This window comes from Fulvimarina uroteuthidis, from assembly GCF_034321785.1.
Taxonomy (GTDB): domain Bacteria; phylum Pseudomonadota; class Alphaproteobacteria; order Rhizobiales; family Rhizobiaceae; genus Fulvimarina; species Fulvimarina uroteuthidis.
Genome location: NZ_JAXLPB010000002.1, coordinates 915597 through 972307 on the forward strand (window position 1 = coordinate 915597; position 56711 = coordinate 972307).

The 56711-nt window shown below is 66.9% G+C and carries 54 protein-coding genes and 1 tRNA gene (2 of these 55 cut by a window edge); 34 read left to right on the plus strand and 21 right to left on the minus strand.

Annotation, left to right across the window (positions count from 1 at the left end):
* Both rbfA and U0C82_RS09055 read right to left on the minus strand, forming a co-directional pair.
* Positions 1–208, minus strand: partial view of a 30S ribosome-binding factor RbfA gene (gene rbfA / locus U0C82_RS09050; RefSeq protein ID WP_322186738.1) — the 5' portion only. The gene continues 230 nt to the left of window position 1, outside the view; 208 of the gene's 438 nt are visible here — the first part of the coding sequence; the start codon lies at positions 206–208; its stop codon lies beyond the left edge, outside the window.
* Positions 209–620: 412 nt separating this feature from the next.
* Positions 621–1400, minus strand: coding sequence for a 3-hydroxybutyrate dehydrogenase (locus U0C82_RS09055; protein WP_322186739.1), 780 nt, complete (start codon positions 1398–1400; stop codon positions 621–623).
* Between the two features lie 406 nt (positions 1401–1806).
* Here U0C82_RS09055 and U0C82_RS09060 point away from each other — a divergent pair.
* Positions 1807–1882, plus strand: a tRNA-Thr gene (locus tag U0C82_RS09060).
* Between the two features lie 166 nt (positions 1883–2048).
* On the opposite strand, the gene U0C82_RS09065 is transcribed toward U0C82_RS09060, so the two are convergent.
* The 6 genes from U0C82_RS09065 to U0C82_RS09090 form a co-directional block, all read right to left on the minus strand.
* Positions 2049–2747: a trypsin-like serine peptidase gene (locus U0C82_RS09065; RefSeq protein ID WP_322186740.1), complete on the minus strand. Its 699-nt coding sequence runs from the start codon at positions 2745–2747 to the stop codon at positions 2049–2051.
* 107 nt (positions 2748–2854) lie between these two features.
* Entirely contained in the window at positions 2855–3475 is a 621-nt protein-coding gene (leuD, locus tag U0C82_RS09070) for a 3-isopropylmalate dehydratase small subunit (protein ID WP_322186741.1), read from the minus strand.
* A 13-nt stretch (positions 3476–3488) separates the two neighbouring features.
* Positions 3489–4898 (minus strand): 3-isopropylmalate dehydratase large subunit, encoded by a 1410-nt coding sequence (leuC, locus tag U0C82_RS09075; protein ID WP_322186742.1) that lies wholly within the window; start codon positions 4896–4898, stop codon positions 3489–3491.
* 286 nt (positions 4899–5184) lie between these two features.
* On the minus strand, positions 5185–5970 hold the full coding sequence (locus U0C82_RS09080; RefSeq protein ID WP_416186641.1) for an L-threonylcarbamoyladenylate synthase: 786 nt from the start codon (positions 5968–5970) through the stop codon (positions 5185–5187).
* Positions 5971–6126: 156 nt separating this feature from the next.
* Complete coding sequence (locus U0C82_RS09085; RefSeq protein WP_322186743.1) at positions 6127–7578, minus strand: mannose-1-phosphate guanylyltransferase/mannose-6-phosphate isomerase; 1452 nt, start codon at positions 7576–7578, stop codon at positions 6127–6129.
* A 203-nt stretch (positions 7579–7781) separates the two neighbouring features.
* Positions 7782–8684: a histone deacetylase family protein gene (locus tag U0C82_RS09090; protein ID WP_322186744.1), complete on the minus strand. Its 903-nt coding sequence runs from the start codon at positions 8682–8684 to the stop codon at positions 7782–7784.
* Between the two features lie 256 nt (positions 8685–8940).
* Here U0C82_RS09090 and U0C82_RS09095 point away from each other — a divergent pair, with 256 nt between their 5' ends.
* Positions 8941–10317 (plus strand): MATE family efflux transporter, encoded by a 1377-nt coding sequence (locus U0C82_RS09095; protein ID WP_322186745.1) that lies wholly within the window; start codon positions 8941–8943, stop codon positions 10315–10317.
* 337 nt (positions 10318–10654) lie between these two features.
* A complete protein-coding gene (locus tag U0C82_RS09100) occupies positions 10655–10798 on the plus strand; it encodes a hypothetical protein (protein WP_322186746.1) in 144 nt (47 codons plus the stop codon).
* Position 10799: 1 nt separating this feature from the next.
* Here U0C82_RS09100 and U0C82_RS09105 read toward each other — a convergent pair whose 3' ends face one another.
* Positions 10800–11681 carry a LysR family transcriptional regulator gene (locus U0C82_RS09105; RefSeq protein WP_322186747.1) on the minus strand — a complete coding sequence of 294 codons (882 nt, stop codon included), beginning with the start codon at positions 11679–11681 and terminating at the stop codon, positions 10800–10802.
* A 139-nt stretch (positions 11682–11820) separates the two neighbouring features.
* On the opposite strand from U0C82_RS09105, the gene U0C82_RS09110 reads away from it, so the two are divergent.
* Positions 11821–13317: a CoA-acylating methylmalonate-semialdehyde dehydrogenase gene (locus tag U0C82_RS09110; RefSeq protein WP_322186748.1), complete on the plus strand. Its 1497-nt coding sequence runs from the start codon at positions 11821–11823 to the stop codon at positions 13315–13317.
* Between the two features lie 372 nt (positions 13318–13689).
* Positions 13690–14067, plus strand: a complete 378-nt coding sequence (locus U0C82_RS09115) for a hypothetical protein (protein WP_322186749.1) — start codon at positions 13690–13692, stop codon at positions 14065–14067.
* Between the two features lie 148 nt (positions 14068–14215).
* Here the strand turns inward: U0C82_RS09115 and U0C82_RS09120 are convergent, their stop codons facing one another.
* Both U0C82_RS09120 and U0C82_RS09125 read right to left on the minus strand, forming a co-directional pair.
* Complete coding sequence (locus U0C82_RS09120; RefSeq protein ID WP_322186750.1) at positions 14216–14881, minus strand: uracil-DNA glycosylase; 666 nt, start codon at positions 14879–14881, stop codon at positions 14216–14218.
* 39 nt (positions 14882–14920) lie between these two features.
* On the minus strand, positions 14921–15523 hold the full coding sequence (locus U0C82_RS09125; RefSeq protein ID WP_322186751.1) for a LabA-like NYN domain-containing protein: 603 nt from the start codon (positions 15521–15523) through the stop codon (positions 14921–14923).
* Between the two features lie 239 nt (positions 15524–15762).
* On the opposite strand from U0C82_RS09125, the gene rpoZ reads away from it, so the two are divergent.
* The 8 genes from rpoZ (at position 15763) to U0C82_RS09165 (ending at position 23930) form a co-directional block, all read left to right on the plus strand.
* On the plus strand, positions 15763–16161 hold the full coding sequence (gene rpoZ / locus U0C82_RS09130; RefSeq protein WP_322186752.1) for a DNA-directed RNA polymerase subunit omega: 399 nt from the start codon (positions 15763–15765) through the stop codon (positions 16159–16161).
* 153 nt (positions 16162–16314) lie between these two features.
* On the plus strand, positions 16315–18543 hold the full coding sequence (locus U0C82_RS09135) for a RelA/SpoT family protein (RefSeq protein WP_322186753.1): 2229 nt from the start codon (positions 16315–16317) through the stop codon (positions 18541–18543).
* A 179-nt stretch (positions 18544–18722) separates the two neighbouring features.
* Positions 18723–19301 (plus strand): orotate phosphoribosyltransferase, encoded by a 579-nt coding sequence (gene pyrE, locus U0C82_RS09140; protein WP_322186754.1) that lies wholly within the window; start codon positions 18723–18725, stop codon positions 19299–19301.
* Between the two features lie 66 nt (positions 19302–19367).
* Complete coding sequence (locus U0C82_RS09145; protein ID WP_322186755.1) at positions 19368–19952, plus strand: DUF2062 domain-containing protein; 585 nt, start codon at positions 19368–19370, stop codon at positions 19950–19952.
* Between the two features lie 129 nt (positions 19953–20081).
* Positions 20082–20966 (plus strand): signal peptidase I, encoded by an 885-nt coding sequence (lepB, locus tag U0C82_RS09150; protein WP_322186756.1) that lies wholly within the window; start codon positions 20082–20084, stop codon positions 20964–20966.
* A complete protein-coding gene (gene rnc / locus U0C82_RS09155) occupies positions 20966–21664 on the plus strand; it encodes a ribonuclease III (protein ID WP_322186757.1) in 699 nt (232 codons plus the stop codon). Before lepB ends, rnc begins: the two co-directional genes overlap by 1 nt.
* 62 nt (positions 21665–21726) lie before the next feature.
* Positions 21727–22638 (plus strand): GTPase Era, encoded by a 912-nt coding sequence (gene era, locus U0C82_RS09160; RefSeq protein ID WP_322186891.1) that lies wholly within the window; start codon positions 21727–21729, stop codon positions 22636–22638.
* A gap of 98 nt (positions 22639–22736) precedes the next feature.
* The gene (locus U0C82_RS09165; protein WP_322186758.1) at positions 22737–23930 is read left to right on the plus strand and encodes an extensin family protein; all 1194 of its coding nucleotides are present in this window, start codon (positions 22737–22739) and stop codon (positions 23928–23930) included.
* A gap of 63 nt (positions 23931–23993) precedes the next feature.
* On the opposite strand, the gene U0C82_RS09170 is transcribed toward U0C82_RS09165, so the two are convergent.
* The 4 genes from U0C82_RS09170 to groES form a co-directional block, all read right to left on the minus strand.
* Positions 23994–24395 (minus strand): type II toxin-antitoxin system HicB family antitoxin, encoded by a 402-nt coding sequence (locus tag U0C82_RS09170; RefSeq protein ID WP_322186759.1) that lies wholly within the window; start codon positions 24393–24395, stop codon positions 23994–23996.
* Between the two features lie 15 nt (positions 24396–24410).
* Entirely contained in the window at positions 24411–24611 is a 201-nt protein-coding gene (locus tag U0C82_RS09175) for a type II toxin-antitoxin system HicA family toxin (RefSeq protein WP_416186654.1), read from the minus strand.
* A gap of 158 nt (positions 24612–24769) precedes the next feature.
* Positions 24770–26422 (minus strand): chaperonin GroEL, encoded by a 1653-nt coding sequence (gene groL / locus U0C82_RS09180; RefSeq protein ID WP_322186760.1) that lies wholly within the window; start codon positions 26420–26422, stop codon positions 24770–24772.
* Between the two features lie 87 nt (positions 26423–26509).
* A complete protein-coding gene (groES, locus tag U0C82_RS09185) occupies positions 26510–26806 on the minus strand; it encodes a co-chaperone GroES (protein WP_322186761.1) in 297 nt (98 codons plus the stop codon).
* 272 nt (positions 26807–27078) lie between these two features.
* On the opposite strand from groES, the gene U0C82_RS09190 reads away from it, so the two are divergent.
* The 6 genes from U0C82_RS09190 to U0C82_RS09215 all read left to right on the plus strand — a co-directional run bounded on the left by U0C82_RS09190 (position 27079) and on the right by U0C82_RS09215 (position 34663).
* Entirely contained in the window at positions 27079–27939 is an 861-nt protein-coding gene (locus U0C82_RS09190; RefSeq protein WP_322186762.1) for a TIGR01459 family HAD-type hydrolase, read from the plus strand.
* Positions 27936–28928 (plus strand): bifunctional riboflavin kinase/FAD synthetase, encoded by a 993-nt coding sequence (locus tag U0C82_RS09195; RefSeq protein WP_322186763.1) that lies wholly within the window; start codon positions 27936–27938, stop codon positions 28926–28928. The genes U0C82_RS09190 and U0C82_RS09195 overlap by 4 nt, the downstream gene beginning before the upstream one ends.
* On the plus strand, positions 28925–29644 hold the full coding sequence (locus tag U0C82_RS09200; RefSeq protein WP_322186764.1) for an SDR family NAD(P)-dependent oxidoreductase: 720 nt from the start codon (positions 28925–28927) through the stop codon (positions 29642–29644). The genes U0C82_RS09195 and U0C82_RS09200 overlap by 4 nt, the downstream gene beginning before the upstream one ends.
* Positions 29641–30375 (plus strand): SDR family NAD(P)-dependent oxidoreductase, encoded by a 735-nt coding sequence (locus U0C82_RS09205; protein WP_322186765.1) that lies wholly within the window; start codon positions 29641–29643, stop codon positions 30373–30375. Before U0C82_RS09200 ends, U0C82_RS09205 begins: the two co-directional genes overlap by 4 nt.
* A gap of 281 nt (positions 30376–30656) precedes the next feature.
* Positions 30657–33773, plus strand: a complete 3117-nt coding sequence (ileS, locus tag U0C82_RS09210; protein WP_322186766.1) for an isoleucine--tRNA ligase — start codon at positions 30657–30659, stop codon at positions 33771–33773.
* A 212-nt stretch (positions 33774–33985) separates the two neighbouring features.
* The gene (locus U0C82_RS09215; RefSeq protein WP_322186767.1) at positions 33986–34663 is read left to right on the plus strand and encodes a hypothetical protein; all 678 of its coding nucleotides are present in this window, start codon (positions 33986–33988) and stop codon (positions 34661–34663) included.
* An 18-nt stretch (positions 34664–34681) separates the two neighbouring features.
* Here the strand turns inward: U0C82_RS09215 and U0C82_RS09220 are convergent, their stop codons facing one another.
* Positions 34682–35143 carry a nucleoside deaminase gene (locus U0C82_RS09220; protein ID WP_322186768.1) on the minus strand — a complete coding sequence of 154 codons (462 nt, stop codon included), beginning with the start codon at positions 35141–35143 and terminating at the stop codon, positions 34682–34684.
* Positions 35144–35308: 165 nt separating this feature from the next.
* Here U0C82_RS09220 and U0C82_RS18945 point away from each other — a divergent pair, with 165 nt between their 5' ends.
* The 5 genes from U0C82_RS18945 to U0C82_RS09245 all read left to right on the plus strand — a co-directional run bounded on the left by U0C82_RS18945 (position 35309) and on the right by U0C82_RS09245 (position 42001).
* Positions 35309–37312, plus strand: coding sequence for a pseudouridine synthase (locus U0C82_RS18945; RefSeq protein WP_416186642.1), 2004 nt, complete (start codon positions 35309–35311; stop codon positions 37310–37312).
* A gap of 3 nt (positions 37313–37315) precedes the next feature.
* The gene (rsmD, locus tag U0C82_RS09230; RefSeq protein ID WP_322186769.1) at positions 37316–37876 is read left to right on the plus strand and encodes a 16S rRNA (guanine(966)-N(2))-methyltransferase RsmD; all 561 of its coding nucleotides are present in this window, start codon (positions 37316–37318) and stop codon (positions 37874–37876) included.
* Between the two features lie 183 nt (positions 37877–38059).
* On the plus strand, positions 38060–39640 hold the full coding sequence (locus U0C82_RS09235) for a M16 family metallopeptidase (protein ID WP_322186770.1): 1581 nt from the start codon (positions 38060–38062) through the stop codon (positions 39638–39640).
* Positions 39641–39742: 102 nt separating this feature from the next.
* A complete protein-coding gene (locus U0C82_RS09240; protein ID WP_322186771.1) occupies positions 39743–41062 on the plus strand; it encodes a M16 family metallopeptidase in 1320 nt (439 codons plus the stop codon).
* A 24-nt stretch (positions 41063–41086) separates the two neighbouring features.
* The gene (locus U0C82_RS09245; protein ID WP_322186772.1) at positions 41087–42001 is read left to right on the plus strand and encodes a patatin-like phospholipase family protein; all 915 of its coding nucleotides are present in this window, start codon (positions 41087–41089) and stop codon (positions 41999–42001) included.
* Positions 42002–42011: 10 nt separating this feature from the next.
* On the opposite strand, the gene U0C82_RS09250 is transcribed toward U0C82_RS09245, so the two are convergent.
* A complete protein-coding gene (locus U0C82_RS09250; RefSeq protein WP_322186773.1) occupies positions 42012–43052 on the minus strand; it encodes a DNA topoisomerase IB in 1041 nt (346 codons plus the stop codon).
* A gap of 198 nt (positions 43053–43250) precedes the next feature.
* Here U0C82_RS09250 and U0C82_RS09255 point away from each other — a divergent pair, with 198 nt between their 5' ends.
* A complete protein-coding gene (locus U0C82_RS09255) occupies positions 43251–43472 on the plus strand; it encodes a hypervirulence associated TUDOR domain-containing protein (protein ID WP_322186774.1) in 222 nt (73 codons plus the stop codon).
* A 142-nt stretch (positions 43473–43614) separates the two neighbouring features.
* Here the strand turns inward: U0C82_RS09255 and U0C82_RS09260 are convergent, their stop codons facing one another.
* Positions 43615–45513, minus strand: a complete 1899-nt coding sequence (locus tag U0C82_RS09260) for a monovalent cation:proton antiporter-2 (CPA2) family protein (RefSeq protein ID WP_322186775.1) — start codon at positions 45511–45513, stop codon at positions 43615–43617.
* Between the two features lie 122 nt (positions 45514–45635).
* On the opposite strand from U0C82_RS09260, the gene U0C82_RS09265 reads away from it, so the two are divergent.
* The 6 genes from U0C82_RS09265 (at position 45636) to lpxK (ending at position 51413) form a co-directional block, all read left to right on the plus strand.
* A complete protein-coding gene (locus U0C82_RS09265; RefSeq protein WP_322186894.1) occupies positions 45636–46979 on the plus strand; it encodes a TldD/PmbA family protein in 1344 nt (447 codons plus the stop codon).
* A gap of 7 nt (positions 46980–46986) precedes the next feature.
* On the plus strand, positions 46987–47823 hold the full coding sequence (locus tag U0C82_RS09270; protein WP_322186776.1) for a 3'(2'),5'-bisphosphate nucleotidase CysQ: 837 nt from the start codon (positions 46987–46989) through the stop codon (positions 47821–47823).
* A gap of 61 nt (positions 47824–47884) precedes the next feature.
* Positions 47885–48118 (plus strand): DUF4170 domain-containing protein, encoded by a 234-nt coding sequence (locus U0C82_RS09275; RefSeq protein WP_322186777.1) that lies wholly within the window; start codon positions 47885–47887, stop codon positions 48116–48118.
* 126 nt (positions 48119–48244) lie between these two features.
* Positions 48245–49036, plus strand: a complete 792-nt coding sequence (locus tag U0C82_RS09280; RefSeq protein ID WP_322186778.1) for a lysophospholipid acyltransferase family protein — start codon at positions 48245–48247, stop codon at positions 49034–49036.
* Positions 49033–50376, plus strand: a complete 1344-nt coding sequence (gene waaA, locus U0C82_RS09285) for a lipid IV(A) 3-deoxy-D-manno-octulosonic acid transferase (protein ID WP_322186779.1) — start codon at positions 49033–49035, stop codon at positions 50374–50376. Before U0C82_RS09280 ends, waaA begins: the two co-directional genes overlap by 4 nt.
* A complete protein-coding gene (gene lpxK / locus U0C82_RS09290) occupies positions 50376–51413 on the plus strand; it encodes a tetraacyldisaccharide 4'-kinase (RefSeq protein ID WP_322186780.1) in 1038 nt (345 codons plus the stop codon). The genes waaA and lpxK overlap by 1 nt, the downstream gene beginning before the upstream one ends.
* Here the strand turns inward: lpxK and U0C82_RS09295 are convergent.
* From U0C82_RS09295 to mutL, 3 genes are all read right to left on the minus strand, one after another.
* Positions 51367–51702, minus strand: coding sequence for a hypothetical protein (locus U0C82_RS09295; RefSeq protein ID WP_322186781.1), 336 nt, complete (start codon positions 51700–51702; stop codon positions 51367–51369). The genes lpxK and U0C82_RS09295 overlap by 47 nt on opposite strands.
* A 237-nt stretch (positions 51703–51939) precedes the next feature.
* Positions 51940–52155: a DUF2093 domain-containing protein gene (locus U0C82_RS09300; RefSeq protein WP_322186782.1), complete on the minus strand. Its 216-nt coding sequence runs from the start codon at positions 52153–52155 to the stop codon at positions 51940–51942.
* A gap of 145 nt (positions 52156–52300) precedes the next feature.
* Positions 52301–54238 carry a DNA mismatch repair endonuclease MutL gene (mutL, locus tag U0C82_RS09305; RefSeq protein WP_322186783.1) on the minus strand — a complete coding sequence of 646 codons (1938 nt, stop codon included), beginning with the start codon at positions 54236–54238 and terminating at the stop codon, positions 52301–52303.
* A 313-nt stretch (positions 54239–54551) separates the two neighbouring features.
* Between mutL and U0C82_RS09310 the strand changes: the two genes are divergently transcribed.
* The 3 genes in view from U0C82_RS09310 to U0C82_RS09320 are tightly spaced (at most 32 nt apart) and all read left to right on the plus strand, a layout consistent with a single transcriptional unit that may run on beyond the window.
* On the plus strand, positions 54552–55454 hold the full coding sequence (locus U0C82_RS09310) for a metal ABC transporter substrate-binding protein (protein WP_322186784.1): 903 nt from the start codon (positions 54552–54554) through the stop codon (positions 55452–55454).
* Positions 55439–56407: a manganese/iron ABC transporter ATP-binding protein gene (locus U0C82_RS09315; RefSeq protein WP_322186785.1), complete on the plus strand. Its 969-nt coding sequence runs from the start codon at positions 55439–55441 to the stop codon at positions 56405–56407. The genes U0C82_RS09310 and U0C82_RS09315 overlap by 16 nt, the downstream gene beginning before the upstream one ends.
* 32 nt (positions 56408–56439) lie before the next feature.
* Positions 56440–56711, plus strand: the start of a protein-coding gene (locus tag U0C82_RS09320) for a metal ABC transporter permease (protein ID WP_322186895.1). The gene runs 607 nt beyond the window's last position; 272 of the gene's 879 nt are visible here — the first part of the coding sequence; its start codon is at positions 56440–56442; the stop codon falls past the right edge of the window.

Sequence of the window (56711 nt, forward strand, 5' to 3'; positions counted from 1 at the left end):
CCTCTTGGCCGAGCACCGTGACGTAGGCGGTCGCGATCTTGAGGTCCGGCGTCATGCGGACCTCCGTGACCGAGACGACGGCGTTGACGAGAACCGGGTCGCGGATCTCGCCGCGCTGCAGCACCTCGGTAAGGGCGTGGCGTACCTTTTCGCCCACGGAAAGCTGCCGTTGGCTCGGCCCGGCGTGCTGTTTGGATCGATGTGCCATGGTGATGGCCTTTCAAAAGATGTCGTCGTTCGAGCCGTTTCCGGACGCCTTACCCGCGTCGCCGGCTTGCCGGCGGCGGAAAACGAGGAATGCCCGGCTCGAGGGGAGCCGGGGGTGGACAGCACGCGAAGGGATCGTGTCGGTCTTTGGCGTCTGCCGGCAAGGGTGGGACTTGCCCGGCGGCGAAGGTGCGATCCCTGCTTGTTTCCGGCCCGTATGTCAACCGGTTTCGCGCCTGTCCCCCGCGTTCCGACGGCGTTTGGACCGCTGCCGTTTCCGATCGCCCGATCGCGGGAGCGCAGCGATCGGCCCGGCGCCCGCGGCGCGGCGCCCGGGATCGAGGCGGGATCTGAAGTCCGGCGCGCGCCGGGGCAAGGATGGCCGCCACCCGCGCCGCCGGGGCCGCCTTGTGTCAGCCCATGTGCCAGCCATGGCTGGCGGTGATCGACTGTCCGGTCAGCGCATTCGTCTTGAATGCGGCGAGGAACAAGGCGACGTCGGCTACGTCCCGGATCGTGGTGAATTCGGTATCGACCGTGTTGCCGAGCATGATCCGGGAGACGACCTCATCTTCCGGGATGCCGAGACTTTGCGCCTGTTCGGGGATCTGCTTCTCGACGAGCGGCGTCTTCACGAAACCCGGGCAGATGACGTTGGAGCGGACGCCATGCTTGGCGCCTTCCTTCGCCATGACGCGCGCCAAGCCCAGTATGCCGTGCTTGGCCGAGACATAGGCCGATTTCAGCGCCGACGCCTCGTGGCTGTGCACCGAGCCCATGTAGATGAGCGAGCCGGACTTGTTCGGATACATATGTTTGATGCAGGCCTTGGTCAGGAGGAACGCCCCGCCGAGATGGATGTCGACCACCTTCCTGAACTCATCGTACGGAAAATCCTCGACCGGGTGGACGATCTGGACGCCGGCGTTCGACACCATGATGTCGATCCGGCCGAACCGGTCGGCGACCGCGTCGGCCCCGGCATTGACGGCGGTCTCGTCGGTGACATTCATTTCGACGGCCATGGCCTGACCGCCTTCGCCCTCGATCTCGGACACGACCGCGTTCGCACCGTTCATGTCGATGTCGCCGATCGCGACTTTCGCGCCGGCGCGCGCATAGGTGAGGGCGATCTCCCGGCCGATCCCGGACGAGGCGCCGGTGACGATGGCGACTTGGTCTTTGAGCTGCATGGCGAAACCCTCCTGATTGATCCTCGTCCGGGCCGGGGATCGGGACGTGGAGCGGAGCACGAAGACGAACCTGACCGAGCGGACGGCATGGTCTAGCCCAAACGCGAGCCGCGCGCACGCGGTTGCATGGATTGGGAGATCATGTGTGCATGGCAGCATGGCCATCAGACCCGAAGAGACCGGCTCCGTCACGACCCTTCGATCCATTCGTCTCGCATCCGCGAACACCGCGCGCGCGAGGCCGTTCGAACGGACCATGGACGGCAGCCGGGCAGGGGATCGGACGCGGGGAACGGCCGAGCGCCGAAAAGAAAGCGAGATGAATTCGAAATTCGCCGCCAACGCTCCTTGAACGCGAACGCGTTTGGCGCTATCAGGACGCGGTCTGCCGGTGTTCACCGGCCGGGCCGCTTTAGCTCAGTTGGTAGAGCAACGCATTCGTAATGCGTAGGTCGCGTGTTCGAGTCACGCAAGCGGCACCATTTCCCAACGACAGCCTATCAAATTCATCCCGACGGCCGTTTGCGACTGATCTCGATCGCCGATGCGTCCGTGCGGGAGGCGTCTGGCGACGGGAATCACGGCCTGGACCATCCTCTTCGTCGAATGTCGATTGTCTTTCGTCGCGCCCCGAACCACGCACCCGTCTCAGTCGAATTGCGTCGTCGGGCGGACGGATAGGACGATGCCGTCCGCTTCGCGGCCCGTGGCCGAGATGATGGCGACGAGCCGGCCGGCCGCGTCGATCAGCGGGCCGCCCGAATAGCCGTTGAGGATCGGGCATCCGGCGAGGACGAGGTTCATCGGGTCGGATCGTTCGACGCGGCAGTCGCGCACGGCCGAAAGCGCGTAGAGGCGGTCGCGGCCGTAGCCGGCGGCCGAAAGGCGCGCGCCGTGGGGAAGCTCGGCGGTTGCGATGGCGAGCGGCTCGATCGTCCGGGGCGCGGGGGCGCCGAGATGCAGGACGGCGATATCGTAGGCGATCGTCTCGATCGGCCTTGCCGGATCGTAGCCTTCGGGGATCTCGATGCCGGACAGCGTGGTGGCGAAGGCATAGGCGCCGCGATCGTAGCCGAGGACGAAATGCACCGATCCGGGCTGCAGGAAGCGCTTCGTCTGGGCGTTGTAGAGGCAATGGGCGGCCGTCAGCGCCTTTCTCGGGCCGATCAGAACGCCGGTGCACCGTCCATAGGCCGCGTTGTTGACCTGCCCCACGGCACTCCAGGGCGCGGTGGCGACATCGACGCGCTCGCGGGGCCCGCCGGACGTCTCCCCGGCCGATGCGAGCGGCGGGGCGGTGCAGACGAGGGCGGCCATCACCGCGGCAAGCCGGACGAACGGGGCCACGCAACCGTGCGCCGCGCCGCATGCGCGTGCCGCCGGGCGCGGGGGGATCCGGTCACGCGCTCCTGCGCGCTCGGCGTCTCGATCCCCCGGCCCTGCGGGCACCCGGCTCAGTCCGGCACCGTTCGGTCGTAGAGCCACGGCGTGATCTCGCGCTGCCGGTCCTCGAACGCGGTGATGGCGCCGGCCTGATCGAGGGTCTGGCCGATCTCGTCGAGACCGCGCAGGAGGGCGTCGCGGCGATAGTCCTCGATCTCGAAGCCGAACGCCGTGCCGTCGGCAAGCGACACGCGCTTGCGCTCGAGGTCGACGGTCACTGCTTCGCCGGCCTCGGCGCTTCTCATCACCCTGTCGATCTCCTCCGGCGCAAGCGTCACCGGCAGGATGCCGTTCTTGAAGCAGTTGTTGTAGTGAATGTCGGCGAACGAGATCGCGACGACGGCCCTGATGCCGAAATCGTACATCGCCCAGGGGCTGTGTTCGCGCGAGGAGCCGCAGCCCCAGTTCTCGAGGCTGACGATGATCGTCGCGTTTCGCCAGGGCTCCTTGTTCAGGACGAAGTCCGGGTTTTCCGACCCGTCCGGACGGAACCGATGCTCCTGGAACAGCGACCAGGCAAGACCCTTCCGGGTCACCGCCTTCAACACCTGCTTCGGCGTGATCATGTCGGTGTCGACATTGTTGATCGGGATCGGCGCTGCAATGCCGGTGACGCGGACGAACTTTTCCATGGGACCTGGTTCCTTATGCCTTCCAGCTTCGCACGTCGACGAAGCGGCCGGCGATCGCCGCGGCCGCCGCCATCGTCGGGCTGGCCAGATGGGTGCGCCCGCCCGGGCCCTGCCGGCCGATGAAATTGCGGTTCGAGGTGGAGGCGCAGCGTTCGCCGGGCTTCAACTGGTCGGCGTTCATGCCGAGGCACATGGAGCAGCCGGCCTCGCGCCATTCGAAGCCGGCATCGATGAAGATGCGGTCGAGCCCTTCCTGCTCGGCCTGTGCCTTGACCAGGCCCGAGCCGGGCACGACCATGGCCGAGGCGATGTTGGCCGCAAGCTTCTGGCCCTCGACGACCCTTGCAGCCGCCCGCAGATCCTCGATCCGGCTGTTCGTGCACGAGCCGATGAAGATGCGGTCGAGCATGACGTCGCCGATCGCCTGCCCGGGCTTCAGGTCCATATAGTCGAGCGCGGCCTGGACGGCCCTGCGCTTCTTCTCGCTGCCGGCGGCTTCGGGGTTCGGCACGTTGCCCGTCACGGGAATGACGTCTTCGGGGCTGGTGCCCCAGGTCACCATGGGCTGGACGTCGGCCCCGTCGAAGGCGACCTCCCGGTCGTAGGCCGCGCCCTCGTCGCTGACGAGCCCGCGCCAATGGTCGAGCGCCATCTCCCAGTGCGCGCCCCTGGGCGCGCCGGGCTTGCCCGCAATATAGGCGAAGGTCTTCTCGTCCGGCGCGAACAGGCCCGCCCGCGCGCCGGCCTCGATCGACATGTTGGAGACGGTCATCCGCCCCTCCATGGAGAGCGCGCTCATGGCGGAGCCTGCATATTCCACGACATGGCCGGTGCCGCCGGCGGTGCCGATCTTGCCGATCGTCGTCAGCATCAGGTCCTTGGCCGTGACGCCGAAGGGCAGCGTTCCGGAGACCGAGATCCGCATGTTCCTGGAGCGCTTGGTGAGGAGCGTCTGGGTGGCGAGCACGTGCTCCACCTCCGACGTGCCGATGCCGAAGGCGAGTGCGCCGAACGCGCCGTGGGTCGCCGTATGGCTGTCGCCGCACACGATCGTCATGCCGGGCTGGGTGAGGCCCTGTTCGGGGCCGATCACGTGGACGATGCCCTGGCGGCGATCGGTCTGGGGAAAGTAGCGAACGCCGAACGCCCTGGTGTTCTCGCCGATGAGGGCGAGCTGCTCGCGGGAATCGGGCTCGGCGAGATCGTCGCGGCGTCCGGGAAACGTCGGCACGTTATGGTCGGCGACCGCGAGCGTCGCCTCGGGGCGGCGGACTTTGCGCCCGGCATCGCGCAGGCCCTCGAAGGCCTGGGGGCTCGTCACTTCGATGACGAAGTGCTGGTCGATATAGAGGATCGTCAGCCCGTTCGCCTGTGCGGCGACCACATGGCTGTCCCAGATCTTGTCGTAGAGCGTCTTCGTCATGGTCGCTGCCTGCCCGTCTTCATGTCCACGCGCGTCGTTCGGGGCGCGGACGGGATGTGGGACGCCTGCGCCAACCGCTCAATACGATGTTCGCGGTGTCACGCCAAGCGAGGGGAGGGCGCAGGCGGTTCGGGATGGCGCCGCGCGGCGTCTTTCGCCGGCGCCGCTTGCCTGCCCCGTCGTTTCCGAAGCGCGAACCGAAAATGATCCGGCCCCGTCGCGGCGCGCGAACGCTGCGATCGCGGCCCGCCTCGCGGCGCCGGTCGGATTGAACGGCGGAAAGCCCTCAGTAATACTGGCCGTGGCGGTAGTCCCAGCTGGGGAAGTGATCGGCCAGAAGGCTCATGATCCGGTCGATGTCGAGACCCTTGCGGATGACGATCGGTGCCGGCGACACGGAGCGCTCGCCCTTCTGTTCGGGAACGAGCTTGCCGGTCTCGTCGACCATGGCGACCATCACGCCCTGCTCGTAGCGCGATCCCTCGTCCTTGTCCGGCTGGATCGAGGCGACGTAGTCGTTGGCCGAGATGATGAGGTCGGCTTCGGTCTCGATGCGCTCGCCGATGCCTTCGACGAGGCCGCGATTGCCCTTGCCCGAAGGGTTGGCCGAGCTCGCGAAGGCGAGCTTGCCATGGTCGCGCCAAAGGGCTTCGGCAAGCTGCTCGGACGGCGTGCCGAACCGGATGACGAAGCAGCTCGTGTCGCGGCCGTCCATGACGAAATCCTTCGATCCGTCGTCCGGGATCTTGGCCATCGCCTCCTTGCGCCACGGCAGGATGCAGCCGAGGAGGATGTTCCGGTCCCAGTGCGCCTGATAAAAGGCCTCGATCTCGGGGGTCAGTTCGGCGAGCGCCTTCAGCTCGTCCATGGATCCGCACAGCACGACGCCCGGCTTGTTGCGCTTGCGCACCTTGGCGTCGAACTTGCGCTCGAGACCGGCTCTGTCGGACACCATGATGATGTAGCCGACCTTGGTCGGCGAGACGATCATGCCGCCGCCCCTGGCGAGAATCTCGAGACCCTCGGCCTGAACGTCTCCGGTCCAGGCGATCGTCTTGTCGTTGGCAGCCATGTTCACTCCATCAAGCGTCTTGGGTCCGTCGGGCGCCGACCCGGGCAAGCGCGACGGGCCCGCGTTTCTCGGTTGTCGGAAGGCGCAATAGGCGGCTTTCGGGCGTTTTGGAAGTGGAAAAGCGTCGTCGGACCGGTTTTCGGTCCGCCGCCCGTCTCAGGTCCCCGCGCGGGCGTAGATGTCCTCGTGGCGCACGATGTCGTCCTCGCCGAGATAGGATCCGGTCTGGACCTCGATCAGCTCCAGGTCGATCTTGCCGGGGTTTTCGAGCCTGTGGAGGCTGCCGAGCGGGATATAGGTGCTCTGGTTCTCCGAAAGCTGCAGGATCGTCTCGTCGATCGTGACCTTGGCGGTTCCGCGCACGACGATCCAGTGTTCCGAGCGGTGATGATGGTGCTGCAGCGAGAGCTGCGCGCCGGGCTTGACCACGATGCGCTTGACCTGATGGCGGCTGCCCTTGTCGAGGGAGCGATAATTGCCCCAGGGCCGGAAGCTCTGGAGATGCTCCTCGACGAGCACCGGATCGGCCTGCCGGACCTTTTCCACCAGATCCTTCATCAGGTCGCCCTTCGTGCGGTGCGTCACGAGGACCGCGTCCTCGGTGACGGCGACGACGAGGTCGTCGACGCCGGACAGCGCGACGAGCGCGCCGTTCGACCAGACCACGTTGTTCGCGGCGTCGAGCGCGACGCAGGTCCCGTGGACCGCATTGCCGTGCCCGTCCCGGTCGAGAACCGGGCGAAGGGCGTTCCAGTCGCCGATGTCCGACCAGTCGAAGCCGGCGGTGGCGACGGCGATCCGATCCGACGTTTCCATGATGGCATAGTCGATCGAGCGCTTGGCCGCCCGCGCGAAGGCGGCAGGGTCCAGGCGCACGAAATCGAGATCGCGGACCGCCTCGTCGACGGAGGTGGAGACGGTGGCGAGCGTTTCGGCGTCGCGGGACCGATATTCCTCGATCAACACCCCGGCCCGGCACAGGAAATTGCCCGAGTTCCAGAGATAGCCTTCGGCAAGATAGGCCTTCGCCGTTTCGAGATCGGGCTTTTCGACGAAGCGTCTCGCAGCGCGGACCTCGATCTGCGCCGGGCCGGCCAGGCGTTCGCCCGGCTCGATATAGCCGAAACCGGTGGCCGGCCTGTCCGGCTGAATGCCGAAGGTGACGATCCGGCCGTCGCCGGCGGCGCTGCTGGCGCCGAGGACCGTGCGGCGGAACCCGTCCACATCCTCGATCCGGTGGTCGGCGGCGAGCGCGAGAACGAGGGTCTGCGGCGAGAGGGTCCTGGCGACGTAGAGCGCTGCCGCCGCAAGCCCCGGGCCGGAATCGCGGGCTTCGGGCTCCAGAACGATGGTGATCTCGACCCCGATGGTCCGGGCCTGCTCGGCGGCCAGAAAGCGGTGATCGTTGTTGGCGATGACGATGGGCTTGGCGAAGCCGTCGGCGCTCACGCGAAGGAGCGTGTCCTGGAACGGCGAGTGCTCGCCGAAGAGGGGGAGAAACTGTTTGGGCCGGGTGCGGCGTGAGGCCGGCCAGAGGCGCGTGCCCGAGCCCCCGCACAGGACCACCGGTACGATGGCGGCATCGGCATTGCGATCAGTTTCGGCCATCGTGGCGCTCCTTCTCGAACCGATTCCCATCGGGCGCGGCCTCGGCCGCCGCCGCGGGACGGGGCTGCCGGCATCGGGTCAAACTTCAATTCGGCCAACAGTCAGCGCAGAAAAACCTTCGCATCTGGTTAGCGCCCGCCGCGCGCCGGAGGACATCTCGCGGCGCCCCGGTGGCACTGCCGAAGGCACCCCGGTCGCGCCGCTCACACGAATTCGCGCGCGACCCGGTGGACGATCGAATGGCGCCGGGCGAGCCTGTCGATATCGCGGGAATACCCACCGCCGATGACACATGCAACCGGACGATCGCGCTCCCGGACATAGGCCAGAACGCGGCGGTCGCGCTCGGCAAGGCCCTCGTCGCTGAGGCTGAGCCGGCCCAGCCGGTCGTCCTCATGGGGGTCGACGCCGGCATTGTAGAAGACGATGTCGGGGCGCGCGCGCTCGAACGCGGTCTTCATCGCGGGCAGCAGCGCTTCGAGATAGGCGTCGTCGCCCATGCGGTCGGGCAGGGGAACGTCGAGATCCGATCTTGCCTTGACCGGCGGGTAATTCTTCTCGCCGTGCAGCGACAGGGTGAAGACCCGGGCATCGCCCGCAAAGATCCGCGCGGTTCCGTCGCCCTGGTGCACATCGCAGTCGATGACGAGAATCCGTCCGACATCGCCATCGGCCAGGAGCACGTGGGAGGCGACCGCGACATCGTTGAAGACCGAGAATCCCGCGCCGCCCGACGCGTTCGCGTGGTGACTGCCGCCGGCGGTGTTGCACGCCAGCCCTTCGGCCATCGCAAGCCGCGCGGTGAGGACCGTGCCGCCGACGGCGGTGCGCGAGCGCAGCGCCACCGAAGCGTCGACGGCAAAACCGATCGCCTTCTCGATCTCGCGCGGGACGCTGTGCGAGAGAACCTGATCGACATAGCGGGCGTCGTGGGCAAGCTGCAGCCAGCCGGGAAGCGCGGGCGCGGGAATGTAGAAGCCGTTCGGACCGGCGAGATCGTCCTCGATCAGGATCTGCGCCAGGCGCGAGAATTTCGACATGGGAAACCGGTGGGCCTCGTCGAAACGAGCGTCGAAGGCGGGATGATGGACGATGGGAAGGCTCATGGCGGGTGGCGCATTGTCCGGTCGGGCCGGTCGGTCCGGCTGTCGCGGCCCGGCCGGTCGTTGAAAAGGGCGTCGCACCCGAAAGGTCCGGCGGATCCGGCCGGGTCTTTCACCATATAAGCTCGCAAGCCCCGGCGACATCGCCCGGCCGCCGCCGGGGCTCGCGGGTTGCGACGACGCGCCGCGCGGGGTTATGGACGCGCGCCGCGCCGGTTCGTAAAGGCCTCCGGCATGAGGTTGAGGAGGTCGAGCCGCCATGGCAGAGGCGTCGAAGCATGGGAAAGGCACGGCGGGACCGGCCGAACGCCCCTTCGAAGTGACCCACCGCATGGTTTGGGCGATCACCATCCCGATGACGCTCGCATTCCTGACGACGCCGCTTCTGGGCCTCACCGACGTTGCCGTCGTCGGCCGGGTGGGCGATGCGGCGGCGCTCGCCGGACTGACGGTGGGCGCGCTGATCTTCGATTTCGCGTTCGCCATCTTCAACTTCATCCGGTCCGGCACGACCGGCCTGACCGCGCAGGCCGAGGGCGCCGCCGACGGCCGGGAGGGTCAGGCGGTGTTCTGGCGCGCCGCGATCCTGAGCGCGGCGATCGGGGTGGGTCTCGTGCTTTTCGAGCCGCTGATCGTCGAGGCGGGCCTGCTCGCCGTTTCGCCCGGTGGGGCGGTGGCGGCGACGGTGCGCGACTATGTCTTCGTTCGCATGCTGTCCGCGCCGTTTGCGCTGATGAACTATGCGATCCTCGGCTATGTCCTCGGACTGGGGCGCGGTGGCCTGGGGCTGGGTCTGCAGGTCATCGTCAACGGGGTCAACATCGCCCTGTCGATCCTCTTCGGCCTCGTCCTCGGCTGGGGCGTCACGGGTGTCGCCCTCGGAACGCTGTGCGGCGAGGCGGCGGGCGCGATCATCGGCCTTGCGATCGCCGTGCGACGCTTCGATCCCGCCGCACGGCCCACCATGGCGCAGGTGCTCGATCGCGCCGGGTTCGCGCGCATGATCGCGGTCAATCGCGACATCATGATCCGGTCCGTCTGCCTCCTCTCCGCCTTCCTGCTGTTTGCCCGGCTCGGGGCCGGTTTCGGTGCGGTGACGCTCGCGGCCAACGGTCTGTTGATGAAGTTCTTTTCCGTCGGCGGATATTTTCTCGACGGGATGGCGACCGCTTCGGAGCAACTGGCCGGTCGCGCCATCGGCGCACGGTGGCGCCCGGCGTTCGACCGGACGGTGCGGCTGACGATCGTGTGGGGGTTCGTGCTGGCAGCTCTCCTGTCGGCGATCTTCCATCTCGGCGGCGAAGCGCTGATCGCGTTCCTGACGACGGACGAGGCCGTGCGCGCCGAGGCGGCCGCCTATCTCGCCTTCGCGAGCCTCACGCCGCTGGCCGGCGCGCTCGCCTTCATCATGGACGGCATCTTCATCGGCGCCACCTGGTCGCGCACCATGCGCGACATGATGATCGCCTCGCTCATCGTCTTTGCAGCCGGTGCCTACGCGCTGACGCCCGCCTTCGCCAACACCGGCCTGTGGATCGCGCTTCTTGTGTTTCTGGGCGCAAGGGGCGGGTTCTTGCTGGCGCTGACGCTTAGGAACCGGCGCGAGGCGTTTGGTGGTGCGCAGCAGGTCGCCTGACGATCAGCAGCCAAAGGCCGATGCCTTGCCGAAACCTATTATCTTGAGATAAACAATGCACCTCTGGATGGTTTTCGGATCTCGCTATCCCGATGTTCTCGATCAAGGACCGGAAAAATGTCGACGATGAGTTGGCCAGGCTCACGGGTGCCTATCTGAACGCCATCGCGATCGGGGTTACGCTTCTTGGTGGCGTTGGCCCGCTTTTCAGCGTCATCTACACACGGACGATCAGTCTGCCGGTTGTAATCGTCGTCCCCCTCAGTCTCGTTTGCTTTGGCGGCGGCATCCTCCTACATTTGGGAGCGCGACGTACTTTGCGACGGGAGCTCAGTCGATGACTGGAGAGCAGGTCTTCTTGATTTTCCTCGGGCCATTTGGAATGGCGGCGACGGCGGTTCTGGTGATGTATCTGACGTCGAGCCCACTCGACAGCGAAGAGAAGAAACGGGGCTGGTGGCGTGTTTTAATGGGCAAATAGCTCACCCGAACAGCGCCCTCTCTTTCTCCACCGCATCACGGATGAAGTCGGCGACGGCCGCGATGCGGGCGACGTCGCGCACGCTCTCGTGATAGACCAGCCAGTACGAGCGCTCGATCCGTCGTTCCGGCAAAATCCGCACGAGTTCGGCCCGCCCGACCCCCATGAAATGATGCAGGATGCCGATGCCGGCGCCGGCGGCGACCGCCTCTAGCTGGCCGATGGCCGAGGACACCTCGAAGCGTGACGGCCATTCGGGCAACAGATCGGCGAAATAGGCAAGGCGCGGCGAGTAGAGCAGGTCCTCGACCGCCCCGACCAGCCGGTGGCCCGACAATTCGGCGAGCGTGCGCGGCGTTCCGTGGACGTCGAGATAGGCGCGGCTTGCATAAAAACCGAGGCCGTAATCGGTGAGCTTGCCGGCGACGAGGCGCCCGTGTTCGGGCCGCTCGACGGTGATGGCGATATCGGCCTCGCGGCGCGAGATCGAAAAGGCGCGCGGAACCGGCACCAGCTGGATCGCGAGCTCGCGATGGCGCTGCGACAGCTGCCACAGGCGCGGCGCCAGGAAGGTCGTGCCGAAGCCGTCCGGCGCGCCGATCCGCACCGTCCCCGACAGGCTGATATCGGAATTGCCGATTTCGGCGCGGGCCGAAAGGGTCGCGGCCTCCATGCGCTCGGCCTGGGCGAGAAAGCTTCGCCCCTCGCGCGTCAGCTCGCATCCGTTGGGTTTGCGGTGCAGGAGCTTGGCCCCGATATCGGTTTCGAGCGCGGTCAGGCGGCGTCCGACCGTCGCATGGTTGAGCTCCAGCCGGCGTGCGGCTCCCAGGATCTGGCCGGCGCGCGCGACGGCGAGAAAGATCCGCGCATCGTCCCAGTTCATCGAGTCCCTCTTCCGATCCGGCCGCCATGCCGCGGCAGGGCTACACTTTTCGCACAACGGATTGGCGTTTCAAGGGATTGGTTTGTAAAAAATTGCAGGCCAAAAAGAGCGCCAGTGAAAATCGAGTGGAGGAACCCCCATGGACACGATCGGTCATTTCATCGACGGCGCCCGTATCGCCGGCACCAGCGGACGTAAGGCGGACGTCTACGATCCCGCGACCGGCCAGGTCACGAAGACCGTCGCGCTTGCCGGCGCGGACGAATTGCAGCGCGCGGTGGACGCGGCGAAGGCCGCCCAGCCGGGCTGGGCGGCGACCAATCCCCAGCGCCGCGCCCGCGTCTTCATGAAATACGTCCAGCTTCTCAACGACAACATGCAGGAACTGGCCGAGCTTCTGTCGTCCGAGCACGGCAAGACGGTCGAGGATTCCAAGGGCGACATCCAGCGCGGCCTCGAGGTCGCGGAATTCGTCATCGGCATCCCGCACCTCATGAAGAGCGAGTTCACCGAGGGCGCCGGCCCCGGCATCGACATGTATTCCATCCGCCAGCCGGTCGGCATCGGCGCGGGCATCACCCCGTTCAACTTCCCGGCCATGATCCCGATGTGGATGTTCGCGCCCGCCGTCGCATGCGGGAACGCCTTCATCCTCAAGCCGTCCGAGCGTGATCCCTCGGTGCCCATGCGCCTTGCCGAACTGATGATGGAGGCCGGCCTTCCCAAGGGCGTTCTCCAGGTCGTCAATGGCGACAGGCAGGCCGTGGACGGGCTGTTGCAGCATCCCGATATCGGCGCCGTCTCCTTCGTCGGCTCGACGCCGATCGCGGCCCATGTCTATGCGGAAGCGGCTAGGCACGGGAAGCGCGCCCAGACCTTCGGCGGCGCCAAGAACCACATGATCATCATGCCGGACGCCGATCTCGATCAGGCCGCCGACGCGCTGATCGGCGCGGGCTACGGTTCGGCCGGCGAGCGCTGCATGGCGATCTCGGTCGCCGTGCCGGTGGGCGAGGAGACGGCGAACGCGCTGATCGAGAAGCTCACCCCGCGCATCGAGGCCCTGAAGATCGGACCTGCGAGCGACAGCGAGGCCGATTTCGGACCGGTGGTGACGCGGGAAGCCAAGGAGAAGATCCTCGGGCTCATCGAAAAGGGCGTCAGCGAAGGCGCCAAGCTCGTCGTCGACGGTCGCGGCTTCTCCATGCAGGGCTACGAGGACGGCTTCTTCGTGGGCGCCTGCCTGTTCGACCATGTGACGCGGGACATGGACATCTACACCCAGGAAATCTTCGGTCCCGTCCTCTCGGTGGTGCGCGCCCGGGACTATGACGAGGCCCTGTCGCTTCCCACCGAGCACGAATATGGCAACGGCGTCGCGATCTACACGCGCGACGGCGATGCGGCCCGTGATTTCGCCGCCCGGGTACCGGTCGGCATGATCGGCATCAACGTGCCGATCCCCACGCCCATGGCCTACCATTCGTTCGGCGGCTGGAAGCGTTCGGTGTTCGGCGACCTCAACCAGCACGGCCCGGACTCGATCAAGTTCTGGACGCGCACGAAGACGGTCACCAGCCGCTGGCCGTCCGGCATCAAGGATGGCGCGGAGTTCTCCATGCCGGTCATGCGCTGACCGCCACCATCCGATCCGTCACGTCGCGCGGGCGCCCTTCGGGGCGCCCGTTCCCGTTCTGGCGCGCGAACGGGCGCCCGGATGCACCGTCCCGGGCCGTCCGAAACCGGGCGCGGCAAGGTTCGTTGAAACGGGCAGAAGGTTTCATTGTTCACAATAATTGTTTTGTTACGCCGATCACGAAGGGATGAACGGCAGAAAACCGACGGATTGTTCACTTTTTGAGGGTTTCGCTGCGGCTCGGAACGTACCATTTTGGGTTCACACGACGACGCGATGACGCGCCGCCGGACACATGGACGACCCGCGCATCGCAAAGGCCAAGGCCGATGCAAGCCGCTCGCCGCCCGACCAGAGGAACAGGAGCCCATCATGTTGAAGACCACTTTGATCGCCGCAACGCTCGCAGCAACCGCAGCCTATTCGATCCCGGCCAGCGCCCAGATCGTGCCGGGCTCGGAGTACGGCACCATCCGAAGCGAGGAAGCCAAGCGCGCCAGCGTCGCCGAGCCCGCGGCCAATGTTGCCCGCACGACCGTCGACGCCTCGCGCGTCTACGGCTACAGCCAGACCGTTCCGGGGTCGGACTACGACCGCACGGCCGGCGAGGAAGCCGACCGCACCGACGTTCGCCGCACGACGCGCGGTTCCGACGCAAGGCGCGTCAATCCGGATTCAGTGCAGATCGTCCCCGGATCCGACTATGGCCGTGAGGCCAACGAAGTGCGCGAGCGCGCCAGCGTCCGCTAGTATCTCGTAAGACAAGGGTCGAGTCCTCCCAACACATCGCCATCGAAAAGCCGGTCTCCTTTTCTGGGGGCCGGCTTTTCTTAAATGCGGCGGGACAATGACCGAAGGCGGACTGCCGTGCGGCGCGGGGTGCCCCGCCGCACCCGTGTCAGGCCCGGCCGAGAAAGCTCGCCACGTCCGCGAACACGGCGTCGAACATCGGTTCGGTGAGCCGCCCGGTGTTCGTGTTGTACCGTGAACAGTGATAGGTCGGAAACAGGGTGTAGGGACCGGCGGGAACGCGAGCGCCGTGCCTGAAGCCGTGGTCGGCAAGTCTCAATCCGAGGGTGCGGACCGTCGAATCATGCGCGATGCGCCCGAGCGTGACGATGGCCCTGAGGTTCGGCAACCCGTCCAGCGTGGCGGCGAGAAATTGCCGGCAGGTGTTGATCTCGGCCCCCACCGGCTTGTTCTGCGGCGGCACGCAGCGCACGGAATTGGTGATCGCCGTGCCGAAGAGCGTCAGCCCGTCGTCCGGATCGGCCGCGAACCGGTCATTGGCAAAGCCGTGGGCGTGAAGCGTGCGGTAGAGGAGATCGCCGGCATAGTCGCCGGTAAACGGACGGCCCGTTCGGTTCGCGCCGCGCACGCCGGGCGCAAGACCGACGACCAGAAGCGCCACCCCGTCTTTCCCTTCCTGCGGATGGAGCGTGTCGACGGGCGCGTTGTGCCAGCCGGGCTCCTTGGCCCGCCATTCCGCGCGGAACGCGACAAGGCGCGGGCAGAGCGGGCAATCGCGCGGCGGCTCCGCCGGGCGACCGCTCGTATGAAACATCGTGTTTTGTTTCGTCATCGGCGTGAAGATAGTGCCGCGTCAGAAATCGTCGTCCTCGTTGTCGTCCTCGACGCTCTCGACAGTGCCGCGGCGGGCCAGTCGCGCATCGCGCTCGGCCTGGCTGCGGCCGATATCGTTCTTCAGGCTGACGAGATCGATGAAATGATCGGCCTGTCGTCTCAGTTCGTCGGAGATCATCGGCGGCTGGGTGGTCAGCGTCGAGACGACCGACACCTTCCGGCCCTTGCGCTGCAGCGCCTCGACGAGGGAGCGGAAATCGCCGTCGCCGGAAAACAGAACGAAATGGTCGACCGTGTCGGACAGTTCCATGGCATCGATGGCCAGCTCGATATCCATGTTGCCCTTGACCTTGCGACGGCCGGACGGGTCGGTGAACTCCTTCGCCGGCTTCGTCACCACCCGGTAACCATTGTAATCCAGCCAGTCGATCAGCGGGCGGATGGAGGAGTACTCCTGGTCCTCGATCAGCGCGGTATAGTAGTATGCCCGCAGCAGATAAGCCTTCTGCTCGAAGAAGGTGAGCATCTTTTTATAATCGATATCGAAGCCAAGATTCCGCGAGGCGGCGTAAAGGTTCGCACCGTCGATCAAGAGTGCAATTTTCTCGCGCTGGTCAAACATTTCTTCAACTTTCAAGGGTTTTGGGTCGCTCCGGCCTGTTCTCTTGGAGTTCTACCTTTCCAGGCCGCCGATCCGAGCCCGTTGTCGGTACAAGGTCGCATAGCGGAAGATCAAGGCATTTCGCCAGTTTATTTGGTGGCTTCCATCGATCGGGTGCGCCCGGCCTTGTGGTTCGCCGCGTTATTGGATAAGAGACCCCGATCCAGCCCCTTTGAAATTTCAGGCATGAGGAGACAGGCATGGCCCGCGTCACCGTAGAAGATTGCGTCGATAAGGTCGACAACCGATTCGAGCTCGTGCTCCTCGCCAGCCATCGGGCCCGCCAGATCAGCCAGGGCAACCCCATCACGATCGATCGCGACAACGACAAGAATCCCGTCGTGGCCCTGCGCGAGATCGCCGACGAGACCCTGTCTCCCGAGGACCTTAAGGAAGACCTGATCCACACGCTGCAGAAGCATGTGGAGGTGGACGAGCCCGAGGAGGCCCGGCCGAGCGAGCGTTCGCAGGCCTCCACCCCGCAGGCCGCGATCCAGAACAAGGCCGACGAGCCCGCCCAGTTCGACCGGATGTCGGAAGAAGAGCTTCTGTCCGGCATCGAAGGCCTCGTCGCTCCGGAAAAAACCGACGACTACTGATCGGCTTCAACGCCGCATGGGTCTACCGTGCTGCGTCGAACATGACTATTCTCTGGGGGCGCGCCATAAGGTGCGCTCCCTTTTTCGTTCCGGGCCGCCTGGTCGCGTAGTCGCGCGCAGCACCCGTTCGCCGATGAAAGCGCGTTGCCGCCCATGATGCGCCAGTATGAACTCGTGGAGAAAGTCGCAGCCTACAAGCCGGACCTCGACGAGGCCCTGCTCAACCGCGCCTATGTCTACGCCATGCAGAAGCACGGCGCCCAGAAGCGTGCGAGCGGCGATCCGTACTTTTCCCATCCGCTCGAGGTCGCCGCGATCCTTACCGAGCTCCGGCTCGACGAGGCCACGATCGCGACCGCGTTGCTGCACGACACGATCGAGGACACCGACGCCACCCGCAAGGAGATCGATCATCTGTTCGGCCCGCGCATCGGCCATCTCGTCGAGGGCCTGACCAAGCTGAAGCGCCTCGATCTCGTGTCCAAGCGCACCCAGCAGGCCGAGAACCTGCGCAAGCTTCTCCTGGCCATCGCCGACGATATCCGCGTGCTCCTCGTCAAGCTTGCCGACCGGCTGCACAATATGCGCACCCTCGGCCCCATGCGGGAGGACAAGCGGGCGCGCATCGCCCAGGAAACCCTCGACATCTATGCGCCGCTGGCCGGGCGCATGGGCATGCAGGACATGCGCGAGGAACTCGAGGATCTCGCCTTCCGCCATGTCAATCTCGAGGCCTACGAGACACTGACCGCCCGTCTCGGCGAACTGAAGGAGCGCTACGCGCCGACGATCGCCCGGATCGAGGCGGAGCTGGCGGCGCGCCTGAAGGAACATGGCATCGACGCGACGGTGAAAGGGCGCCAGAAGCGCCCCTATTCGGTGTTCTCGAAGATGCAGCGCAAGGCCATGTCCTTCGAGCAGCTCTCCGACATCTTCGGCTTTCGCGTCGTCGTCGCCAACGAGGAGGATTGCTACCGCACGCTCGGCATCGTCCACCGGGCATGGCGCATGGTGCCCGGCCGGTTCAAGGATTACATCTCGACGCCCAAGCAGAACGATTACCGCTCGCTCCACACCACCATCATCGGCATGTCGGGCCAGCGCGTGGAACTGCAGATCCGCACCCAGGACATGCATTCGGTCGCCGAACTCGGCATCGCCGCGCACTCGATCTACAAGGACCAGATCGGGCCCGATGGCGAACGCGTCCGCTCGATCGAGCTGTCGAAGGATTCTAACGCCTATGCCTGGCTGCGGCATACGATCGAACTCCTGGCGAGCGGTGACACGTCGGACGAGTTCCTCGAGAACACCAAGCTCGAACTCTTCCAGGACCAGGTCTTCTGCTTCACGCCCAAGGGGCGCCTGATCGCGCTTCCGCGCGGCGCGACCCCGATCGATTTCGCCTATGCCGTCCACACCAATGTCGGCAATTCCTGCGTCGGGTCGAAGATCAACGGCCGCATCATGCCGGTCCTGACGGAGCTCGCCAACGGCGACGAGGTGGAGATCATTCGCGGCGAAGGCGAGGTTCCCTCGGCCGCCTGGGAGACGATCGCGGTGACCGGCAAGGCGCGTTCGGCCATCCGCCGCGCCTCCCGCGTCAATATCCGCAAGCAATATTCGGGTCTCGGCCGCCAGATCCTGGAACGCGCCTTCACGCGCTCGAACCGGACGTTCTCGGTCGACATGCTGAAGGCCGTCCTCGGCAAGCTCGGCCATCAGAATGTCGAGGACGCGTTCGCCGCGGTGGGCCGGGGCGAGCTCCCCGCCGTCGACGTGTTGCGGGCGATCCATCCCGACTATCAGGATACGCGCGCGACCCGGCGCGGCAAGCAGGAGCCCGAGGAGGGTTGGTTCAACCTGCGCAGCGCCGCCGGCATGATCTTCCGCGTGCCCGGCAAGCCGAGGCCCCGCGCGCGCAAGACCGATCCGGCGATCCTGATCCGGGGCACCGGCGGCGATCTTCCGGTGACCTTCTCGGAAGACGGCGCGGTTCCCGGAGACCGGATCGTCGGCATTCTCGAACCGGGCAAGGGCATCACCATCTATCCGATCCAGTCGCCGGCGCTGATGGCCTTCGAGGACCATCCCGAGCGCTGGGTCGACGTGCGATGGGATATCGACGAAAAGCTCGACCGGCGCTTTCCCGCCCGCATCTCCGTCTCGGCGATCAACGAGCCCGGCTCCCTGTCGGAGATCGCGGCCACGATCGCCCACAACGATGCGAACGTCCACAAGCTGGAAATGAAGTCCACCGCGCCCGATTTCACCCTGATGGTGTTCGACCTCGAGGTCTGGGACGTCAACCATCTGAACCGGACCCTGTCGCAGATCCGCGCCAAGGAGTGCGTCTCCTCGGTCACGCGGGTCAACGGTTGAGCGCCGCACCGCTGCCGCCTCCTCCAAGGGGCGATGCCGTTCGCGCAAGGGGCGATGCCGTTCGCGCAAGGGGCGATCGCGGGGTGATGGCGGAAACGGTTGAAGCGGCGATCCCGACCTTCTAAACGGTAGCGCACCGAGATTTGAAACGCCTTTGGCGCAGAAAGGCCCGAATGCCCATGACGACGGACGAGGTTCTGGCGATCTTTCGCGAGGCGGGGGCCTATCTCGAAGGCCATTTCATCCTGACATCGGGCCTGCGCAGCCCTGTCTTTCTGCAGAAGGCCTGTGTCTTCATGCATGCCGGCCTCACCGAGACGCTGTGCAAGGCGATGGCCGAGGCGATCCGCCGACGCGTCGAAGGGCCGATCGACTATGTGGTCGGGCCGGCCGTCGGCGGCATCATTCCGGCCTACGAGACCTCGCGCCATCTGAGCGTTCCGGCCGTATGGGTCGAGCGCGAGAACGGCACGTTCAGGCTGCGCCGGTTCGAGCTGCCGAAGGGCGCGCGGGTCGTCGTGGTCGAGGACATCGTCACCACCGGCCTGTCGATCCGCGAGACCGTGGCCTGTCTCGAGGGCATCGGCGCGAACGTTCTGGCCGCGTCCTGCATCATCGATCGCTCGGCCGGCAAGGCCGATGTCGGCGTTCCGCTGATCGCGCTCGCCGAATACGAAGTCCCGGCCTATCCGGCCGACCGGCTCCCGCCCGAGCTTGCGGCGATCGAGCCGGTGAAGCCCGGCAGCCGGTCCCTCTAGCGCCGACCCTCAACCCGGACGGCCCTCAGGGGCGCGGCCTGCCGAACGAAAGAACGCGAGCGGGACATGCTGTTTCGAAGACGAAAGCCGGAACGCTTCCTCGACAAGGCGAGGCTCTGGCTGTGGCCGCGCGTGTCGTTCCGCCGTTCATTTCTCTATTTCAAGAAGCGGGTCCTGCGCCTTCATGCGACCCCCCACGCCATCGCGGCGGGCTTTGCCGCCGGGGTCCTCGCCTCGTTCACGCCGTTCATCGGCTTTCACTTCCTGCTCGCCTTCGCGATCGCCTATCTCATCGGCGGCAACATGGCGTCGGCCGCCATCGGAACCGCGGTCGGCAATCCGCTGACCTTCCCGCTGATCTGGGCGATCACCTACGAGTTCGGCTCCGAGATCCTGTACGGGCGCGGCGAACTCGGCCCGGTGCATCATGTCGGCCATGCGTTGCGGGAGATGGACGTCTCGGCGATCTGGCATCCGCTGCTCAAGCCGATGCTCGTCGGCGGCCTTCCCATCGGCCTCCTTGCGGGCGGGCTGTCCTACTGGGTCATCCATGCGGGGGTGAAGCGCTTCCAGACGCGGCGCGATGCACGGCTCGCCGGGATCAGCCTCGCCCGGGCCGAGGCCGCGCTTTCGCGCAGGCCCCTGGAATAGGGACGGGCGCCGGCGCAAAGCCTGTCGAACGCGTTTCGCGCATTGCTCCCGATGCCCTTGGTGGATAAAAGCGCTTGAATATTGATGGCCGGCTCGATTTTCGGTCGTTCCGAAAGGTTTGAATCAACAATGGTCGATCCGACCCAAAACCAGGGCGATACCCGGCATTCGGGCGACGATGGTCTCGGCGAGACGATGGGTGAACGCGGCGCGGTAGAAAGCCGGGAGGCCGGCACGGTCTCCGGCGCCGGGGGCGGGGTTCCGGCTGCGCAAAGGACCGGTTCGAAGCCGCCGAAGGAGGCCGAGAAGGGCGGTTTCTGGGAGACGGTCAAGGTCATCGTCCAGGCCCTGTTGCTGGCGCTCGTCATCCGCACCTTCCTGTTCCAGCCGTTCTCGATCCCCTCGGGATCGATGATGCCGACGCTCCTCATCGGCGATTATCTGTTCGTCTCCAAATGGTCCTACGGCTATTCGCGCTTTTCGGCGCCGCTCTCGCTGCCGCTGTTCGACGGCCGCGTGCTCGCCAGCGATCCCGAGCGCGGCGACGTGGTCGTCTTCCGCAAGCCGGGCGAGGAGGACACGGACTATATCAAGCGGCTCGTCGGCCTGCCGGGCGATCGCATCCGCATGCGCGACGGCCAACTCATCATCAATGGAAAGGCCGTTCCCAAGGAGCCGGCCGGCGTGTTCGTCGACGAGAATGGCGAGGAGATCGACCAGTTCCGCGAGACGCTGCCGAACGGAAGGTCCTATCTGACGCTCGATCTCGGTCCCGATCTTGCGGGCGACGACACACGGGAATTCGTGGTGCCGGCCGGCCATTACTTCATGATGGGCGACAATCGGGACAACTCCCTCGACAGCCGGTTCGACGTCGGCTACGTGCCGTTCGAAAATCTCGTCGGCAAGGCGCAGATCATCTTCTTCTCGATCGGCGGCGGCGCATCCCCGCTCTATCTGTGGGAGTGGCCGTCAAAGTTGCGGTCCTCGCGGATCTTCGATTGGCTCGGCTGATGAAGCCGAAACCGCTCTCGGAACTTGAAGCGCGCATCGGTGTCCGCTTTTCCGACCACGACCGGCTGCAGCGGGCGCTCACCCATTCGAGCTTCCGTTCCGCCAAGGGGGACGGGCGTTCCTACGAGCGACTGGAATTTCTCGGCGACCGGGTTCTCGGCCTCGTCATCGCGGGCAAGCTCTTCGAGATGTTTCCCGACGCCGACGAGGGAGAACTCAGCCTGCGCCTCAATGCGCTCGTCAACGCCGAGACGTGCGCGGCGGTCGCCGACGAGCTCGGCCTTTACGACTATGTGCGCCAGGGCGGCGACCTGAAGCGGCTGGCACCGGCGCGCACCAAATCGATCCGGGCCGACCTGATGGAATCGCTGATTGCGGCGATCTACCTGAATTCCGGCCTCGAAGATGCCCGGACATTCATCGAGAACCATTGGGGCGACAGGCTCGGCAAGACCGTCGCCGCCCGCCGCGATCCCAAGACCGCGCTCCAGGAATGGGCGCACCAGCGCGGGCCGCAAACGCCGACCTACGAGGTCGTCGACCGCTCCGGACCGGACCACAACCCCAAATTCACGATCCGCGTGACGATCGACGGCGTGAAGCCGTCGGACGGCGAGGGCGCATCCAAGCGCCTGGCCGAACAGGCGGCCGCCGTCGCCATGCTGATCCGCGAGAACGTCTGGAAGGACGACCAGTGAACGAGACCGAGAACGACACGCCGCCGGTGCCCACGCGCGCCGAAACCGCACAGGACGAGGCCATCGCGGCCGGCCAGGCCGCCGGCACGCGCTCCGGCTTCGTCGCCCTGATCGGCGCCCCGAACGCCGGCAAGTCGACGCTCGTCAACCAGCTGGTCGGCACCAAGGTCTCGATCGTCACGCACAAGGTGCAGACGACCCGGGCGCTGGTGCGCGGCATCGCCATCCGCGACAGGACCCAGATCGTGTTCGTCGACACGCCCGGCGTCTTCGCCCCGCGCCGCCGGCTCGACCGGGCCATGGTGAAGACCGCCTGGTCCGGCGCCAAGGATGCCGACATCGTGATGGCGATCATCGATGCCGAGCGCGGCCTCAACGAGGAGGTCGAGACCATTCTCGACCGGCTGAAGGACGTGCGCCAGCCCAAGATCCTGCTTCTCAACAAGGTCGACCGCATTCAGCGCGACAAGCTTCTGGGGCTGACCCAGAAGGTGGTCGACAAGGTCACCTTCGATCAGGTCTTCATGATCTCGGCGCTCAACGGCTCGGGCTGCGCCGACCTGATGAACTGGCTCGCCGGCGCGCTGCCGCACGGGCCCTGGTATTATCCCGAAGACCAGATCTCCGACCTGCCGCTACGCCAGCTCGCCGCCGAGATCACCCGCGAGAAGGTCTTCCTGCGCCTCCATCAGGAAATTCCCTATTCCTCGACCGTCGAGACCGAGCAGTGGGAGAACCGCAAGGACGGCTCGGTGCGCATCGAGCAGACGATCTATGTCGAGCGCGACAGCCAGAAGGCGATCGTGCTCGGCCACAAGGGCGAGACGATCAAGACCATCGGCCAGCTCGCACGCAAGGACATCGCCGAGGCCGCCGACTGCAAGGTGCACCTCTTCCTGTTCGTGAAGGTGCGCGAGAACTGGGGCAACGACCCGGAACGCTACCGCGAGATGGGCCTCGACTTCGGGAAGTGAAAGCGGTCTTCCGATCGACGCGTTCGATCGGACGCGCTGCCGCAATCCGGCCATGGGTATTGCGCAAGCTCCGCCCAACACGCGCGGCAGGAGTGAACATGCTCGCAAGACCCCTTTGCCTCGCCCTGTCCATGTGGCTCACGCCCTTCGCCCACGCCCAGAGCGTCGGCGCGCCCGTTCCGACGCCGGAAGCGCGGCCGGATGGCGCGGGTGCCGAGGCGGGGTCGCCCGATCGGGCCACGCGCGCTTCCACCGAGACTGAGACTGAGACTGATAGCGGCACCGGCACCGATCCGCGCGGCGGAGCCGAGAGCCCGAGCCCCGAAGCGTTCAACGAGGCGAACAGCCGCGCGAACGGGGCCGCGGGTGCGGACGGGGGGACGCCGATAGCGCAGACCACCGAGCCGGACGCGTCCGGTCCGGCGGTCGTCGAGGATCTTTCGGACCCGGATGCGCCAGCTGCGGCATCCGCGCCGGACCCTCAGGCAACGGCGCCGGTTGCACCCTCGCCGACACCTGCCGGGTTGCCGGAACCGGACGGGCCGGAGCCGGACCCGTCGGCGCCGCAGTCCCTGCCGATCAGGCCGGGGGATATTCCGCGTCCCGAGGCAAAGCCCGAAACGGCCGCCGCGAAGGCCGCGCCGATCGGTGCTCTCGATACTGCCGAGCCACCCGCGATCCCGGTTCTGCCCAAGCCATCCGCCATGAAGCAGCAGCCGATCTCGCCGGCAGCCGCGGTCAGGGCTGCCGCCGCCATCATCGCGTCCGAGGCGTGCGAAGCCGATCTCACACGGCGCGGGATCGTGTTCGAGACGGAACCATCGCTCAACGAGGGAGATTGCGGCGTCCTGCGGCCCGTTTCCCTGACGACGCTGTCGAGCGGGCTCGAGGTGAACACGCAGACCCTGATGTGGTGTCCGACCGCCGATGCGCTCGACACCTGGATGACGGAGACGGTCATCCCGGCCGCCGAGGCGGTCTATCCCGATCGGACCTTGACGGGAATCAGCCGGATCTCGACCTATGTCTGCCGCAATCGCGGCTCGGGCCAGAAGATCTCCGAGCATGCGCGCGGCTCGGCCGTCGATATCGGTGCGTTCGTGTTCGAGGACGGCGAAGTCCCGGTCGCCGCCGCCAATCCCGAAACGCCCGACGGCAAGTTCCTCTCCGCCGTGCGCGCCGGTGCGTGCGGGCCCTTCACCACGGTTCTCGGACCGGGAACCGACGCCGACCACGCCACCCATTTCCACTTCGACCTCGCCGCCCGCAAGGGCGGGCCGTATTGTCGGTGATCGTGATGGGTGTCTCAGGCGATAACCGCCCCGCATGGGTCACATTTCGATGACGTGGTCCGGTCAGCCCGTGATTTCGCGGTGGGCCGCACTCGCCAGAAAGGCGGAGCGGGTCTGCCCCCGCGCTCTTGCGGCGTCGTCGATCGCCTCAAGCAGACCAACATCGAGCGACAGGTTGATCCGGGTCGTCGCGCCACGGTTTCGGATCAGGGGTACGACCGTCAGGATCGCATCCTTGCGGTCTTCGACAAGTTCGGGATCGGCGACGATTTCGTCGTAGCTTCGCGGGCTCGGGATCGAGTCGCCATCGGCTTCCATCATTCTGACATGGCCGCACAGCGCCTCGACCGCGTGGGTCGCCGCCTCGTCCAATGTATCGCCAAACGAGATGCAGCCGGGCAGATCGGGAAAGCTCACGCCGTAGACGCTGTCCGGTTCCTTATGAACGAATGCAATGTAACGCACGGCAATCCTTTGGAGTCAGTTGTCGAGCCCTGCCTGTTTCAGCACCGATTTTGCGGTCTTCGTAGGCATATCCTTTCGCGGATGAGGAACTGTCACCTTTCCGGGCTTTACCGGATGCTTGAAATGGTGATGCGAGCCGGTGGTGCCAATCTCGACCCAGCCATCGTCACATAGCAGTTTTATCAGCGACCTGCTGCTATAGGGCCCGGGCTGTATGGTGTAGCATATTACACACTTTCGGATGGTGCAATCAGGGCCGCCCCGATACGACTATGCCGCTCCCTTTAAAAAAGCCAGCCACGAAAAAGGCGGCCCCCGAAGGGACCGCCTCGCAATAGCCAGGTGCTCGAGGCGCCTGGGCTTCATGGACTTTCTTAGAAGTCCATGCCGCCCATGCCGCCCATTCCACCCATGCCGCCGGCGGGCATGCCGCCGCCGCCATTGTCCTTCTTCGGCGCTTCCGAGATCATCGCCTCGGTGGTGACGAGAAGGCCGGCAACCGATGCCGCGTCCTGCAGGGCCGAGCGAACGACCTTGACCGGATCGACGATGCCCATCTGGATCATGTCGCCATATTCACCCGTGGCGGCATTGTAGCCGAAGGTGATGGACTCGTTCTCGAGGATCTTGCCGACGATGATCGAGCCTTCCGCACCGGCGTTCTGGACGATCTGGCGCAGCGGCGCCTGAAGCGCCTTGCGCACGATGTTGATGCCGGCGTCCTGATCGGAGTTGAGGCCCTTGATGTCGACGGCGTTGGAGGCACGCAGAAGCGCGACGCCACCACCGGCCACGATGCCTTCTTCCACGGCCGCACGGGTCGCGTTGAGGGCGTCGTCGACGCGGTCCTTCTTTTCCTTCACTTCGACTTCGGTCGCACCGCCGACGCGGATGACGGCGACGCCGCCTGCAAGCTTGGCGAGACGCTCCTGCAGCTTCTCGCGATCGTAGTCCGACGTGGTCTCTTCGATCTGGGCCTTGATCTGGCCGACGCGGGCCTTGATCTGCTCGGATTCACCGGCACCATCGACGATGGTCGTGTTTTCCTTGGTGATCTGGACCTTCTTGGCGCGGCCGAGCATGTCGAGCGTGACATTCTCGAGCTTGATGCCGACATCTTCCGAGACGACCGTGCCGCCGGTGAGGATCGCGATGTCCTCGAGCATGGCCTTGCGGCGATCGCCGAAGCCGGGTGCCTTGACGGCCGCGATCTTCAGGCCGCCGCGCAGCTTGTTGACGACGAGCGTTGCGAGCGCCTCGCCCTCGACGTCTTCCGCGATGATGATGAGGGGCTTGGACGACTGGACGACCGATTCCAGAACCGGAAGCAGCGCCTGAAGGTTCGAGAGCTTCTTCTCGTGCAGGAGAATGTAGGCGTCCTCGAGCTCGGCGACCATCTTCTCGGCATTGGTCACGAAGTAGGGCGACAGGTAGCCGCGGTCGAACTGCATGCCTTCGACGACTTCGAGCTCGGTCTCGGCGGTCTTGGCTTCCTCGACGGTGATGACACCCTCATTGCCGACCTTCTGCATGGCCGAGGCGATCATCTCGCCGATTTCCTTCTCGCCGTTCGCCGAGATGGTGCCGACCTGGGCGACTTCGTCCGAAGTGTCGATCGAGCGGGCAGCCGAGCCGAGGGCTTCGACGACCTTGGCAACGGCCTGGTCGATGCCGCGCTTGACGTCCATCGGGTTCATGCCGGCGGCAACGGCCTTGGCACCCTCGCGAACGATCGCCTGGGCGAGAACCGTCGCGGTGGTGGTGCCGTCGCCGGCCTTGTCGTTGGTCTTCGAGGCCACTTCGCGCACCATCTGGGCGCCCATGTTCTCGAACTTGTCCTCGAGCTCGATTTCCTTGGCGACCGAGACGCCGTCCTTGGTGATGCGCGGTGCGCCGAAGGACTTGTCGATCACGACGTTGCGGCCCTTGGGACCGAGCGTGACCTTCACCGCGTCGGCGAGAATGTCGACGCCGCGCAGCATGCGTTCACGAGCGTCGCGGCCGAATTTAACTTCTTTAGCTGCCATGTTGGCTTTCTCCTCAGCGCGCCGTCAAAGGCCACGCCTTGTTGATTTCGAATGAAAAAGAGTGCGTTGGGGTCCGGTGCGGCCGGGTTAGCCGACGACGCCCATGATGTCGGACTCTTTCATGATCAGCAGGTCCTCGCCGCCGAGCTTCACCTCGGTGCCCGACCACTTGCCGAACAGGACGCGGTCGCCTGCCTTGACGTCGAGCGGGATGACCTTGCCGGAATCGTCGCGCGCACCGGTGCCGATGGCGACGATCTCGCCTTCCTGCGGCTTTTCCTTTGCGGTGTCGGGAATGATGATCCCGCCCTTCGTCTTCGCTTCGGACTCGACGCGGCGAACGAGCACGCGGTCGTGGAGCGGACGGAAATTCGCATCTGCCATGTTCTTGGAACCCTTGTTGTGCGACTGCCGGACCCTTCGAGAGGTATAGGCATCCGGCGAATGAATGGTCTTGGCACTCTCCGAGGGAGAGTGCTAACAGGGCCGGAGATAGGCGATGGGGCGCGGGCGCGTCAAGCGGGGACTTGCAAAAAATGTCGCGGCCTGGCCCGGATGTGGAGGCGGTCCGGCCGCAACGCAAGGTCCCAGTCTTGACCGCGCTCCCGTCTTGCCCCTAACGCCAAGTCTTGAGCTTTTGACGAACTGGAGACCGAATGGCCGAGGCGAGCGCCCACCCCGTGCGAAGGATCGACGCCCTCAAGGAGATCGCGCGCGACTACGACGCGATCGTCTGCGACGTGTGGGGCGTGGTTCACAACGGCGTCTCGAAGTTCGCCTCCGCCGAGGATGCTCTGACCTCGGCCCGGCACGACGGCGTCAAGGTTGTTCTCCTCACCAACTCGCCCCGCCCGCACGATGGCGTGATCGACCAGCTCGACGCCATGGGCTTCGACCGCAACGCCTATGATCATGTCGTCACCTCGGGCGATGCGACCCGCGACCTCATCCAAAAGGGCGAAGGCGCGATCTTCCATCTCGGGCCAAAGCGCGATCTCGATGTCTTCAAGGATCTCGGCGTGGACCTCGTTCCGCTGGAAGAGGCGTCGCGGATCGTCGCGACAGGCCTCTTCGACGACGAGAACGAGACGCCCGACGACTATCGCGACCTGTTGCGGGATCTGCGCGAGCGCGAACTGACGATGATCTGCGCCAATCCCGACATCGTCGTCCACCGCGGCGAGCGGCTGATCTATTGCGCCGGTTCGATCGCCCGCGAATATGGAAGCCTCGGCGGCAAGGTCGCGTTCGCGGGCAAGCCGCACCGCCCGATCTACGAGCTGGCGCGCGAGACGATGGGGTTGGGCGAGGATGCCGACGCCGGGATCCTGGCGATCGGCGACGGAATGCCCACGGATATTCGCGGCGCCAATGCGTTCGGCGTCGACGCGCTCTTCATCACCCGCGGCATCCACGGCGACGAACTGAACGCGGGCGATCCGAGCGCCGAGAGCGTGACGCGGCTTCTGGACCAGAACGGTCTTGCCGCGCGCTACTTCATGCCGGCCCTGAAGTGAGCGAGACCGCGCAGCACAAGGCGATCCGCCGCCTCGGAGCGGTCGCGGACTGCCCCGAAGCATTGCGGGGCGGCGTCGTCGCGATCGGCAATTTCGACGGGCTGCATCGCGGCCATCAGGCGGTCCTGGGCAAGGCGCACGACATTGCGCGCGCCGACGCCCGCCCGCTTCTGTGCCTTACCTTCGAGCCGCATCCGCGCACGGTTTTCAGCCCCGACGCGCCCGTTGCGCGCATCACGCCGGCACCGATGAAGGCCCGGCTGCTCGGGCTTCTCGGCTTCGACGCGGTGATCGAACAGAACTTCACCCGCGCCTTCGCCGGCATCGCGCCGGAAGCGTTCGAGACCGATATCCTCGCCGGCGCCCTCGGGGCGGCGCATGTCGTGGCCGGGTTCGATTTCCACTACGGCGCACGGCGCTCCGGCACCCCCGCCAGCCTCGTCGCGGCGGGCGCGCGGTTCGGCTTCGGCGCGACGCTGGTTCCCGAATTCGACGATGAGGGCGGCACCGTCATCTCGTCGAGTCGCATCCGCACGGCGCTCCGGAGCGGGGCCGTCGAGGCGGCCGCGGGGCTTCTCGGCTATCGCTTCACGATCCGCGGCCAGGTCGTCCACGGCAAGAAGCTCGGGCGCACCCTCGGCTATCCGACGGCCAATCTGGTTCTCGAGGACGAACTTCTCGCCCACGGCATCTACGCCGTCCGCTTCCGGCGCGCCGACGGAACGCTGCATGACGGCGTGGCGAGCTATGGCCGGCGCCCCACCTTCGACGACGGGGCGGCGCTGTTCGAAACCTTCCTGTTCGACTTTGCCGGCGATCTCTACGGCGAGACCGTCGAGGTCGCCGTGGTCTCGCGGCTGCGGGGCGAGGTGAAGTTCGACAGCGCCGAGGCGCTCGTCGTCCAGATGGACAAGGATGCGGCGGAGGCCCGCGCGATGCTCGCGGACCTGTCGCCGCTCTCGCCGCTCGACCGGGCGCTCGTCTTTTGAGCGACGGCCCCGCGCGGCGTCCCGTGGCGCTGGTCACCGGGTCGACCTCCGGCCTCGGCCTCTGCCTCGCCCGGCGGCTGGAGGGGCGTTACCGCCTGATCCTCGCCGGCCGCCGCGACCGGTTTCCAGGGCCTCTGCCCGAGGGCGCGATCTATGTCGCCGCCGACCAGGCCGATCCGCATGCGGCGAGCCAGGCGATCGAGACGAGGCTTGCGGAGGCGGGGATCGATCGGTTGAATCTCGCCTTCCTCAATGCCGGGACCGGAACCTACGGCGACCCGTTCGACGAGGATACGGCGTCCGTCCGCCGGACGCTCGCGGTCAATCTCGAAGCGCCGCTCCTCCTGTCGCATGCGCTGTTTGCCCGTCTCCAGTCCGCTTCGGGCCGCCTCGTGCTGATCGGCTCGGTCGCGCGCACCGGCTCGGCGAACCTTGCCGCCTATGCCGCGTCCAAGGGCGGGCTCGACGCGCTCGCCCGGGCGCTCGGGGAGGAATGGCGCGGCCGCGTCGCCGTGTCGATGATCCATCCGGGGCCGATCGCGACCGGCATGCACGAAAAGGCCGGCTTCGATCCGAAGGGCCTTCGCCGCTTCTTCGCGAGCCCCGAGCGCATGGCCGCAATGGTGGAGCGCGCGGTCGAGGCCGGACGTTCGCGCGCGGTCCTCGGGTCCGCGGCGACGCTCGCCCATCTCATCGGCTCCGGAATGCGCCGATGAAGCGTGCCCTGATCACCGGTGCTGCGGCAGGTCTCGGCGAGGCGATGGCGCGCGAACTCGTCCGCGACGGTTTCGAGATCGTCGGCCTCGATCGCAGCGAAGGCCCCCACGTGACGCTCCGCGCCGACCTGTCGGTGCCGCGCGAGGTCGATCGCGCGCTGGACGTCGCGCTTTCGCGCGGGCCCTACGATCTCGTGGTCCTCAATGCCGGCGTCTCGGCGACGGGACGGTTCGAGCAGATTCCGGTGGAGGCCCACCGCACGGTTCTGGCGGTGAACGCGCAAGCGCCGATCGTGCTTGCCCACGGGCTGGTGCGCGCAGGCGGGCTGGCTCCGCGGGCGCGGCTCGTCTTCGTGTCCTCGCTGTCGCACTTCGTCGGCTATCCGGGCGCGGCAAGCTACGCCGCCTCCAAATCGGCGCTTGCCGTCTATGCGCGGAGCATTGCCCGGCCCATGAGACGGCGCGGCCATTCGGTGACGCTCGCCTGTCCGGGGCCGATGAAGACCGCACAGGCCGAGCGGCACGCGCCGCCCGGCGCCCGCGACGACAGGCGCATGGATGCGGCGGACGCCGCGCGAGCGATCCTGAAGGCCGCCCGCGCGGGGCGCGCCTTGAGCGTGCCGGGTCCGGCGAACCGGGCGGGCTGGCTGTTCGGGCGCCTGGCGCCGGCTCTTGCGGCCCGCACCATGCGCAGGCTGATCTACGACAAGCTCGACCGCGACGTCTGGTAGGGCGAAACGAGGGGCGTGGGCGCGGGCGCGCGACGTTCTTCCCAATCCGGTCAACGCTTGCTAAAGACGGCGCATGTTAAAGGCGCGCTTCTCCCTTCGGGTCATACGAATTAGCCGCCCGGCCCTCTGACCGCCGTTCACCATCGAGCGACGAGGGACCGGGACGACGCATCACGCGCCTGCGTATCCGCCATTTCGAGCGGACGCGACACCGAATTTTCCAACGCGCCGCGATCCGCTTTCGCCGATGACGTGGCCGCCATTCTGGACAGACGAGACCGATGAGCGAGACGAAAACGCCGGGCGAGACCACGCCGGAGACCGTCGATTATTCCAAGACCCTGTTCCTGCCGCAGACGGAGTTTCCGATGCGCGCCGGGCTTCCCAAGGTCGAGCCGGAATGGATCGCCCGATGGGACGCGATGGACCTTTACGGCCAGTTGCGAAAGGCCGGCGAGGGCCGTCCCCGATACGTGCTGCACGACGGCCCGCCCTATGCCAACGGCAATCTCCATATCGGCCACGCGCTGAACAAGGTGCTGAAGGACGTCATCACCCGCTCGTTCCAGATGCGCGGATACGACGCCAACTACGTGCCGGGCTGGGATTGCCACGGCCTGCCGATCGAATGGAAGATCGAGGAGCAGTACCGGGCGAAGGGCAAGAACAAGGACGAGGTGCCGACCAACGAATTCCGCCAGGAGTGCCGGGATTTCGCCGCGCACTGGGTGGGCGTCCAGACCGAGGAGTTCCGCCGTCTCGGCGTCGAGGGCGATTTCAAGGATCCGTACCTCACCATGCGCTTCTCGTCCGAAGCGGTGATCGCGGGCGAACTTTTGAAGTTCGCCATGTCGGACCAGCTCTATCGCGGCTCCAAGCCCATCATGTGGTCGGTGGTGGAGAAGACGGCGCTGGCGGAAGCCGAGGTCGAATATCAGGATTACGAATCCGACACGGTCTGGGTGAAGTTTCCGGTTCAGGGAAATCGGTTCCCTTCTAGCAAAGGGGAGCTTTACGATAGGGTTGCTGATAGCAAAGCGTTTATCGTCATCTGGACCACGACGCCCTGGACCATCCCGGGCAACCGGGCGATCACCTATTCGGACCGTGTCGCTTACGGACTTTATGAAGTCACGGCCCCGGACGACGCGGAGAACCCGCGCTGGGCCATGCATGGAGAGCGCTATCTTCTGGCCGATGCGCTGGCCGCCGATGTCTTCGCCAAGGGCCGCGTGCCGGAAGGCGGCTGGCAGCGGGTGGCGGACGTGGCCCCGTCCGATCTCGAAGACCTTCTCTGCGATCATCCCTTGAAGGGGCTCGCCGGTGGCTACGCGTTTCCCGTCCCCCTGCTGTACGGCGCGCATGTGACGGAGGATGCGGGTACGGGCTTCGTCCACACCGCGCCCAGCCACGGGCGCGAGGATTTCGAGGCGTTCATCGACGGTCGGCGGGCGCTCGAAGCGCGCGGCATCGACGCGACGATCCCGTTCCCGGTGGACGATGCCGGCTTTTATACAAAGGAAGCGCCGGGCTTCGGACCCGACGCCCCGGAGGGGCCTGCCCGCGTCATCGACGACAAGGGCAAGAAGGGCGATGCCAACAGCCGTGTGATCGCGGCGCTGATCGAGCGCAACCATCTTCTGGCGCGCGGTCGGCTGAAGCATTCCTATCCCCATTCCTGGCGCTCCAAGAAGCCGATCATCTATCGCAACACGCCGCAATGGTTCGTCCATATGGACGAGGATCTCGGCGGGTACGGGATGGGTGGGACGGACGCTCCGACCGAAGGTCGCAAGCCCGAACGGGCGTCGGCCGACAAGGCCGCCCCCGCGGAGCGAAGCCGCGCCAGCGGCGACAGCGTGAGCGAACACAGTGACACGCTCCGCAACCGCGCCCTCAAGGCCATCGAGGACACCCGCTTCGTGCCGGCGTCCGGCCAGAACCGCCTGCGCGGCATGATCGCCGATCGGCCGGACTGGGTCCTCTCCCGGCAACGGGCATGGGGCGTGCCGATCTGCATCTTCGCCGACGAGGACGGCAACATCCTGAAGGACGATGCGGTCAACGCCCGCATTCTCGAAGCCTTCGAGGCCGAGGGGGCCGATGCCTGGTTCGCCGAGGGCGCCGCGGAGCGCTTCCTCGGCAACGAGCACGACGGTGCGACGTGGCGGCAGGTGCGCGACATTCTGGATGTGTGGTTCGATTCCGGATCGACCCACGCGTTCTGCCTGGAAAGGCGATCCGATCTCAAATGGCCGGCGGACCTTTACCTCGAAGGCTCCGACCAGCATCGCGGCTGGTTCCATTCCTCGCTGCTGGAGGCGTGCGGCACGCGCGGCCGTGCGCCCTACGACGCGGTGCTGACCCATGGCTTCGTCATGGACGAGGAGGGGCGCAAGATGTCGAAGTCCCTCGGCAACGTCGTCACCCCCCAGGAGGTGATCAAGCAGTCCGGCGCCGACATCCTGCGCCTGTGGGTCGTCTCGTCCGACTATTCGGAGGATCTGCGCCTCGGCAAGACCATTCTGCAGACAAATGTGGACAGCTATCGCAAGCTGCGCAACACGGTCCGCTGGATGCTCGGCACGCTCGCCCACGACACCGGCGAGAGCGTGCCCCATGCGCAGATGCCGGAGCTCGAGCGCCTGATGCTCCATCGCCTCGCCGAGCTGGACGAGGTCGTGCGCAAGGGCTACGACGCGTTCGACTTCAAGCGCATCGCCCGCACGCTTCTCGATTTCGTCGTCGTCGAGCTGTCGGCCTTCTACTTCGACATCCGCAAGGATGCTCTTTATTGCGATGCCCCGTCCTCGGTGCGCCGCAAGGCGGCGCTGCAGGTGGTGCGGGAGATCTTCGACCGGCTCGTCACCTGGCTCGCCCCGATGATGCCCTTCACCATGGAAGAGGCGTGGCTGTCGCGCTATCCGCAGGCGGCGTCGGTCCATCTGGAACAGTTCCGCGCGGTCGACGCGTCCTGGCGCGACGATGCGCTGGCGGCCCGGTGGCGCGACATCCGCAAGGTGCGCCGCGTCGTCATGGGCGCGCTCGAGGAACAGCGCCGGGCAAAGACGATCGGCTCCTCGCTCGAAGCCTGGCCGACCGTTCACATTCTCGACGATGGGCTCCGCGCCGTCGCCGCCTCCACCGATTTCGCCGAGGTCGCGATCACGTCAGGGCTCACCATCGAAGGCGGCGAGGGGCCGGCCGATGCGTTTCGCCTGCCCGACGCTCCGGGCGTCGGCGTCGTCTTCGCCCGGGCGGAGGGCATCAAATGCGCCCGCTCGTGGAAGATCACCGGCGATGTCGGCTCCGATCCCGAATATCCCGACGTCTCGCGGCGCGATGCCGAGGCGCTGCGCGAACTGAAGGCAGCGGGACGGCTGACGCCCGCTGCCTGAAAAAGGCCTGACGACGCAGCACGGTGCAGGGCCGCGAGCGGTGCGGCCTTGCCACAGCGGTTGACGAAGTTCTAAGGATCGTGTCGGCTGCCGCAGGGAAAGGCGTATTGTCGCCCGATTCCGGTGGCAGGGCCTTCGGGTACGACGAAGCGCGGAACGGTGGGGGCCTGATGCGCGCCCAATGGGATGGGAGCCGAGGGGGCTCATTGATGATGATTTCGACGACACACCGGCTCTTCGCCAGGCCCACCTGCCATGTCGCACTTCTCGCCGGCGTCGTGGCGCTTTCGGGATGCCTCGGTCCGACCTACGGAACCGGCACGAGCCAGGGCGAGATGCTGTTCGACGATCTGAACAATGTGGTCTCCTTCGGATCGGGCGGCGATTCCGAGCCGATCGCCTACACCGAGCGCCCGGAGTTGCGGACGCCCGAGAACACCAGCATCCTGCCGCCTCCCCAAGAGCCGGCCGCCCGTCCCGAGACCGAGTTCGAGCGCCGCCAGCGCATCCAGTCGGCGGCCTATAGCGGCGATGGCGCGGTTCCTGTCTCGCAGATGACGGGCCCGAAACCCGGCGTGACCCAGGACTATCTCGATCGCACGCGCGGCGATGGCTACGATTTCGCCGAGGTCAGAAGCCGCGACGAATCCATCACGCTCTCGCCCGCCGAACTGCGGAGCCGATCCGCGCTCGTCAGGGAGCGGATCGCGCAGAACAGCGCCGCGAACCAGAACCAGCGGCGTTACCTGTCCGAGCCTCCGCTCGAATATCGCCGGCCCTCGGCGGCGGCCCCCGTCGGCGATCCCGGGCTCGACGAAGAGGTCAAGCAGCGCCGGTTGCGCGGCTCGGAATCGCTCTTCTCCAAGGTCGGCGATCTCCTGCCGTTCTAGGATGCCGGCCGCGCGCCATCAGGGCTCGGGGTCCGACGAGCGCCGCGCCGCGAAGAACGTCTTGAGGAGGGCCGCGCTCTCGGTCTCCGAAAGCGCGGAATAGACCTCCGGCGCATGATGACAGGTGGGCTGGGCGAAGAACCGGCCGCCGCTTTCCACCGCGCCGCCCTTCGCGTCGGCCGCGCCGAAGTAAAGCCGCCTCAGCCGCGCGAACGAGATCGCACCGGCGCACATGGCGCAGGGCTCCAGCGTGACGTAGAGATCGCACCCGGTCAGCCGCTCGGCGGCAAGGGCCGAACAGGCGCGGCGTATGGCGAGGATTTCCGCGTGGGCCGTCGGATCGTTGCGCGCCCGCGTCTCGTTGCCGGCGCGCGCGACCACGTCTCCGTTCCTCACGATCACCGCGCCGACCGGAACTTCGCCGCGCAGGGCCGCCGCGCGGGCCTCTTCGAGAGCCTCGTCCATGAAGCGCCGGGTCATGGGATCGGGTCCTCTCTCTCGCCAAGCGTGCCGCGACCTGATAGAGCGCTTGGCACAAACGCGCCAGCAATGGACGCAAACGGATTTCGGGCGTCTGACGAAAGGCGCCCCGCGTTGATGGGCCCTCCAGCGTCAAGACGCCGACCGCCCGCAGGACAAGATAATATGAGTGACGACGACAGTGACAAGCGCGGCGGTCCCAAGGGCGGCCGGCCGACGGCAGGCGGTTTCCGCCGCAGCGGTCCCGGCGCCGGCAGCGAGCCGGCGAAGGCCGCGTCCGGCGCAAAGCCGCGCGGCCGGGATGCAAGGACCGAGGGCGGCGGGGCGAAGCCCTTCACGCCGAAAAGCCGGGGCATGAAGTCCCATGGCGGGGCCGGCGAGGGCGAGGCGCCGCGTAAGCCCAAGAGTTACGGCATGCGCAGCCATGACCGGCCTGCCGGTGGCGAGGGCGCGCCCCGTCCAAGACCCGCCGAAGGCGCGCCGCGCGGCGAGCGTCCCGCAAGGAGCGAGGCCCCGCGCGGCGAGCGCAAGCCGTTCGCCGGGTCTCGCGACGGCGAGCGCAAGACCGGTTTCGAGCGCCGCGAAGAGGGTGGCGACAGCCGTCCGCGAGCCGATCGACCGCAGCGCACCGAGCGTCCCGAGCGCGCCTTCAAGCCGCGGGGCGACCGGCCCGAACGCGGCGGCGACCGCCCGGCGAAGCGCTTCGACAAGGTCGGGGAACGCGGCGCGGCACGGCCGCGCGACGAAGGCGGCGGCTTCAGGCGCCGTCCCGTCGAGGACGCCTCCTCGGTCTCGGCCCAGCCCGTCGACATGCGCATCGCGCGCCGGCTTGCGCGCGCGGGCGTCGCCTCGCGGCGCGACGCCGAAGGCATGATCGCCGACGGGCGCGTGAAGGTGAACGGCAAGATCATCGATTCGCCCGCGCTCGACGTGAAGCCCACCGACCGGATCGAGGTCGACAATGCGCCGCTGCCCCAGACCGAGCGCACGCGGCTCTGGCTGTTCAACAAGCCGGCCGGAACGGTGACGACGAACAAGGACCCCGAAGGCCGCAGGACGATCTTCGACCGTCTGCCGGAGGACATGCCGCGCGTCCTGTCCATCGGTCGTCTCGACATCAACACCGAAGGCCTCCTGCTCCTCACCAATGATGGTGGTCTCAGCCGGGTTCTGGAACTGCCCTCCACCGGCTGGCTCCGGCGCTACCGGGTGCGCGCGCACGGCACGATCAAGCAGGCCCAGCTCGACGAATTGCGCAACGGCATTTCCGTCGACGGCGTGTTCTACGGCGCGATGGAAGCGACCCTCGACCGCGAGCAGGGCGCCAACGTATGGATCACGCTCGGGCTTCGCGAGGGCAAGAACCGCGAGGTCAAGAACGTTCTCGGCGCGCTCGGGCTCGACGTGAACCGGCTCATCCGCCTCTCCTTCGGGCCCTTCCAGCTCGGCGATCTGGAAGAGGGCGCGGTGCGCGAGGTCAAGGGCCGGACGCTGCGCGACCAGCTCGGCGATCGCCTGATCGAGGAATCGGGCGCCGATTTCGACGGTCCCATCGCCCAGCCGTTCTCCAACAAGACCGTCGAGGCCAAGACCGAGAAGCCGGAAAAGAGCGACTGGGTCTCGGCCGGCGGCCAGATGAACCGCAAGAAGTTCGGCGAGAAGAAGCGCGAGGACGCGCTCGGCCGGCTCGACACCAAGCCGCGGGGCAAGTTCGGCGACAAGCCTGGCGCGGATCGGGGTGACCGCAGAAGCGGCGGGCCGAAGCGCGAGTTCGGCAGCGATCGCGGCAAGCCCGGCGCGCCGAAGTTCGGCAAGGACGACCGGGGCGGCAAGTTCGGCGCAAAGCCGGGCGCGCGCTCGGACGACCGGCCGGATAGCCAGCCGGAGACCGAAGGCCGCCGCCGCTCGAACGTGTGGATGGCCCCGGGCTCCAAGCCTTGGCGCGACCGCCCGGCCGACGAAAGCGAGGCGCCGAGGCGCACGGGGCGCGCCGACCCCGAGCGCCGGGCATCGCGCCCGGGATCGGGCGGGGGCAAGGGCAAGCCGGGCACGCGCCCGTCGGGACCCGGTGCCCCGCGTGGTCCAGGCCCGCGCGGGGCCGGCCCGCGCAGCGAGGGTCCGGGGGGCCGGCCGCCCAAGCCGCGATCACCCGGCCGGGACAAGGGCTGATCCATGCGCATCGTCGGCGGTGAATTCAGGGGCCGCAAGCTCGCCTCTCCGCATACCGACGCGATCCGCCCGACAAGCGACCGGATGCGCGAGAGCCTGTTCAACATCCTGTCCCATCATCCGGCCGTCAGGATCGACGGCGCGCGGGTGCTCGACCTGTTCGCGGGCACCGGGGCGCTGGGCTGCGAGGCCTTGTCGCGGGGGGCACGGTTCTGCCTGTTCATCGAGGAAGGCGTGGAGGGGCGCGGCCTCATCCGCACGAGCGTCGAGGCTTTCGGCCTGCAGGGGCGCACCAAGATCTATCGGCGGGATGCGACGAAGCTCGGCGACGCGCGCCCGTTCGAACCCTTCGACCTCGTCTTCGCCGATCCGCCTTATGGCAGGGGCCTTGGCGAAAAGGCCCTCATGTCGGCGCGCGAGGGCGGCTGGCTGAAGCCGGGCGCGCTCCTCGTCGTCGAGGAGGCCGCGTCCAGCCCCTTCGAGGCGCCGTCGGGGTTCGCGATCTCCGACGAGCGCCAGGTCGGGGAATCGATCCTGCGTTTCCTCACGCTGGCGCCGTCATAGATCTTATACGCCGGCATTATACGCCTGCATGCGCGCCGGACCTGTCCCTCACGGGGTCGGGCAAGGCCGGACCGTGCGGTCGAGCTGCGGCATCGGGGTTCTAACCAAACCGTAACTGGCATCCCCGCCGCCGCGCCGCCATATCTTGTTCGACACATCGTTCATCGCACGAAGGACCGCCCGTTGATCGCCGCGACCACCCGCCGAACCGCCGCCCTCGCTCTCGTTCCAGCCCTCGCTTTGTCGGTGGCGTTCGCGCCGGCCGCGTTCGCGCAGGACGCCGGCACGAAGACGCAGGCGCAGGAGCAGACAGCCGAGACGCCCGACGCCGAAACCGATGCGCCTGACGTCCGGGACATCGAGGTCCCCGAGGACCGGGTGACGACGTTCACCCTCGACAACGGCCTTCAGGTCGTCGTCCTGCCGGACAGGCGGGCCCCCGTCGTCACCCAGATGATCTATTACAAGGTCGGCGCGGCGGACGAGGCGCCCGGCGAAAGCGGCGTCGCCCATTTCCTGGAACATCTGATGTTCAAGGGCACGTCGAATTATCCGGAAGGTGAGTTTTCCAGGAAGGTCGCCGAAGTCGGCGGCCAGGAGAACGCCTTCACCTCGGACGACTATACCGGCTATTACCAGCAGGTCGCCTCCGACCAGCTCGAAATGATCATGACCTACGAAGCCGACCGGATGAGCAATCTCGTGCTCGACGAGGAAACGGTCCTGCCCGAGCGCGACGTGATTCTCGAGGAGCGCCGCATGCGCGTCGGCAACGAGCCGGGCGCGCAGCTCTCCGAGATCGTCCAGGCGACGATGTTCGTCAACTCGCCCTACGGCACGCCGGTGATCGGCTGGGAAGACGAGATCAGGAGCCTGACGCGCGACGATGCGATCGCCTTCTACGACAAGTACTACACGCCCTCGAACGCCATCCTTCTGATCGCCGGCGACGTGTCGGTGGACGAGGTGCGCGCGCTCGTCGACAAGACCTACGGCAAGATCGAGCAGCGCGCCCAGATCGAGGAGCGGGACCGCCCGTCCGAACCGGAGCCGCGGGCCGAGCGCACCGTGACGCTTCGCGATGCGCGGGTCACCCAACCCTCCTTCAACACCTCCTACCTCGTGCCGTCCGAAACGACGGCCGAGGACAACGAGGCGGCGGCGCTCGACATCCTGTCCGACGTCCTCGGGGGCGGCACCACCAGCCGGCTCTACCGAGATCTCATCGTCGAGAAGGGCATCGCGGCAAGCGCCGGCACCTATTACCAGAGCTCGGCCCTCGACGACGGAACCTTCGTGCTCTACGGCACGCCGCGCGGCGGGGCGAGCCTCGAGGCGGTGGAGGCCGCGACCGATGCCGCGATCACTGACCTCATCGAGAACGGCATTACGGACGAGGAGCTGGAGCGCGCCAAGAACCGGGTTCGCAAGAGCGTCATCTATCTGCGCGACAGCCAGACCGCGATGGCCCAGCGCTATGCCACGGCGCTTGCGACCGGGCGCACGATCGAGGATGTCGAGAAATGGCCGGAGCGGATCGAGGCCGTGACCGTCGAGGATGTGAACGCGGTGGCTCGGAAATATCTGAAGCCCGAACGCTCGGTGACGGGCTATCTGCTGCCGGAGGCGAGCGAGACCGCCGAGGCGACGACGCCGGCGGATGCGACCGGCAAGCCGGGTGAACCCGCGCCGAGCCCGGCCTCGCTGACACCTGTTCCCAACGAGCCCGCGGAAGGCGAACCCATGGTCGAAAGCCCCTCATAAGGCACCCTGCCCCGCTTCGCCCCGACTGTTTGCCGGCGAAAGGCGCCCTTTGCACCCCTTGCGCCCGTCCTGCCGGCCATATTTTCGAAATGGACCCGACCCATGATCGTCTCGAAACGTTCCCACCTCCTGGGCCTTGCCGCATTCGCCGCGACCCTCGTCTTTCCGCTGGCCGCACGGGCCGTCGAGATCCAGACCGTGACGAGCGAGGGCGGGATCGAAGCCCTCCTCGTGGAAGACCACACCAACCCGCTGATCGCGATGGACTTCGCCTTCAAGGGCGCCGGTTCCGCACAGGACCCGGACGGCAAGGCGGGACTTGCCAACCTTCTGTCGGGCCTGCTCGACGAGGGGGCCGGCGACATCGAGAGCGCCGAATTCCAGAGGAAGCTCGACGATCTCGGCGTCTCGCTCAGCTTCGATGCCGGCCGTGACGACTTCACCGGCTCGATCAACGCGATCACCGAGTTTTCCGACGAGGCCTTCGATCTCGTCGGGCTGGCGCTGTCCGACCCGCGCTTCGACGAGGAGCCGGTCTCGCGCATCAGGGGCCAGATCGTCACGGGCATCAAGGCCAGCGAGAACGATCCGGAAACGCTTGCCAAGGACGCCTTCAGCGAGACCCTTTTCGGCGACCATCCCTACAGCCGGCGGACCGAGGGCACCGTCGAGAGCCTCGGCGCGATCGAGGCGAGCGATCTCGAAGCCTTCCGGTCCGAAAAGTTCGCGCAGGACAATCTCGTCGTCGGCGTCGTCGGCGACATCACTCCGGACCGCCTGAAGACCGTTCTCGACGAGATCTTCGGGGATCTGCGGCAATCCCCGGACCTTGCCGACGTCGCCGATATCGAGCCGACCTTCGGCGAACGCGTCGCCGTCGAGCTCGCGGTACCCCAGACGACGATCCAGTTCGCCCTGCCGGGGGTCGAGCGCGACGATCCGGAGTTCTTCGCCGCCTATCTCATGAACCACATTCTCGGCGGCGGCTCGTTCACCTCGCGGCTCTATGAGGAAATCCGCGAGAAGCGCGGTCTGGCCTATGGCGCGGGTTCCTGGCTCGCGAGCTACAATCACGCCGCGATCCTCGGCGTTTCGACCGCGACCCGCGCGGACGCCGCGGAGGAAAGCATTCGGATCATCCGGGACGAGTTGACGCGAATGGCCGAGAACGGGCCGAGCGAGGAGGAACTCGCCATGGCCAAGACCTATGTGAAGGGGTCTTACGCCGTGCGCAATCTCGATTCGTCCGGTTCGATCGCCAAGACCCTCGTCGGGATCCAGCTCGACGATCTCGGCATCGACTATATCGACACGCGCAAGGACGAGATCGACGCGGTGACGATGGAGCAGGTGAAAGCGGCGGCCAAGGCGCTTCTCAGCGTCGAGCCGACCGTGATCACCGTCGGCCCCGCTGGCGCGTGATCTGACGGGGAAGGGGAACGGCAGATGGTGCGGATCGGGCTTGCACTGGGCGGCGGCGGCGCGCGGGGCATCTCCCACATTCATGTGCTCCAGGCCTTCGACGAACTCGGCGTCAAGCCGGATCGCATCGTCGGTTCCTCGATCGGCGCGATCCTCGGCGCGACCTATTGCTCGGGGCTGAACGCCCGGGAAATGGCCGAGTTCATCGTCGGCACGTTCTCCCACCGCCGGGACATCGTCGCCAAGCTCTGGCAGACCCGCGCCCCGAGCCTGAAGGATTTCCTGCACGACGGCGGGTTCCGCATCGGTCAGCTCAACGTGGAGCGGATCGTCGCCGGCTTCCTGCCGCCCCAGGTTCCCAAGACCTTCGACGCGCTGGCGATCCCGCTCGGCGTGATGGCGACCGACTATTATCGCCGGCTCGAATGCGAACTCGACAGCGGCGAGATCGTCTCGGCCGTGGCCGCGTCCTCCGCGCTCCCGGCCGTGTTCCGCCCGGTGCGCCGCCAGGGCCGCATCCTCGTCGATGGCGGCATCTACAATCCCGTGCCCTACGACCGGCTGAAGGGGCACTGCGACATCGTCGTCGCCGTCGACGTCAATGGCGGACCGGACGGCGATCCGACGCTCATCCCCACGACGATGGATGCGATGATCGGATCGTCGCAACTGATGATGCAGGCGCTCATCGACCTGAAGGTGCGGGCCGACCCCCCGGACATTCTCGTCCGCCCGCGCGTGTCGCCCTACAAGGTGCTCGACTTCCTGCGCGCGCAGGAAATTCTCGGGGCGACGGGCCTCATCAAGGAAGACGTGAAGCGGGCCATCGCCGGTGCGATCGAGGCCAGAGAGCGCGGCATCGAGACCGGCGCCTTCACCGAGATCGTCGGAGCGAACGAGGCGGGCACGGCGCGCGAGGCTTCGGCGCTCGCGCGCTGAAGAGTGCACATCACTCAGGCGTTGCGCCTTCCAGGAAACGCATCAGCCCGGTCTCCTCCTGGTTGAGTCCCGCGCGGGTCCGGCCCTTCATCAGGTCGGGCGAGAGTTCGCCGGCCTCGAACGCGGTGATGATGCCGGGATGGACATAGGAGGAGCGGGCGACGGCCGGCGTGTTGCGAAGGCGTTCCGAAACCGACCGCATGGCGGCGGCGACAGCCTTCTTCTTCTTTGCCTCCGTTTCGGCCGTCAGTGCCTTTTCGTCCAGGCAGAGAAACCGAAGCGCCTCGACCGAGCCGTGGAAGGTGCGGAAATCCTTCGCCGAAATCCGTTTGCCGGAAGCGTCGCGCATATAGGTGTTGAGGACGCCGGCCGTCATCTTGCGGCTCTTGCGCTGGTCGCCCGCGAACTTGAACAGGCGCGAACCCTCGACCTTGCGCACGGCCGCGAGATTTTCGACGAGCTTGCGGTCCCGGATCTCGATCTCGTGCTTGCGGTTCGACTTGCCGGTGAACTTCAGGACCGCAACGCGGGTTTCGCGAATGCGCAGGTTCTTGCGGGTGAGGGATGACACGCCGCGTCCGCCATCGGCCGCATATTTCTCGTGGCCGGCCCGCATGGCGGCAAGGTCGACGAGACGGGTGGCGGTCGCCGCCGCGAACTTTCGGTCGCGCTGCCTGCGTCTCATGTCCTTCGAGACGGCCTTGCGAAGCTTCGGCAGGGCCTTGCCGAACCGCATGAGTCGCTCCGCCTTCACCGCATTGCGGACGTCCACCCACCGGTCGTGATAGCGATATTGCAGCCGGCCCTTCTCGTCCCGGCCGATCGCCTGGATATGCCCGCTGCCCTCGATGCAGATGCGCACGTCGGTCCAGGCGGGCGGAATCACCAGTTCGTCGATCCGCTTGCGCAGCCGCTCGTCGTTGACGGCCTCGCCCGACCGGAAACAGACGCGATGGCCGTCGTCGAGCGTCTGGCGCTCGATCTCGAACGTCTCCGGATCGACGATCGACAGGCCGACGATCTCGGCATGGTGGGCAAGACGCGGATTCATGGGCGTATGGCAACCGGCTTTCGGGTCTCGGTGGAAACTCGAAAGCCAAAACCGCATGGGACGGGATCGGGTTCCGCGTCGCGATCGCCGCGGCGGGCGGTTGCGACAAAGCGCCCATCGGCGGGGGGCGAAGCGGAACCATGTCTGCGAACGCGAACTTCAGGCTCCACCAACGCAATCGGAGGGAAAGGACCCGTCATGGTCGCATTTCGAAAAGGCCAGCATGTCGCCTGGGACTGGGGCAACGGCACTGCGAAGGGACAGGTGAAGGATCATTGGGCCGAGGAAGTGACGCGCAAGATCAAGGGCTCAGAGATCACGCGCAAGGGCGAAGAGGGCAACGAGGCCTACCTCATCGAACAGGAGGACGGGACGGAAGTCCTGAAACTCGCCTCCGAGCTTCGCAAGCCGGACGAATAGATCGTCCTTCCGCGACGGCTCGGGCGCACCGTCTCCCGGGGTGCCATCCCTTAGGCGAACGCGGCGGCGAACGCGGCAAGCCCGATGCCTGAAACGATCGAAGCCGCTGGATCGCCATGCGTCTGACGAGACGCATGGCGATCTAGCGTTCGGCCTTCTTGCGGAAGCTCAGGCGCCGCCCCTGAAAGGGCCGGCCGCGCCGGCGGCGCAGCGGTGCGGTCTCGTCGATCACCTCGCCCAAGCGCTCCGAGCCGTCGCCCGCATTCTCGACCGCCTGAAGCGCGGCATGGGGCTCGACGAGCGGCTCGGGCTGAACGGCGCGGGTGACCATCATGTCGGCGCCCGCACTGTAGCCTTCCGATTCCTGCAGTTTCAGCCGCTGGGCATCGCGCCGGCGCACATCGTCGACGATCCGCCGCGACAAGGTTTCCTCGACGCCGAGCGAGGTCAGCGTCGCGCCGCCGAAGGCAAGCGCCGATTCGGCGGTCTCGCGGATTTCGTAGTCGACGCCGCGCGCCCTGAGCGCCAGCGCGTGGACGCGGTCGTAGGCGCGCACGTAGAGCTTGACGTTGGGAAACTCCTCGCGGATCAGATCGACGATGCGGTTGGTCGTCTCCTGCTTGTTGGTGCAGATCGCGACGAGCTTGGCGCGGCGGATGCCGGCCGCCTCGAGCACGTCCTTGCGCATGCCGGAGCCGAAGAAGATGCGGAAGCCGAAATTCGTGGCCGTGCGGATGCGCTCGGCGGACGAATCCAGGATGGTGACGTCCCGCCCGCTCGACAGCAGCACCTGCGCGACGATCTGGCCGAAGCGGGAAAAGCCGATGAGAAGGACGTCGGAGCCGGCACCCGCGAAATCCTCGTCCATCTGCTCCTCGTCCTCGTCCTCGCCACGGCTGATCGCAAGCGTCGCGAGATAGGTGGACAGCGGCGTCAGGGCCATGGAGAGCGTCGTGATCGCGATGAGAAGCGAGGAGACTTCCGCGGAAAACACGCGGTCGGCGGCGGCGGCCGAGAAGATGACGAAGCCGAACTCGCCGGCCTGGGACAGGAGAGCGGACACGCGCAGCGCACTTTCGTGACCTTCGCCGAAGATGCGGGACAAGCCGTAGAGAAGGGCTGCCTTCGTCGCCATCATCATCGGGGCGGCCAAGAGGATGACCAGCCAGTCGCTGGCGAGGACGTCGAGATCGATCGACAGGCCGACGCCGATGAAGAACAGGCCGAGAAGCAGGCCGCGGAACGGCTCGATATTGGCTTCCAGCTCGTGGCGATAGGAGGATTCGGCGAGCAGCACGCCCGCGATGAACGCCCCCATCGCCATCGAGAACCCTGCGGCAGCCATCAGCATGGCCGAGCCGAGCACGACGAACAGCGCCGCCCCCAGCATCACTTCGCGCGCGCCCGCCGAGGCCATGATCCGGAAGAGCGGGTTGAGGAGAAACCGCCCGCCGACGATCAGCCCGACCACGGCGGCGGCCGAGATCGCGATCTGCGCCAGGCTGATCTCGGTGTCGGAGGAATAGGGCGCGAGAAAGGGAATCATCGCCAGAATGGGAACGACCGCGAGATCCTGGAACAAGAGGACCGAGAACGCCGCCTGGCCGTGCCGCGTGTTGGTCTCGCCCTGTTCTTCCAGGATCTGCAGGCCGAATGCCGTCGAGGACAAGGCGAGCCCGCTGCCGATGACCAAGGCGGCGGGAACGGAAAAACCCATGAGAAAGGCGGCGCTGCCGATCAGCGCGCCGGTCACGATCACCTGGGCGGCGCCCAGCCCGAAAATCTGGCGCCTGAGGGCCCACAGCCGCGAGAGCTTCAGTTCGAGGCCGATGATGAAGAGCAGGAAAACGACGCCGAGCTCGCCGATATGCAGGATCTTCTCGCCGTCGCGGATGAGGCCGAGCAGCGGCCCCATGGCGATTCCGGCGGCGAGATAGCCGAGCACCGTCCCGAGACCGATCCGCTTGAACAGGGTTCCGGCGACGATGCCGCCGCCCAGCAGCAGGACGATCTCCAGAAATTGGGTGTTCGCGTGTTCCAAGGATCGTCCGTCGACTCAGGGCGTATCATTGCATTGTAGTATCCCTTGCTCATAAACCGGAAGCCTTGATGGCAGAAGGCTCGCACAATAGATGCGGTCCATAGAATTCTCGACGGATCGGCATTTTCATGGACCAGAACACGACGCGGCTTCTGAACGTCGCCGAAAGCCTTCTCGACCGGGTGCGTCGGGCCGGCGCGGACGCGTGCGACGTCGCCGTCGCCACGTCCACCAGCCGGGGCGTCGAGGTTCGCCTCGGCAAGGTGGAGGAGACCGAAAGCTCCGAAACCGAAAGCGTGTCGCTGCGCGTCTTCGTCGGCAACAGGGTCGCCAGCGTCTCGGGCGATACACGCTCGGACCTGTCGATGCTGGCCGAGCGCGCCGTCGCGATGGCGAAGGTCTCGCCGCCGGACGCGTTCGCCGGCCTTGCGGACCCGGAACGCCTCGTCGACAGGATCCTCGATCTCGACCTGTACGATCCGACCGAGATCGCCGCCGACACGCTGCGCGCCACCGCGCTCGCCATGGAGGACGCCGCGCGCGCGGTTCCCGGCGTGACGAATTCGGGCGGGGCGAGCGCCGGCGCCGGCACGTCGAGCCTGGTTCTGGCCACCTCGCACGGGTTTCGCGGCCACCGCATGCGGTCCGGCTTTTCGCGCTCGGTCAGCGTCCTGGGCGGCGAGGGCACCGCCATGCAGCGCGACTACGAGTTCGATTCACGGCTTCACCATGTCGATCTCGAGGATGCCGAGGCGATCGGACGGCGGGCGGGCGAGCGGGTGGTGAAGCGGCTGAACCCCGGCGGCATGCCCACGGGCCGGCTGCCGATCGTCTTCGATCCGCGCGTCTCGCGCGGCCTCATCGCAAGCCTCGTCTCGGCGATCAACGGGGCGGCCATCGCGCGCGGCACGAGCTTTCTGAAAAACCTCATGGGCGAGCCCGTCCTGCCCGACACCATGACGTTGACCGACGAGCCGACCCTGAAGCGGCGGCCGGGCTCGCGGCCCTTCGACGGCGAAGGGGTGGCGGGCGCCCCGATGACGCTGGTCGAGAACGGCGTCCTCAAAACCTGGCTCCTCGACACGGCGACCGCACGGGAGCTCGGTCTCGAGACCAACGGCCGGGCCGCCCGCTACGGCGCCGGCCTGTCGCCCGCGCCGACGAACGTCATCCTCACCCCGGGCTCGCTCTCGCCTGCGGAGCTGATCGCGCAAACCGGGCGCGGGCTCTATGTCGACGAGATGATCGGCCAGGGCGCAAACCTCGTCACCGGCGACTACAGCCGCGGCGCGTCCGGCTTCCTCATCGAGAACGGCGTCCTCACGCGGCCGGTGTCCGAAATCACGATCGCCGGCAATCTGAGGGAGATGCTCCTGTCGCTTACCGCCGCGAACGATCTCGACACGCGGTTCTCGACCGTCGTGCCCACCTTGCGGGTGGCCGAAATGACGATCGCGGGGCGCTGACGACACCGTGCATCAGGCTCTTCCTTCCCAGGATCAGGAACTGGAACTTCTCACACATGCCGCGCGCGAGGCGGGCCGGATCGCCATGTCCTTCTTCGGCGGGAGCCCCGAGATCTGGTGGAAGGAGAACGATTCTCCCGTTTCCGAGGGCGATTACGCGGTCGACCGATATCTGAGGCAGATGCTTCTCGAGACCCGGCCGGACTATGGCTGGGTGTCGGAGGAGAGCGAGGTCGAGGGATCGATCCCGTCCACCACCCGGGAAGACCGCTTCTTCGTCGTCGATCCGATCGACGGGACGCGGGCCTATCTGCGGGGCGACGCCACCTGGTGCGTGTCGATCGCGCTCGTCTCGGGCAACAGGCCGCTCGCCGGTGCGATCTTCGCGCCGGTCTTCGGTGAGATGTTCACGGTCACCCGCTCGGGCGAGGCGCGCCTCAACGGGGAGCGGATCTTCGTGCCCCAGGTCGGGGATCGGCCGCTCTCGGTCGCGGTGCCCGACCAGTTCATCAAACCCTTTCGCCGTCTCGATGCGGACGTGCGAGGCGGCTTTTCGACCGAGCGCGGGGCGCCGTCGCTGGCCTACCGGCTGTGCCAGGTCGCCGCACAGCGGCTCGATGCGACCCTGATCCGCCCGCGGGCCCACGACTGGGACATCGCCGCAGGCGATCTTCTTCTGGAGCGGGCCGGTGCGGCGCTGCTCGACGGGGACGGGGATCGCCTCGTCTACGGCCGGGACGCCAGGCGCCACGGCCTTCTCGTGGCCGCCTCGCACGCGGCGATGCCCAGGATCGCGGCGCTGGCGAAGGCGGTCCTGCGGGAAGACGCCGTCAAATCGCCGTAACGGCTGGCGATGAAGGCCGAAAACGCCGATGGATAATTCAGGAACAAGAAGGTCAGGTACGATGGACGAACAAAAACCCAAGCAATTGCTTCATCTCGTGTTCGGCGGCGAGCTCGACGATCTCCAGTCGGTGCATTTCAGCGATCTGGACGATCTCGACGTGGTCGGCATCTTCCCCGACTACAACAGCGCGCTCGCGGCCTGGCGCTCGAAATCGCAGCAATCGGTCGACAATGCGTCGATGCGCTACTTCATCGTCCATATGCATCGCCTCCTCACCCCCGAAAAAGCATGAGGGTGAAGAGCGCCGGGCAGGCATGTGACGCCCGGTCCTTCGATCACGAGGTGCAGCCATCGAAAGCGTTCGGGCAAAGGGCGATGCGCCGTCATCGCCCTTTGCCGTGAGGACGGATCGGTGTCGATGAACGAAGGCGACCTCAAGACCGGCACGGCGCAGCCGATCCGCACGGGCAAGTCCCGGCGCCCGGCGCGCTTGCGCCGATTTCGCCGCAAGGCCCTCCGCAAGATCGGGCGCAGCCGGTTCGTCAACTGGCTGGCTGGCGCCGCGATCCACCGCGTTCTTCGCTTCGTCGCGCGCACCCAGACGCCGGCGACCGATTTTGCGGCGGTGCGGCTTCGCATCTGCGAAAATCATCCGGCCATCGTCGGGATGTGGCACGGCCAGCATCTTCTCGCGCCGATCTTTCGGCCCGTCGAACTGCCCTATGTGGCGCTGCTGTCACGCAATGCGGATGCCGAGATCAACGCCCAGGTGGTGGCGCGGTTCGGCATCGACACCGTGCGCGGCTCGGGCGGACGCGAGGGCGGGACGAAATCGGAAAAAGGCGGGGCGCGCGCGGTGATCGCGCTGCGAAAGGCGCTGCGCGAAGGCTTCGGCGTCTGCATGATCGCGGACGTGCCGAAGGGCACGCCGCGCGAGGCGGGGCACGGCATCGTCACGCTCGCGCGCATTTCCGGCCGGCCGATCCTGCCGAGCGCGGCGGTGACGAGCCGGCGCCGGGTGGTCCGCTCCTCCTGGGACCAGACCACCCTTCCATTGCCCTTCGGCCGCATGGCGGTGGTCGTCGGCGAACCGATCCACGTTCCCGCCGACGCCGACGCGGCATTGCTCGAGGAAAAACGCCGCGAGGTGACGCGGGCGATCGAGGCGGCCAACAGGGATGCGACGCGCATCGTGGAGGCGAGACGATGAGTGAAGGCAAGGCGCGCGCCGTCCTGTCCGCCTACCGGCTGCTCGGCTCGGCGGTCTCGCCTATCCTGCGTCCCTACATTTCCTATCGCACGCGCATCGGCAAGGAAGACCGCGCGCGCAAGCGCGAACGGTTCGGCCATGCCGGCGTCATGCGTCCCGAGGGCGTTCCGCTGGTCTGGATCCATGCCGCGAGCGTCGGCGAGACGCTCGCCGTCGCCCCCCTCGCGCGCGCGATCGCGGCCGACGGGCTCAGCGTCCTGATGACGACGGGCACGCGCACGTCGGCCGAGATCGTCGAGACCCGCATGTCGGACTGCGTCATCCACCAATATGTCCCGCTCGACGTGAAGGCCGCGGTCACGCGCTTTCTCGACCATTGGAAGCCGGATCTGGCGATCTTCGCCGAAAGCGAGCTCTGGCCGGTTACGCTTCGCCAGCTTTCCGAGCGCCGGGTGCCGCAGGTGCTCGTCAATGCCCGGCTTTCGGACCGATCGTTCGAGCGCTGGAAGAAGGCGCACTGGTTCGCCGAGGCGCTGATCGAGAATTTCGCCCTCGTCATCGCCCAGTCGGACATCGACGCCGAACGCTACCGCCGGCTCGGCGCGGGTACGGTAACGGTCGCCGGCAATCTGAAGGCCGATTCCGACGCGCCGGCCTGCGACGAAGCGGTTCTGGCGGAGATATCGCAGGCGATCGGCGCACGGCCCGCATGGGCCGCACTCTCCACCCATGCCGGTGAGGAGATGGCCGCCGCGACGTGCCATATCGGCCTCAAGCGGCGCCATCGCGGCCTTTTGACGATCATCGTGCCGCGCCATCCCGACCGCGGCAACGAGATCGCCGAGGAGCTGCGCTCGACGGGACTGCGCGTCGCCCAGCGCTCCATGGGTGCCGTGCCGACCGATGCGACCGACATCTTTCTCGGCGACACGATGGGCGAGATGGGGCTCTATCTGAGGCTGTCGGACATCGCCTTCATCGGCAAGTCGCTGATCGGCGAGGGCGGCCAGAACCCGATGGAGCCGGCCATGCTCGGCCGGGCCATCCTGTGCGGCCGCTACGTCCAGAACTTTCGCGACGTCTACCAGCGCTTCGTCGAGGACGGCGCATGCGCGATCGTCAGGGACGAGGCGGGCCTTACCCGCGAGGTCGATGCGCTTCTGTCCGATCCCGCGCGAAGAGCCGCCATGGGCGCGGCGGGTGCGGCGAGCGTGGCCACCATGCGCGGCGCGCAGGAGCGCACCCTGCGCGCGCTTTCGCCCTATATCAATCCGCTCAAGCTCGCGGTCAGCCTCGACAGGCGCTCCGACGACTGGCGCGACGGACGACATGGGCTGTGATGAAAGTTGCGTTCAAAGCACCGGATTTCTGGTGGCAGGCGCCATCCTGGCAAGCGGCGGCGCTCTCGCCGCTTGCTCTGACCTACGGCGCGGTCGCGGCGCGCAATCTCGACAAGGGGCGGCGCGCGCCGTTGAGCGTTCCGGTCCTGTGCGTCGGCAATCCGACGGTCGGGGGCGCGGGCAAGACCCCGACGGCGATGGCGCTGGCAAGGGCGGCGATCGCGCTCGGCCGCACCCCCGGCTTCGTGACGCGGGGCTACAGGCGGAAAGGCTCGGCAATTCTTGTCGTCGACGGCGATCGTCACACCGCCTCGCAGACCGGCGACGAGCCGCTTCTCCTGGCGAAGATCGCCCCCACCGCGGTATCGGCCGATCGGCGCAAGGCCGCGGAACGGCTGATCGACGAATATGGCTGCGATCTCATCATCATGGACGACGGCTTCCAGAGCGCGCGGCTTCGCACTGATTACGCCCTTCTCGCGGTCGATGCGCGGCGCGGGCTCGGCAACTGGCAGGTGTTTCCGTCCGGCCCCCTGCGCGCGCCCCTGAAGACGCAACTTGCCCACGCCTCCGCGATCCTGATGATCGGAACGGGGGAGGCGGGTGCGGCGGTCGTCAGCGAGGCGGCCCGTTCCAACCATCCGGTCTTCCGCGCCCATCTTCTGGCCGAGAACGGCCAGCGTTTCCAAGGCATGCCGGTTCTCGGCTTTGCGGGGATCGGCCATCCGCAGAAATTCACCGAAACCCTCAAGGCCTGCGGCGCCAGGGTGGAGATGACCCGCGCCTTTCCCGATCATCACGCCTACCGACCGCAGGATCTCGCCCGGCTGTCCCAGGAAGCCTGGAAGAACGGGCTGCAACTGGTGACCACCGCCAAGGATGCGGCGCGGCTTGCGACCGGCACGGAGGCGGCCCGCCTGTTCCTTGCGGAATGCGAGGTTCTGGACGTGACATTGTCGTTCGAGAACGCCGGCGCCGCTTCGGCGATCGTCAAGGAAACGCTCGCCAATTTCCACCGCCGCCGCTTCGGCGCCTGAGATCGGCCGGCGACCGCAAACCGTCTTCGAGGCGTGGACGTGGGTGATGGCGCAACACAAACGCTTTCAGATCGGTGAAGGCGTCGATGCGGGAGCCGACTGGGATTACGGTGTCGACAAGCTTGTCGTCGGCGCTTCGATCGAGACCATCCATGTCCGTAACGATAATGGCGAAGCTCCGGTCGAATTCACCGATGGTCGCAGCAACGGCCTTGTCCTGCCCTTCGGTGTCGCCGCGGCTGCGATCGATGCGGACGCCTTTCTCCTTGCCGAAGGCCGCGATGGGCATGGACCGGGGCTTTGCGCTCCGGTCCGTCGATTTCGGCAGCCTTCCTTCTCTAGCGGAGCGTGAAATACCGGCGCATGCCTCTCTCTCGAGCCGCGCTTCGCCACCGGGCCCGCACGGCCGGCTTCCATCCGGCATGGACGCATCGCTCCGGTCTTCCGGCGATCATGCGTCGGTAAGGCTCGGCGATCGGCTTGGGTTGCGACGAGACCGGCCATGATCCGCAGGCCGCGATCGACGTCAGGCCTTGCCCGAACGGATTTCCTTCTCGCGCTGGAACACGGCATCCGCGTCCCGGTAGGCTTCCTGGCGCTCGACGCTCCAATATTTGAGGAGATCGAGGGGGATCTGGTCGCCCGTCACCGCGCAGCGCACATAGGCGCCCGAGCGCACGATCTGGAAATCGGGCGTGCCATATTTCAGCTTGGCCTCGCCGCCTGTCTCCATCCGGTTCATGGGCGCGTCGCTCCTGTGGTTTCATGTCCTGGCAAATGGCCGACCGCATCTAGCGCCTCGCGGGCGCGAAGGCAATTTAATAAGGCAAAGGCAGCATCACCGGAACGCTGTGGTGCCGGACGCCGGGCGCGGGGCGGCGCACGATCTATCGACGCCCGAACAGGGCCTCGATGTCGGCGCGCTTCAGCTCGATGAAGGTCGGGCGGCCATGGTTGCAGGTGCCGGAGCCGGGCGTCGCCTCCATCTCGCGCAGGAGCGCGTTCATCTCGTCGGGTCTCAGCCGCCGGCCGGTGCGCACCGATCCGTGGCAGGCGATGGTCGCAGCGACATGGTCGATGCGCGAGCGAACGCTTTCCCCGGTGCCGAATTCGGCGAGTTCGTCGGCCAGATCGCGCACCAGCCGGCCGATCTCGCACTGGCCGAGAATGGCGGGCGTCTCGCGAACCGCGACGGCGCCGGGCCCGAAGCGTTCGAGCCGCAGGCCGAGCGTTGCCAGCGTCTCGGCCTCCTCGCAGATGCGGTCCGCATCGTCTTCGGGCAGATCCACCACGTCCGGGATCAACAGCATCTGCGAGGCGATCGGCCGGCCGTAGAGCGCGGCCTTCAGCCTCTCGTAGACCAGTCGCTCATGGGCCGCGTGACCGTCGACGAGAACCAGCCCGTCCTCGGTTTCGGCAAGGATGAAGTTCTCGAAGAGATGCGCCTTGGCCGAGCCGAGCGGATGGGCGCTCGCCGTGTCCCGGCCGGAGCCCGGCGATGGTCCGGACGACGGCGCGCCGGAAGGCCCCGGATCGAACGGGGCCTGCGCGCTTTCCATGAAGCCCCGGTTCGCGCCAAGCGGCGAAGCCCCTTCGTCGAACCGCTCCTCCAGCGGACGATAGGCGGCGCGCGCGGCATCGAAGGGCGCGCGCGGTCGCTCCGGCGCCGGGTGCCGCGCGAAGGCGGACCGTCCGAAATCGGCGCGCGGCGTCATCGCAATGTCGGGCGCGCCCGGCGCAAAGCCGTCGAAGCGCGACGTCGACCCGGCATCGCCGCGCGGGCCCGCGCCCGAAAACCGCGCCATCAACCCGTGCGCCGCAGCCGTCGAGCCGCGCACGCCGGCCTTCGCCATCGCCTCGCGGATCGCGCCGACGACGAGGCCGCGCACGAGTTGCGGATCGCGGAAGCGGACGTCGGCCTTGGCCGGATGGACGTTCACGTCGACGAGCGCGGGATCGATCTCGACGAAAAGCACCGCGACCGGGTAGCGGCCCTTCGCCATCATGTCGGAATAGGCGCCCGACAGCGCCGAGATCAGCATCTTGTCGCGCACCGGGCGCCCGTTCACATAGACATATTGGGCGAGCGAATTGCCCCGGTCGAAGGTCGGCAGGCCGGCAAAGCCGGACAGGAACACAGCCTCGCGCTCCGCCTCGATCTCGACCGCGTTCTCGGCGAATTCCTCGCCCACAACGTCGGCGATGCGCTTCAGCGGCGCGTCGGCGGGAACCGCCTCGAGGAGGAGGCGCGAGCGATCGGGCCCCGACACCTCGAAGCGCACGCCGGGAAAGGCGATGGCGAGGCGCCTGACGATCTCGGTGATCGCGGCGCTTTCGGCGCGGTCGCTCTTGAGGAATTTCAGCCGCGCCGGCACCTGCTGGAAGAGGTCGCGCACCTCCACGACCGTGCCCCGCGTGAGCCCGGCCGGGCGCGGACCCTCGCAGCGGCCGGCCTCCACCATGATCTCGAAGGCGTCCGCCGCGCCCTCGGCCCGCGACATGATCGACAATCTGGCGACCGAGCCGATCGAGGGAAGGGCCTCGCCGCGAAAGCCGAGGCTGGCGATCTTGTCGAGCCCACCCGACAGCTTCGAGGTGCAGTGGCGCTTGACGGCGAGGCGCAACTCGTCGCGCGGCACGCCCTTGCCGTCGTCGGTGACGCGGATCAGCGTCTTGCCGCCGCCGGCGGTGGCGATCTGGATGCGCCGCGCGCCGGCGTCGAGGGCGTTTTCGAGAAGTTCCTTCACGACGCTCGCCGGCCGCTCCACCACCTCGCCGGCGGCGATCTGATCGATCAGATATTCGTCGAGCTGAACGATGGGCAAGGCGGCAGATCCCTCGGTGGCGGGTGCGTTGCGACCTAGGTATCGACGCAGGCGCGCCCCCGCAAGACGAGGCGCGTCTTCGCGCGCGGCTGACGCGGCGATCCGCCGGGCCTCGTCATGCCCGGGCGCGACGCGGTCGGGGCAAGGCGAGGGCGGACGGGCTTGGATCCATTCCAGAACGCGCTTGAACCGCCGGCGCAAACGCGCCACCTATAACGGACGATGGCCGATCTGCGCGCAGGTCGGCCGGACAGAATCTTTGTCGACGGAGAATGACGGTTTGCGTGAACGAGGGACTGGGACGGGGAGGAGGATGCGGCAAGCGGCACTGGCGGCCTCGGCGATCGGCACGCTGATCGCGGCCTCGTTCGGTCTTGCCGCCTCCGCCGGGGCGCAGGACAAGCTCAAGGCCGTCACCACCTTCACGATCATCGCCGACATGGCCAAGAACGTCGCGGGCGATGCCGCGACCGTCACCTCGATCACCAAGCCGGGTTCGGAAATCCACAATTACCAGCCGACGCCCGGCGATCTCGTCGGCGCGATGGATGCCGACCTGATCCTTGCCAACGGCCTCGGCCTCGAACGCTGGTTCGAGCGGTTCCTGTCCAATCTCGGCGAGATCCCGACCGTGACCGTCTCCGACGGGGTCGAGCCCATGGGAATCTCCGAAGGACCCTATGACGGCAAGCCCAATCCGCACGCCTGGATGTCGCTCGACGCGGCCTTGATCTATGTCGACAACATCGCCGAAGGCTTTGCGAGCGCCGATCCCGCCAATGCGGAGACCTACCGGGCGAACGCCGCCGCCTACAAGGCCGAGATCGAGGCCGAGACCCGCCCCATCCGCGAACGCCTCGCCGCCATACCGCAAGACCGGCGCTGGCTTGCGACGAGCGAGGGTGCGTTTTCCTATCTTGCCCGCGATTACGGCCTGAAGGAACTCTACCTGTGGCCGATCAATGCCGACCAGCAGGGAACGCCGCAGCAGGTGCGCAAGGTGATCGACACGATCGCGGCGCAGGAGGTGGCGTGCATCTTCTCGGAATCGACCGTCTCGGCCGATCCGGCCCAACAGGTCGCCCGCGAGACCGGCGCGACCTATGGCGGCGTTCTCTACGTCGATTCCCTGAGCGAGGCGGGCGGTCCCGTGCCGACCTATATCGACCTCATCAAGACCACGAGTGAGACGATCGCTCAATGCTTGACACGGTGAGTTCTGCGGACAGGCCTGCGGTCGGTGCGGGGCCAGCGCCCGAGAGCGCGGCAGCGCCGCGGCGCCGGCCCGGCATTCGCGTGTCGAACGCGTCGGTCACCTATCGCAACGGTCTGACGGCGCTGAAATCGGCAAGCTTCGAAGTCCCGCACGGCTCGATCGCCGCCCTCGTCGGCGTCAACGGTTCGGGCAAGTCGACCCTCTTCAAGGCGATCATGGGGTTCGCGCCCCTGTCCGAGGGCCGTATCGAGATTCTCGGCACGAGCGTTGCCGAGGCCCTGCGCGCCAATGCCGTGGCCTACGTTCCCCAGAGCGAGGAAGTGGACTGGAACTTCCCGGTTCTGGTCGAGGACGTGGTGATGATGGGCCGCTACGGGAAGATGGGTTTCTTCCGCCGCCCCTCCAAGGCCGACCATGCAGCGGTCGCAGAGGCCCTTTCGCGCGTTGCCATGGCCGACTATCGCAAGCGCCAGATCGGCGAGCTTTCCGGCGGCCAGAAGAAACGCGTCTTCCTGGCCCGTGCGCTGGCACAGGACGGTCGGGTGATCCTTCTCGACGAGCCGTTCACCGGCGTCGACGTCGGCACCGAGGATGCGATCGTCAATCTCCTGCGCGAGCTTGCCGCCGAGGGTCGGGTGATGCTGGTGTCGACCCACAATCTCGGCTCGGTGCCGGAGTTCTGCGACTATACGGTCCTGCTGAAGCGCACGGTGCTGGCGAGCGGCCCGACGCGCGAGGTGTTCACCCGCGCCAATCTCGAAACCGCGTTCGGCGGGGTTCTGCGCCACTTCGACCTCGCGGTCGGCGACAATGCGGGCGCGACGGGCATCCTCACCGACGACGAGCGTCCCTTCGTCGTCTTTCCCGATCCTGATCCCGGAACCGATGTCGAGGCGGCGGACATTCGGTCCGCCCCCTCCGCCGGTCCGAAGGATGCCGGAGGCGCGCGGTGAGCGTCCTCCTCGAGCCGTTCCAGTACAGCTACATGGTCAACGCCATGGGCGTCAGCGCGCTCGTCGGGGCGACCTGCGCGTTCCTGTCGGCCTATCTGATGCTGAAGGGCTGGTCGCTGATCGGCGACGCGCTCTCCCACGCCATCGTCCCGGGCGTTGCCGGCGCCTACATGATCGGCCTGCCCTTCGCGTTCGGCGCGTTCCTGTCGGGCGGTCTTGCGGCGGCGGCGATGCTGTTTCTCAACCAGCGCACCAAGCTGAAGGAGGACGCGATCATCGGCCTGATCTTCACCTCCTTCTTCGG

Bases quoted from the DNA above. Each gene is read 5' to 3' on its own strand.
- U0C82_RS09055 (WP_322186739.1), bottom strand. From the start codon at position 1,400: ATGCAGCTCAAAGACCAAGTCGCCATCGTCACCGGCGCCTCGTCCGGG.
- leuD (WP_322186741.1), bottom strand. From the start codon at position 3,475: ATGGAAAAGTTCGTCCGCGTCACCGGCATTGCAGCGCCGATCCCGATC.
- leuC (WP_322186742.1), bottom strand. From the start codon at position 4,898: ATGACGAAGACGCTCTACGACAAGATCTGGGACAGCCATGTGGTCGCC.
- U0C82_RS09080 (WP_416186641.1), bottom strand. From the start codon at position 5,970: ATGGCTGCCAACGACAAGACGATCGCCTGGACCGGAGACGTTCAGGCC.
- U0C82_RS09085 (WP_322186743.1), bottom strand. From the start codon at position 7,578: ATGGCCGAAACTGATCGCAATGCCGATGCCGCCATCGTACCGGTGGTC.
- U0C82_RS09090 (WP_322186744.1), bottom strand. From the start codon at position 8,684: ATGAGCCTTCCCATCGTCCATCATCCCGCCTTCGACGCTCGTTTCGAC.
- U0C82_RS09095 (WP_322186745.1), top strand. From the start codon at position 8,941: ATGGCAGAGGCGTCGAAGCATGGGAAAGGCACGGCGGGACCGGCCGAA.
- U0C82_RS09100 (WP_322186746.1), top strand. From the start codon at position 10,655: ATGACTGGAGAGCAGGTCTTCTTGATTTTCCTCGGGCCATTTGGAATG.
- U0C82_RS09105 (WP_322186747.1), bottom strand. From the start codon at position 11,681: ATGAACTGGGACGATGCGCGGATCTTTCTCGCCGTCGCGCGCGCCGGC.
- U0C82_RS09110 (WP_322186748.1), top strand. From the start codon at position 11,821: ATGGACACGATCGGTCATTTCATCGACGGCGCCCGTATCGCCGGCACC.
- U0C82_RS09115 (WP_322186749.1), top strand. From the start codon at position 13,690: ATGTTGAAGACCACTTTGATCGCCGCAACGCTCGCAGCAACCGCAGCC.
- U0C82_RS09120 (WP_322186750.1), bottom strand. From the start codon at position 14,881: ATGTTTCATACGAGCGGTCGCCCGGCGGAGCCGCCGCGCGATTGCCCG.
- U0C82_RS09125 (WP_322186751.1), bottom strand. From the start codon at position 15,523: ATGTTTGACCAGCGCGAGAAAATTGCACTCTTGATCGACGGTGCGAAC.
- rpoZ (WP_322186752.1), top strand. From the start codon at position 15,763: ATGGCCCGCGTCACCGTAGAAGATTGCGTCGATAAGGTCGACAACCGA.
- U0C82_RS09135 (WP_322186753.1), top strand. From the start codon at position 16,315: ATGATGCGCCAGTATGAACTCGTGGAGAAAGTCGCAGCCTACAAGCCG.
- pyrE (WP_322186754.1), top strand. From the start codon at position 18,723: ATGACGACGGACGAGGTTCTGGCGATCTTTCGCGAGGCGGGGGCCTAT.
- U0C82_RS09145 (WP_322186755.1), top strand. From the start codon at position 19,368: ATGCTGTTTCGAAGACGAAAGCCGGAACGCTTCCTCGACAAGGCGAGG.
- lepB (WP_322186756.1), top strand. From the start codon at position 20,082: ATGGTCGATCCGACCCAAAACCAGGGCGATACCCGGCATTCGGGCGAC.
- rnc (WP_322186757.1), top strand. From the start codon at position 20,966: ATGAAGCCGAAACCGCTCTCGGAACTTGAAGCGCGCATCGGTGTCCGC.
- U0C82_RS09165 (WP_322186758.1), top strand. From the start codon at position 22,737: ATGCTCGCAAGACCCCTTTGCCTCGCCCTGTCCATGTGGCTCACGCCC.
- groL (WP_322186760.1), bottom strand. From the start codon at position 26,422: ATGGCAGCTAAAGAAGTTAAATTCGGCCGCGACGCTCGTGAACGCATG.
- groES (WP_322186761.1), bottom strand. From the start codon at position 26,806: ATGGCAGATGCGAATTTCCGTCCGCTCCACGACCGCGTGCTCGTTCGC.
- U0C82_RS09190 (WP_322186762.1), top strand. From the start codon at position 27,079: ATGGCCGAGGCGAGCGCCCACCCCGTGCGAAGGATCGACGCCCTCAAG.
- U0C82_RS09205 (WP_322186765.1), top strand. From the start codon at position 29,641: ATGAAGCGTGCCCTGATCACCGGTGCTGCGGCAGGTCTCGGCGAGGCG.
- ileS (WP_322186766.1), top strand. From the start codon at position 30,657: ATGAGCGAGACGAAAACGCCGGGCGAGACCACGCCGGAGACCGTCGAT.
- U0C82_RS09215 (WP_322186767.1), top strand. From the start codon at position 33,986: ATGATTTCGACGACACACCGGCTCTTCGCCAGGCCCACCTGCCATGTC.
- U0C82_RS09220 (WP_322186768.1), bottom strand. From the start codon at position 35,143: ATGACCCGGCGCTTCATGGACGAGGCTCTCGAAGAGGCCCGCGCGGCG.
- U0C82_RS18945 (WP_416186642.1), top strand. From the start codon at position 35,309: ATGAGTGACGACGACAGTGACAAGCGCGGCGGTCCCAAGGGCGGCCGG.
- rsmD (WP_322186769.1), top strand. From the start codon at position 37,316: ATGCGCATCGTCGGCGGTGAATTCAGGGGCCGCAAGCTCGCCTCTCCG.
- U0C82_RS09240 (WP_322186771.1), top strand. From the start codon at position 39,743: ATGATCGTCTCGAAACGTTCCCACCTCCTGGGCCTTGCCGCATTCGCC.
- U0C82_RS09245 (WP_322186772.1), top strand. From the start codon at position 41,087: ATGGTGCGGATCGGGCTTGCACTGGGCGGCGGCGGCGCGCGGGGCATC.
- U0C82_RS09250 (WP_322186773.1), bottom strand. From the start codon at position 43,052: ATGAATCCGCGTCTTGCCCACCATGCCGAGATCGTCGGCCTGTCGATC.
- U0C82_RS09255 (WP_322186774.1), top strand. From the start codon at position 43,251: ATGGTCGCATTTCGAAAAGGCCAGCATGTCGCCTGGGACTGGGGCAAC.
- U0C82_RS09275 (WP_322186777.1), top strand. From the start codon at position 47,885: ATGGACGAACAAAAACCCAAGCAATTGCTTCATCTCGTGTTCGGCGGC.
- U0C82_RS09280 (WP_322186778.1), top strand. From the start codon at position 48,245: ATGAACGAAGGCGACCTCAAGACCGGCACGGCGCAGCCGATCCGCACG.
- waaA (WP_322186779.1), top strand. From the start codon at position 49,033: ATGAGTGAAGGCAAGGCGCGCGCCGTCCTGTCCGCCTACCGGCTGCTC.
- lpxK (WP_322186780.1), top strand. From the start codon at position 50,376: ATGAAAGTTGCGTTCAAAGCACCGGATTTCTGGTGGCAGGCGCCATCC.
- U0C82_RS09295 (WP_322186781.1), bottom strand. From the start codon at position 51,702: ATGCCCATCGCGGCCTTCGGCAAGGAGAAAGGCGTCCGCATCGATCGC.
- U0C82_RS09300 (WP_322186782.1), bottom strand. From the start codon at position 52,155: ATGAACCGGATGGAGACAGGCGGCGAGGCCAAGCTGAAATATGGCACG.
- U0C82_RS09310 (WP_322186784.1), top strand. From the start codon at position 54,552: ATGCGGCAAGCGGCACTGGCGGCCTCGGCGATCGGCACGCTGATCGCG.
- U0C82_RS09315 (WP_322186785.1), top strand. From the start codon at position 55,439: ATGCTTGACACGGTGAGTTCTGCGGACAGGCCTGCGGTCGGTGCGGGG.